General features: G+C 62.6%; 52 protein-coding genes and 1 tRNA gene (1 of these 53 cut by a window edge). 23 read left to right on the top strand and 30 right to left on the bottom strand.

Translation table 11 applies throughout. The features are described 5' to 3' along the window. Window positions 1-363 carry the 5' portion of a TetR/AcrR family transcriptional regulator gene (locus GTZ99_RS14620; RefSeq protein WP_227711386.1) on the bottom strand. The gene continues 276 nt to the left of window position 1, outside the view, so only the first 363 of its 639 coding nucleotides appear in the window; the start codon lies at window positions 361-363; the stop codon falls past the left edge of the window. Between the two features lie 192 nt (window positions 364-555). On the opposite strand from GTZ99_RS14620, the gene GTZ99_RS14615 reads away from it, so the two are divergent. From GTZ99_RS14615 to GTZ99_RS14595, 5 genes are all read left to right on the top strand, one after another. Next, window positions 556-2,907 carry a TonB-dependent receptor gene (locus GTZ99_RS14615; protein WP_161720182.1) on the top strand — a complete coding sequence of 784 codons (2,352 nt, stop codon included), beginning with the start codon at window positions 556-558 and terminating at the stop codon, window positions 2,905-2,907. A 55-nt stretch (window positions 2,908-2,962) separates the two neighbouring features. Then, the gene (locus GTZ99_RS14610; protein ID WP_161720180.1) at window positions 2,963-4,042 is read left to right on the top strand and encodes a nuclear transport factor 2 family protein; all 1,080 of its coding nucleotides are present in this window, start codon (window positions 2,963-2,965) and stop codon (window positions 4,040-4,042) included. Window positions 4,043-4,069: 27 nt separating this feature from the next. After that, on the top strand, window positions 4,070-4,816 hold the full coding sequence (locus tag GTZ99_RS14605; RefSeq protein ID WP_161720178.1) for an SDR family oxidoreductase: 747 nt from the start codon (window positions 4,070-4,072) through the stop codon (window positions 4,814-4,816). Window positions 4,817-4,919: 103 nt separating this feature from the next. Then, window positions 4,920-6,341 (top strand): aromatic ring-hydroxylating oxygenase subunit alpha, encoded by a 1,422-nt coding sequence (locus GTZ99_RS14600; RefSeq protein ID WP_161720176.1) that lies wholly within the window; start codon window positions 4,920-4,922, stop codon window positions 6,339-6,341. A gap of 5 nt (window positions 6,342-6,346) precedes the next feature. Beyond that, window positions 6,347-6,865 (top strand): nuclear transport factor 2 family protein, encoded by a 519-nt coding sequence (locus tag GTZ99_RS14595; RefSeq protein ID WP_161720174.1) that lies wholly within the window; start codon window positions 6,347-6,349, stop codon window positions 6,863-6,865. A gap of 34 nt (window positions 6,866-6,899) precedes the next feature. On the opposite strand, the gene recQ is transcribed toward GTZ99_RS14595, so the two are convergent. Beyond that, window positions 6,900-8,699 carry a DNA helicase RecQ gene (gene recQ / locus GTZ99_RS14590; RefSeq protein ID WP_227711385.1) on the bottom strand — a complete coding sequence of 600 codons (1,800 nt, stop codon included), beginning with the start codon at window positions 8,697-8,699 and terminating at the stop codon, window positions 6,900-6,902. 160 nt (window positions 8,700-8,859) lie between these two features. Between recQ and GTZ99_RS14585 the strand changes: the two genes are divergently transcribed. Together GTZ99_RS14585 and GTZ99_RS14580 are read left to right on the top strand one after the other, a co-directional pair. Then, a complete protein-coding gene (locus GTZ99_RS14585) occupies window positions 8,860-10,167 on the top strand; it encodes a flavin-dependent oxidoreductase (RefSeq protein ID WP_161720172.1) in 1,308 nt (435 codons plus the stop codon). After that, window positions 10,151-10,606, top strand: a complete 456-nt coding sequence (locus GTZ99_RS14580) for a DUF3237 domain-containing protein (protein WP_161720170.1) — start codon at window positions 10,151-10,153, stop codon at window positions 10,604-10,606. Before GTZ99_RS14585 ends, GTZ99_RS14580 begins: the two co-directional genes overlap by 17 nt. Here GTZ99_RS14580 and GTZ99_RS14575 read toward each other — a convergent pair. From GTZ99_RS14575 to GTZ99_RS14565, 3 genes are all read right to left on the bottom strand, one after another. Further along, window positions 10,603-11,934 carry a DUF3999 family protein gene (locus tag GTZ99_RS14575; protein ID WP_161720168.1) on the bottom strand — a complete coding sequence of 444 codons (1,332 nt, stop codon included), beginning with the start codon at window positions 11,932-11,934 and terminating at the stop codon, window positions 10,603-10,605. The two genes, GTZ99_RS14580 and GTZ99_RS14575, sit on opposite strands and share 4 nt — an antisense overlap. Then, complete coding sequence (locus GTZ99_RS14570; RefSeq protein WP_161720166.1) at window positions 11,931-14,786, bottom strand: DUF2339 domain-containing protein; 2,856 nt, start codon at window positions 14,784-14,786, stop codon at window positions 11,931-11,933. Before GTZ99_RS14570 ends, GTZ99_RS14575 begins: the two co-directional genes overlap by 4 nt. 65 nt (window positions 14,787-14,851) lie before the next feature. Next, on the bottom strand, window positions 14,852-15,799 hold the full coding sequence (locus tag GTZ99_RS14565; RefSeq protein WP_161720164.1) for a DMT family transporter: 948 nt from the start codon (window positions 15,797-15,799) through the stop codon (window positions 14,852-14,854). A 79-nt stretch (window positions 15,800-15,878) separates the two neighbouring features. On the opposite strand from GTZ99_RS14565, the gene GTZ99_RS14560 reads away from it, so the two are divergent. From GTZ99_RS14560 to GTZ99_RS14550, 3 genes are read left to right on the top strand one after another with little or no spacing between them, the layout of a single operon-like run. Next, on the top strand, window positions 15,879-16,367 hold the full coding sequence (locus tag GTZ99_RS14560; RefSeq protein ID WP_161720162.1) for an Lrp/AsnC family transcriptional regulator: 489 nt from the start codon (window positions 15,879-15,881) through the stop codon (window positions 16,365-16,367). Window positions 16,368-16,424: 57 nt separating this feature from the next. Continuing rightward, window positions 16,425-17,159, top strand: a complete 735-nt coding sequence (locus GTZ99_RS14555; RefSeq protein ID WP_161720161.1) for an SDR family NAD(P)-dependent oxidoreductase — start codon at window positions 16,425-16,427, stop codon at window positions 17,157-17,159. Between the two features lie 2 nt (window positions 17,160-17,161). Then, on the top strand, window positions 17,162-17,335 hold the full coding sequence (locus tag GTZ99_RS14550) for a DUF2256 domain-containing protein (RefSeq protein WP_201742557.1): 174 nt from the start codon (window positions 17,162-17,164) through the stop codon (window positions 17,333-17,335). Here GTZ99_RS14550 and GTZ99_RS14545 read toward each other — a convergent pair. Both GTZ99_RS14545 and GTZ99_RS14540 read right to left on the bottom strand, forming a co-directional pair. Further along, window positions 17,294-18,805, bottom strand: coding sequence for a cryptochrome/photolyase family protein (locus tag GTZ99_RS14545; protein WP_161720157.1), 1,512 nt, complete (start codon window positions 18,803-18,805; stop codon window positions 17,294-17,296). The two genes, GTZ99_RS14550 and GTZ99_RS14545, sit on opposite strands and share 42 nt — an antisense overlap. Before the next feature lie 60 nt (window positions 18,806-18,865). After that, on the bottom strand, window positions 18,866-20,056 hold the full coding sequence (locus tag GTZ99_RS14540) for a multidrug effflux MFS transporter (protein WP_264960549.1): 1,191 nt from the start codon (window positions 20,054-20,056) through the stop codon (window positions 18,866-18,868). Between the two features lie 486 nt (window positions 20,057-20,542). Here GTZ99_RS14540 and GTZ99_RS14535 point away from each other — a divergent pair, with 486 nt between their 5' ends. After that, window positions 20,543-20,914, top strand: a complete 372-nt coding sequence (locus tag GTZ99_RS14535) for a UrcA family protein (RefSeq protein WP_161720155.1) — start codon at window positions 20,543-20,545, stop codon at window positions 20,912-20,914. Between the two features lie 81 nt (window positions 20,915-20,995). Then, entirely contained in the window at window positions 20,996-22,138 is a 1,143-nt protein-coding gene (dinB, locus tag GTZ99_RS14530) for a DNA polymerase IV (RefSeq protein WP_161720153.1), read from the top strand. Here the strand turns inward: dinB and GTZ99_RS14525 are convergent. From GTZ99_RS14525 to GTZ99_RS14505, 5 genes are all read right to left on the bottom strand, one after another. Continuing rightward, a complete protein-coding gene (locus tag GTZ99_RS14525) occupies window positions 22,120-22,635 on the bottom strand; it encodes an NUDIX domain-containing protein (protein ID WP_320076692.1) in 516 nt (171 codons plus the stop codon). The genes dinB and GTZ99_RS14525 overlap by 19 nt on opposite strands. Then, the gene (locus GTZ99_RS14520; protein ID WP_161720151.1) at window positions 22,623-23,252 is read right to left on the bottom strand and encodes a 6-phosphogluconolactonase; all 630 of its coding nucleotides are present in this window, start codon (window positions 23,250-23,252) and stop codon (window positions 22,623-22,625) included. Before GTZ99_RS14520 ends, GTZ99_RS14525 begins: the two co-directional genes overlap by 13 nt. A 106-nt stretch (window positions 23,253-23,358) precedes the next feature. Continuing rightward, window positions 23,359-23,814 carry a Dps family protein gene (locus GTZ99_RS14515; protein WP_161720149.1) on the bottom strand — a complete coding sequence of 152 codons (456 nt, stop codon included), beginning with the start codon at window positions 23,812-23,814 and terminating at the stop codon, window positions 23,359-23,361. A gap of 104 nt (window positions 23,815-23,918) precedes the next feature. After that, window positions 23,919-24,488: a hypothetical protein gene (locus tag GTZ99_RS14510; RefSeq protein WP_161720147.1), complete on the bottom strand. Its 570-nt coding sequence runs from the start codon at window positions 24,486-24,488 to the stop codon at window positions 23,919-23,921. After that, window positions 24,485-24,901, bottom strand: a complete 417-nt coding sequence (locus tag GTZ99_RS14505) for a group III truncated hemoglobin (protein ID WP_320076691.1) — start codon at window positions 24,899-24,901, stop codon at window positions 24,485-24,487. The genes GTZ99_RS14510 and GTZ99_RS14505 overlap by 4 nt, the downstream gene beginning before the upstream one ends. A 322-nt stretch (window positions 24,902-25,223) precedes the next feature. Between GTZ99_RS14505 and GTZ99_RS14500 the strand changes: the two genes are divergently transcribed. After that, the gene (locus GTZ99_RS14500) at window positions 25,224-25,688 is read left to right on the top strand and encodes a low molecular weight protein-tyrosine-phosphatase (RefSeq protein WP_161720145.1); all 465 of its coding nucleotides are present in this window, start codon (window positions 25,224-25,226) and stop codon (window positions 25,686-25,688) included. Window positions 25,689-25,710: 22 nt separating this feature from the next. Here the strand turns inward: GTZ99_RS14500 and GTZ99_RS14495 are convergent, their stop codons facing one another. Beyond that, complete coding sequence (locus GTZ99_RS14495; protein ID WP_161720143.1) at window positions 25,711-25,905, bottom strand: hypothetical protein; 195 nt, start codon at window positions 25,903-25,905, stop codon at window positions 25,711-25,713. 237 nt (window positions 25,906-26,142) lie between these two features. Here GTZ99_RS14495 and GTZ99_RS14490 point away from each other — a divergent pair. Then, window positions 26,143-26,218: transfer RNA gene (locus tag GTZ99_RS14490), tRNA-Thr, on the top strand. 238 nt (window positions 26,219-26,456) lie between these two features. On the opposite strand, the gene GTZ99_RS14485 is transcribed toward GTZ99_RS14490, so the two are convergent. Continuing rightward, window positions 26,457-26,918 (bottom strand): hypothetical protein, encoded by a 462-nt coding sequence (locus GTZ99_RS14485; RefSeq protein ID WP_161720141.1) that lies wholly within the window; start codon window positions 26,916-26,918, stop codon window positions 26,457-26,459. 18 nt (window positions 26,919-26,936) lie between these two features. Next, window positions 26,937-27,827, bottom strand: coding sequence for a hypothetical protein (locus tag GTZ99_RS14480; protein WP_161720139.1), 891 nt, complete (start codon window positions 27,825-27,827; stop codon window positions 26,937-26,939). A gap of 123 nt (window positions 27,828-27,950) precedes the next feature. Here GTZ99_RS14480 and GTZ99_RS14475 point away from each other — a divergent pair, with 123 nt between their 5' ends. Beyond that, a complete protein-coding gene (locus GTZ99_RS14475; RefSeq protein ID WP_406818601.1) occupies window positions 27,951-29,033 on the top strand; it encodes a transposase in 1,083 nt (360 codons plus the stop codon). A gap of 213 nt (window positions 29,034-29,246) precedes the next feature. Next, window positions 29,247-29,474: a helix-turn-helix domain-containing protein gene (locus tag GTZ99_RS14470; RefSeq protein ID WP_227711398.1), complete on the top strand. Its 228-nt coding sequence runs from the start codon at window positions 29,247-29,249 to the stop codon at window positions 29,472-29,474. Between the two features lie 9 nt (window positions 29,475-29,483). Here the strand turns inward: GTZ99_RS14470 and GTZ99_RS14465 are convergent, their stop codons facing one another. The 12 genes from GTZ99_RS14465 to GTZ99_RS14410 all read right to left on the bottom strand — a co-directional run bounded on the left by GTZ99_RS14465 (window position 29,484) and on the right by GTZ99_RS14410 (window position 46,412). Continuing rightward, window positions 29,484-30,005 (bottom strand): HEPN domain-containing protein, encoded by a 522-nt coding sequence (locus tag GTZ99_RS14465; RefSeq protein ID WP_161720135.1) that lies wholly within the window; start codon window positions 30,003-30,005, stop codon window positions 29,484-29,486. Further along, window positions 29,992-31,068 (bottom strand): DUF262 domain-containing protein, encoded by a 1,077-nt coding sequence (locus GTZ99_RS14460; protein ID WP_161720133.1) that lies wholly within the window; start codon window positions 31,066-31,068, stop codon window positions 29,992-29,994. The genes GTZ99_RS14465 and GTZ99_RS14460 overlap by 14 nt, the downstream gene beginning before the upstream one ends. 136 nt (window positions 31,069-31,204) lie before the next feature. Next, complete coding sequence (locus GTZ99_RS14455) at window positions 31,205-32,233, bottom strand: restriction endonuclease (protein ID WP_201742554.1); 1,029 nt, start codon at window positions 32,231-32,233, stop codon at window positions 31,205-31,207. 19 nt (window positions 32,234-32,252) lie between these two features. Further along, window positions 32,253-35,588 (bottom strand): AAA domain-containing protein, encoded by a 3,336-nt coding sequence (locus tag GTZ99_RS14450; protein WP_161720131.1) that lies wholly within the window; start codon window positions 35,586-35,588, stop codon window positions 32,253-32,255. Between the two features lie 10 nt (window positions 35,589-35,598). Then, a complete protein-coding gene (locus GTZ99_RS14445) occupies window positions 35,599-40,506 on the bottom strand; it encodes a DEAD/DEAH box helicase (RefSeq protein WP_161720129.1) in 4,908 nt (1,635 codons plus the stop codon). Window positions 40,507-40,872: 366 nt separating this feature from the next. After that, a complete protein-coding gene (locus GTZ99_RS14440; protein WP_161720128.1) occupies window positions 40,873-43,149 on the bottom strand; it encodes a phage/plasmid primase, P4 family in 2,277 nt (758 codons plus the stop codon). Between the two features lie 17 nt (window positions 43,150-43,166). Next, window positions 43,167-43,415: a high-potential iron-sulfur protein gene (locus GTZ99_RS14435; protein ID WP_161720126.1), complete on the bottom strand. Its 249-nt coding sequence runs from the start codon at window positions 43,413-43,415 to the stop codon at window positions 43,167-43,169. A gap of 3 nt (window positions 43,416-43,418) precedes the next feature. Next, on the bottom strand, window positions 43,419-43,628 hold the full coding sequence (locus GTZ99_RS14430; RefSeq protein ID WP_161720124.1) for a helix-turn-helix transcriptional regulator: 210 nt from the start codon (window positions 43,626-43,628) through the stop codon (window positions 43,419-43,421). Window positions 43,629-43,724: 96 nt separating this feature from the next. Then, window positions 43,725-44,354 (bottom strand): hypothetical protein, encoded by a 630-nt coding sequence (locus GTZ99_RS14425; protein ID WP_161720122.1) that lies wholly within the window; start codon window positions 44,352-44,354, stop codon window positions 43,725-43,727. Between the two features lie 24 nt (window positions 44,355-44,378). Beyond that, window positions 44,379-44,672, bottom strand: a complete 294-nt coding sequence (locus tag GTZ99_RS14420; RefSeq protein WP_161720120.1) for a helix-turn-helix domain-containing protein — start codon at window positions 44,670-44,672, stop codon at window positions 44,379-44,381. Further along, entirely contained in the window at window positions 44,659-44,994 is a 336-nt protein-coding gene (locus GTZ99_RS14415; protein ID WP_161720118.1) for a type II toxin-antitoxin system RelE/ParE family toxin, read from the bottom strand. Before GTZ99_RS14415 ends, GTZ99_RS14420 begins: the two co-directional genes overlap by 14 nt. Before the next feature lie 62 nt (window positions 44,995-45,056). After that, entirely contained in the window at window positions 45,057-46,412 is a 1,356-nt protein-coding gene (locus GTZ99_RS14410; protein ID WP_161720116.1) for a tyrosine-type recombinase/integrase, read from the bottom strand. A 533-nt stretch (window positions 46,413-46,945) separates the two neighbouring features. Between GTZ99_RS14410 and GTZ99_RS14405 the strand changes: the two genes are divergently transcribed. The 5 genes from GTZ99_RS14405 (at window position 46,946) to GTZ99_RS14385 (ending at window position 50,693) form a co-directional block, all read left to right on the top strand. Then, window positions 46,946-47,437, top strand: a complete 492-nt coding sequence (locus GTZ99_RS14405; RefSeq protein WP_161720114.1) for a hypothetical protein — start codon at window positions 46,946-46,948, stop codon at window positions 47,435-47,437. Beyond that, on the top strand, window positions 47,422-48,147 hold the full coding sequence (locus GTZ99_RS17070) for an HTTM domain-containing protein (RefSeq protein WP_320076690.1): 726 nt from the start codon (window positions 47,422-47,424) through the stop codon (window positions 48,145-48,147). Before GTZ99_RS14405 ends, GTZ99_RS17070 begins: the two co-directional genes overlap by 16 nt. An 85-nt stretch (window positions 48,148-48,232) precedes the next feature. Beyond that, the gene (locus tag GTZ99_RS14395; RefSeq protein ID WP_161720112.1) at window positions 48,233-48,739 is read left to right on the top strand and encodes a hypothetical protein; all 507 of its coding nucleotides are present in this window, start codon (window positions 48,233-48,235) and stop codon (window positions 48,737-48,739) included. Beyond that, entirely contained in the window at window positions 48,736-50,352 is a 1,617-nt protein-coding gene (locus GTZ99_RS14390; RefSeq protein WP_161720110.1) for an FAD-binding oxidoreductase, read from the top strand. Before GTZ99_RS14395 ends, GTZ99_RS14390 begins: the two co-directional genes overlap by 4 nt. Then, a complete protein-coding gene (locus GTZ99_RS14385; RefSeq protein ID WP_161720108.1) occupies window positions 50,349-50,693 on the top strand; it encodes a c-type cytochrome in 345 nt (114 codons plus the stop codon). The genes GTZ99_RS14390 and GTZ99_RS14385 overlap by 4 nt, the downstream gene beginning before the upstream one ends. An 89-nt stretch (window positions 50,694-50,782) precedes the next feature. Here GTZ99_RS14385 and GTZ99_RS14380 read toward each other — a convergent pair whose 3' ends face one another. Beyond that, window positions 50,783-52,405, bottom strand: coding sequence for a GMC family oxidoreductase (locus tag GTZ99_RS14380; protein WP_161720106.1), 1,623 nt, complete (start codon window positions 52,403-52,405; stop codon window positions 50,783-50,785). Between the two features lie 127 nt (window positions 52,406-52,532). Between GTZ99_RS14380 and GTZ99_RS14375 the strand changes: the two genes are divergently transcribed. Together GTZ99_RS14375 and GTZ99_RS14370 are read left to right on the top strand one after the other, a co-directional pair. Next, the gene (locus GTZ99_RS14375; protein ID WP_161720104.1) at window positions 52,533-52,913 is read left to right on the top strand and encodes a C-glycoside deglycosidase beta subunit domain-containing protein; all 381 of its coding nucleotides are present in this window, start codon (window positions 52,533-52,535) and stop codon (window positions 52,911-52,913) included. Window positions 52,914-52,934: 21 nt separating this feature from the next. Further along, entirely contained in the window at window positions 52,935-53,933 is a 999-nt protein-coding gene (locus GTZ99_RS14370) for a sugar phosphate isomerase/epimerase family protein (protein ID WP_161720102.1), read from the top strand. 36 nt (window positions 53,934-53,969) lie between these two features. Here the strand turns inward: GTZ99_RS14370 and GTZ99_RS14365 are convergent, their stop codons facing one another. Then, on the bottom strand, window positions 53,970-54,653 hold the full coding sequence (locus GTZ99_RS14365) for a TetR/AcrR family transcriptional regulator (RefSeq protein WP_161720100.1): 684 nt from the start codon (window positions 54,651-54,653) through the stop codon (window positions 53,970-53,972). A 186-nt stretch (window positions 54,654-54,839) separates the two neighbouring features. Continuing rightward, complete coding sequence (locus tag GTZ99_RS14360) at window positions 54,840-55,988, bottom strand: MFS transporter (RefSeq protein ID WP_227711384.1); 1,149 nt, start codon at window positions 55,986-55,988, stop codon at window positions 54,840-54,842. Between the last annotated feature and the right edge of the window lie 272 nt (window positions 55,989-56,260).

The following is a 56,260-nucleotide window of genomic DNA, read 5'->3' as shown; positions in this document are numbered from 1 at the left end:
GGCATATTCGCGGGTCTGGACGCTGCGCCAGTGCGCCTGAGTGGCAATGGCGACCAGCTGCTCTTCGCCTGCCTCGCTGATCTGGCCCAGATAATCCTCCAGAAACAGGCGCATCCGGGCATAGAACACATGGTCCACCACCGCCGCCACCAGCGTCATGCGCGTGGTGAAATGGTGCTGCATCGCCCCGCGTGACACGCCGGCGCGGGCGGCGGCCTTGTGCGTGGTCAGCCCGGCATAACCGCCTTCCAGCAGACAATCGATCCCGGCTTCGATCAATTGCAGACGGGTGCGCGCGCTTTTTTGCTGCTGCCAGCTTTGCGGATCGGCGGCCAGATCGGCCGGTATCAGTGCGCGCAGCATGCGTTGTTGCATCGTCGGTGGAGACATGAGCGGCCTTATATCGTGATTCTGTCTGACGTGCATCGCCCTGACGCAGCTTCTGTCACCTGTGCAAAGGTTCAGTAGGCGGCGCAAGCGGGGTGTGAAAAAACATTCCGGTTGGACTGTTATTTAGAAACAACGCTCAGGCCAACACCCTTGGGAGGGGGAAACATGACAAAATATACCAAGATCCGCTGGATTTGCGGCCTGTCGGCCGTTGCTATGGCTGCGTCGGCTCAGACCGTATGGGCCGCCGAAGAGCAGCCTGCGGGCGGCGCTTCTACGGGTGGCATCGCCGAAATCGTCGTCACCGCGCAAAAACGCGCCGAAAAATTGCAGGACGTGCCGATCTCGGTTGCGGCCGTGGGCGCCGCGCAGGTCGAGGCAATGCATGCCGTCAACCTGCAGGGCCTGCAAGGATCGGTGCCCAACGTTGAGATCGGCACCTTTTCGAACACGCCCAATACCGCCGTGTTCACCATCCGTGGCATCGGCGTGATCGAGCCTGACCCCTATGCGGGCAACACGGTGGGCATCGTGGTCGATGGCGTGCCGCAATATTTCTCGATGGGCGCGTTGCTGGACCTGTTTGACGTCGAACGGATCGAGATCCTGCGCGGGCCGCAGGGCACGCTGTTTGGCGCGAACACCACCGGTGGCGTGGTCAACGTGTTGAATCAACAGCCCAAGATGGGCAAGTTGGGCGGCAAGGTTGATCTGAGCTATGGCAATTACAACCACCTGACCGCCAGCGCGGTGCTGAATACGCCGCTGGGCGAGGGTTGGGCGGCGCGCTTTGGCATCAGCCATGACCAGCGCGATGGCTATGTCACCAACGTGGTCGATGGCCGCGACATGGGCCGCCGCGATGTGACGCTGTTCCGCGGTTCGTTGCGCCATCAGTCGGGCAATTTCGACGGCACGCTGACGGCCGAATATGACATGGCGCGCAATGGCTCGCCCATCGTCGTGGCGGGCGATCTGCCCGGTGAGGCCGAATATGTGCCCGCCGGTTTTCGTGGCATGTACACCTCGCCCTGCGCCCCTGCGGGCAGCCGCTGTGTTGCCCCGTCGCAATATTATTCGGCCCGCGATGGCGGTGCGCTGGGCGATACGCCCGACCTGTCGAACATGGACACCTATCGCATCGGTCTGACGATGAAGCTGTCGGATACGGCGCTGGGCGATCTGACTTCGGTCACGGGGTACAAGAAGTTCAAGCTGTTCGAATATACCGATCAGGACGGTACGCCGGTGTTCCTGATCGACACCCGCCGTGGCACACGCGGGTGGCAGTTCAGCCAGGAATTGCGCAGTGATTTCAAACTGTCCGACCGGATCAACGTGACGCTGGGCGGGTTCTTCCTCAAGGATCACTATGATCACTATCAGGATCTGCGCATCGATTTTGCCGGCGGCGCGACCTATGACATGACCACCGGCACTGTCACCAAGGGGCTGACCGGCCTGTATCAGCGCAACCTGCAGGATCAGGACAACGAGTCGATCTCGGCTTTCATGCAAAGCTATTTCAAGGTGACCGACAATCTGCGCCTGCAGGCCGGTGTCCGCTTCAGCCATGAGCGCACCTCGATGCTGGCCTCGACGCTGACCAGCCTGGCGCTGGGTGGGGTGACCACCTTCGACGGCACCTCGCCCACGGGTGTGGCCAATACGGTTCTGGGCGTGGTCGCGCCCAAGCGCGGCACGAAAAGCTGGGACAATGTCGGCTGGAAGCTGGGCTTTGACTACAAGGTCGCGCCGGACGTGATGCTGTACGGCTATTGGGCGCGCGGCTTCAAATCGGGCGGCTACACCGGCCGCATCGGTATCGAGCAGGATCTGGGGCCCTATAACCCCGAGCATGTTGACACCTTTGAGGCGGGCATCAAGAGCGAGTTTCTGGACCGCACGGTGCGCGCCAACCTGTCGGTGTTCAACACCAGCTATCGCGGGATGCAGTTGGCACAGATCTACTTTGTCGGGTCGGGCGCCAGTCTGGTTCAGGGCAACACCATCCTGAACGCGGCCCGTTCGCGCATTCGCGGGTTCGAGGCCGAACTGACGCTGGCCCCGACGCGCGGGCTGCAGATCACCAGCTCGCTGGCCTATCTGGATGCCAAGTACAGCCAGTTCGACTATCTGCTGCCCAGCGGCGCCACGACCAGCCTGGCGGGCAAGCGGCTGCAGAACGCGCCGGAATGGGCCGCGACGCTGGGCGCTTCGTATGAAGCTCCGGTCAGCGACACCGTGATGGCGCGGTTGGCGTTCAACTATGCCTTTACCGGCGAAAAGCTGCTGACCTCGATCATCGATACGCCGCGTGCACGGGTGCAGCCGCAACACATCGTCAACGCCAACTTCGATCTGAAGATCCGCGACCACTACACCGTCAGCCTGTGGGCGACCAACCTGCTGGACAATCGCTACATCAATTCGGTGTTCGATGCGCCCGGCACGCTGGGCCTGACGAACTATGCGCAGCCGCGCATGTTCGGCGTGTCCTTCAAGGCGGAATACTGACGTTATCCTCCCTTGCCCCGGTCGAAAGACCGGGGTCTTTTTTCACGGGAACCCTATGCCGACATTGCAGACACTGGCTGCGCGCGATCAGATCCTGAACACGCTGGCCATTCACAGTCGTGGCGTCGACCGGGCCGATGCCACTTTGCTGGGCGCGGCCTATCATCCAGGCGCAACGGTGGATTACGGCTTTTACGCTGGCCCTGCCGAAACGCTGGTGGCCATTCTGGCGCAGGCGCAAAAGGACGCGCCGCCCACCACCCACCGCACCTGCAATTGCTGGATCAAGGTGGATGGCGACCGGGCGGTATCCGAATCCTATGTCATCGCCCATGTCGAGGACGCCCAGACCCAGCGCATGGTGCTGGGCCGCTATCTGGACCGGCACGCCTGTATCGATGGCCAATGGCGCATCACGCATCGCCAATATGTGATCGAGGGCAATACCAACCGCCCAAACACCGCCCAGCGCGGCGATGGCGCGGCCGATCTGGCGCATTACGTGGCGCAGGGGGCCAAGCGTGCCGCCGATCCGGGCCGTGCCGTCCTGGCGCTGTATGCCGCCGAGGCGGCGGCCCAAGCTTCACATTCTGGAGAGCCAATCATGACCGATCCCAGCGAAACGCAGATCCTGAACGCGCTGGCCCGTGCCGAATTGCATGACCTGTGCATGGCTTATGCCCGCGGGGTGGACCGTGCCGATGAAGCGCTGCTGGCCTCGATTTTCAGTGAGGATTCGGTGGTGGTGACCGGCGCGGTCAATGGCAGCGGCGCGGAATTTGCCCGCCAGATCTGCGCCTTTGTCAGCACGCAACTGGACCTGTGCTTTCATTCGGTGGCCAATGAATGGTTTGAAATCAACGGTGACGAGGCCGTGGGCGAGCATTACGCGCTGGCCCATATGGTGATGAACGGGCAGGATATCATGACCGGCGGGCGCTATCTGGACCGTTATGTCCGGCGTGACGGCAAGTGGTTGATCCGCAACCGTACCTTCGTCACCGACTGGAACACCACCCACCCCACGTCGCTGGAACGCGGCGGCTTTTACGAGGCGCTGACCAATTGGGGCCAGTTCGGCAAAGGCGATCCAGTCTATGCCCATTGGCACAGCCTGAACGCGGTTGCCGCCTGAATTTCACGCCAGACAAGGATAAAAGACATGGGCAAGATGCAAGGCAAGGTCGCGCTGATCACCGGCGGGGCTTCGGGATTGGGGGCGGAAGACGCCCGTGTGCTGGCGCGCGAGGGGGCCAAGGTGGTGATCACCGACATGCAGGCCGATCTGGGCCGCGCGGTGGCGGCCGAATTGCCCGACGCGCTGTTTCTGGAACAGGACGTGCGCGACGAGGCGCGCTGGCACGAGGTCGTGGCGCAGACCATCGCCCGTTATGGCCGGCTGGACACGCTGGTGAACAACGCCGGTCTGGTGCGCTTTGGCACGGTTGAAACGCTGCCCTATGACGAATTCCGCCTGCAGGTGGACGTGATGCTGGCAGGCACCTTTCTGGGCTGTCAGGCCGCGATCCCGCATATGAGCAAGGACGGGTCGGGCTCGATCATCAACATGGCTTCGGTCGGGGGGATGAAGGGCATCAGCACCATCCCCGCCTATGCAGGGGCCAAAGCTGGCGTGATCGGCATGACCAAGTCGATCGCCATTCATTGCCGCGAACAGAATTATCGCATCCGCTGCAACTCGATCGCGCCGGGCGGGATTGTCACGCCGATGACCGCGCAGGCATTGGCGCAATTGCCGCAGGACAGCGCCGGGCTGGACCAGATCCAGAACCACGGCATGGGCCAACCGATCGATATCGCCAACATGGTGCTGTATCTGGCCTGTGAGGATGGGCGGCACATTACGGGCACCAATATCGTCATCGACAACGGCGAAATCGCGGGCTGATCGGGCGCTGGCCAATCGAACAGCTTGCCAGCGGCGTCCATCTGCGGGCATAAAACAATCCAATCGGAATGTTTTGAGTCGCGACAATATAGGGAGAGGTCTGATGTTGAACCCCATTCTGGAACATGGGCTGCCCAGCGCGCCCGCTGATGAGGCCGATCTGGCCGCGATTCGCTGCCCCGCGCCCAGCGTGCAACAGATCGTTGGCGCCGATGTGATGCCGCCGCCCCCGGTGCTGACCTTTGAACAGCCCGCCTATCTGGGCAGCGCCCCGGTTTCGGTCGACCGCTATTTCTCGCAGGACATCTTCGACGCCGAGATCGAGAAGATCTGGAAGAAGACGTGGCAATGGGTCTGCCGCGAGGACCACATCCCCGAGCCGGGCGACTATTACACCTATGAGGTGGCGCATCTGTCCTATGTCGTGGTGCGCCAGCAGGACGGCAGCGTGAAGGGCTTTGTCAATTCCTGCCTGCACCGCTCGACCAAGTTCAAGAAGGGCGAGGGCATCGGCGCTGGCCCCAACCTGCGCTGCCCCTATCACGGCTGGACGTGGAACAATGACGGCAGTCTGGCCCAAGTGCCCTGCGCATGGGACTTTGCCCATGTCGACCCGGCCAAAACCCGCCTGCCAGAGGTAAGGATTGGCCAATGGGGCGGTTTCATCTTCCTCAACCCCTCGCAGGACGGGCCGGGGCTGGAGGAATACCTTGCCCCGTTGATCGACCACTTCAAGGATTGGGACATCGCGGGGCGCTATGTCTCGGTGCATGTGGCCAAGGAATTGCCCTGCAACTGGAAGACGGCGCAGGAAGCGTTCCTGGAATCCTATCACGTGCTGGAAACCCACCCACAGCTGCTCAAGGGCGTGGGCGATGCCAATGTGCAGTATGACTGCCATTCGGACCATGTGACGCGCTTTTACGCGGCCAGCGGGGTGAATTCGCCGCATCTGGCCAATCCGTTGTCGGAACAGGAACTGCTGGCGACCATGATCCTGGGCGACAAGGATTCGCGCGGGGACGGGTTGATTGTGGGTGAGGGCGAGACCGCCCGCACCGTCATGGCCCGCCACCTGCGCAAGGTGATGGGCGAGGTCTATCAGACCGACCTGTCAGCCGTGTCCGACAGCGAGATGATCGACACCATCGAATATCACATCTTCCCGAACATGGTGCTGTTCCCCGGCCTGTCGCTGCCGATGGCCTATCGCTTCCGCCCGATCGGCAGCGATCCCAACCGCACGCTGTTTGAAATCCTGTTCCTGCGTCCCAATCCGTCCGATGGCCGCGCACCCGAACCGCCCGAACCCTATCGCGTGGCCGAGCAGGACAGCTATGCCAGCGCGCCCGGTTTCGACCCGGCGATGGGATACGTCTATGATCAGGACACCGACAATCTGCGCGCCCAACAGGAAGGTTTCCGCGCGAGTGCGGTGGGCGTTCAGCATCTGGGCAATTATCAGGAATCGCGCATCCGCCATTTCCAGATGGTGATCGACAAATATCTGAACGCGGAAGGGTAAGCGGCATGGCTTTTGACATGGAAGCCGAGCTGCGCGACCTGTGCGCGCGGCGCGATATCAACGATGCGCTGTGCCGTTACATGCGGGGGCAGGACCGGTTGGACCCGGTTCTGCACCGCAGCGCCTTTCACGATGACGCGTGGGTGGATTGTGGGCTGATGAATGGCACGGCCGACGAATTCGTTGCCTTTGCGCAGGGGTTTCTGGCCGATATCGAGGGTAGCCAGCACATCATTGGGCAGGTGCAGTTGTCGATCAACGGCGATGCGGCCAGCGGTGAGGTCTATTTCTATGCCTGGCACCGCATCACCGAGGAGGGCGAACCCAAGGATCTGATCGTCGCGGGGCGCTATATTGACGAATACGCCTGCCGTGATGGCGATTGGCGGATTGTGCGGCGGCGCGAACTGATCGATTGGGCGCGCACCGATCCGGCGGCCGACGCCTTTCTACAGGCACATGACCTGCCGCGCGGGGCACGGCGCGGGGCGGATTTCGGCCAGACGCGCGACTGGCCGGTCTGACGCGGCCTATTGGGCTTGGCGGCTTTGCCGCTGGTCAGGCGTGGCGCTGCAACAGGTCCAGCAGCGCCGCGCCATAGGTCTCCAGCTTGCGCGTGCCCACGCCCTGCACCTGCCCCAGCGCCGAGAGCGTGTCGGGGCGGTGCTGGGCAATCGCGCGCAGGCTAGCATCGTGAAAGATGACATAGGGCGGCACTTTCAGCTCTGCTGCCGTGTCGCGCCGCCATTGGCGCAGCGCGTCAAACAGCGGATCACCCACCGGATTGGCACTGTCGCTGGCCCCGCGCCGGTTGCGGCGCTCGGCGCTGCGGGCGGGCGGCAGGGTGATCGCCACGTTTGCCTCCCCCTTCAGGATGGCGCGGGCGTCACCGGCCAGCCTGATCGCACCATGCTCGCTGGTTTCCAGACTGCCGCGGGCCTGCAACGCGCGGGCCAGCGGGCGCAGCAATGGGGCCTCGTCCGGCCCAACAATGCCAAACACGCTCAACTGGTCATGGCCGCGCGCGGTGATGCGCTCGTCCGCCACGCCGGTCAGCACCTTCTCGACATGGCCCAGGCCAAAGCTTTGCCCGGTGCGGTAGATGGCCGAGAGCAGCTTGCGCGCCAGTTCGGTGGTGTCGGTCACATTGGGCGGCGACAGGCAATTGTCGCAATTGCCGCAAGTGGCGGGCGCGTCCTCGCCAAAATGGCGTCGCAGCAGGGCGCGGCGGCATCCGGCAGTTTCCACCAAACCGGCCAGTGCGTTCAGTCGGGCGCGTTCACCGGGCAGGCGCGCTTCCTCCATCTCGTTCAGGCGCAGGCGGGCGCGGGCAAAATCCTCGGCCCCCCACAGCATCACCGCCACCGCCGGATCGCCATCACGGCCCGCGCGGCCCGTTTCCTGATAATAGGCCTCGATGGATTTGGGCAGGCCGGCATGGGCGACAAAGCGCACGTCGGGCTTATCAATGCCCATGCCAAAGGCGATGGTGGCCACCATCACCATGTCCTCGCTGGCGACAAAGGCGGCCTGATGGGCGGCGCGCACATCCGCGTCCAGCCCGGCGTGATAGGGCCGCACCGCGCGGCCCGTGGTGGCCAGCGTCTCGGTCAAGCGTTCCACCTGTGCACGGGTCTGGGCATAGACGATGCCGGGGCCGGGGTGATCGGCCAACAGGCGGCGCAATTGCTGGGCCGGATTGTCGCGCGGGGTAATGTGGTAACGGATGTTGGGCCGGTCAAACCCGGCAACGATCAGCCCATCGTCCGGGATACCCAATTGCATCAGGATATCGGCGCGGGTGTGCCCATCGGCGGTGGCGGTCAGCGCCAGACGCGGGACATGTGGCAGGCCGTCCAGCAATGGGCGCAACAGGCGATAGTCGGGGCGGAAATCATGGCCCCATTCGGACACGCAATGCGCCTCATCAATGGCAAAAAGGCTGATCGGGGCATTGGCCAACAGGTCGTGGAACTGCGGCTGGCTGGCGCGTTCGGGGGCGACATACAACAGGTCCAGATCCCCGTCGCGCAGCCGGGCGATGGTTTCGGCCCGGTTGGTATCGACGCTGGTCAGGGCGGCGGCGCGGATGCCATTGGCGGTGGCGCTGCGCAATTGGTCGTGCATCAGCGCGATCAGCGGGCTGACCACCACGCAGGTGCCGGGCCGCATCACGGCGGGCAATTGATAGGTCAGCGATTTGCCCGCGCCGGTCGGCATCACCGCCAGGCTCGATTGCCCGCGCAGCACGCGCCCGACCACCGTTTCCTGCACCCCGCGAAACGCGGCAAAGCCAAAGGTCGCCTGCAAGGCGCGGCGCGCATCGTCCAGCATCACGTCAGAATCGGTCCCGTCCATCGCCGGGCTGCTAACACACTTGGGCGCGCGCACCTATTGCGACACGGTGTAAGGGGTTGCATCTAGCGCAAGAGGCCAGCTTCCAGTATGGCGACGCCCGCTGCGGCGCGCCAAAGGCTCGGCGGGCGGGGACCTGAACAGGAAGTGGCGGACAGTTTCTATGACGAGTGAGCGTGTTCTGATTGCCGGTGGCGGCATTGGTGGTCTGGCGCTGGCGCTGACCCTGCACCAGATCGGCGTGCCTTGCGTGGTGTTTGAAAGCACGTCCGAGCTGCGCCCGCTGGGGGTGGGGATCAACCTGCAACCCAATGCGGTGCGCGAACTGGGCGATCTGGGCATTGGCGAGGATGCGCTGAACGCGGTGGGCGTACCGGCCAAGGAATGGGCGCTGGTCGGCCTGAACGGGCGCGACATCTATTCCGAACCGCGCGGCAAATCGGCCGGTTATCACTGGCACCAATATGCGGTGCACCGGGGCAAGTTCCACCTGTTGCTGGCCCGCATCGTGGCCGAGCGCATCGGCGCGGAAAACCTGCGCCTGGGGCAAAAGGTGACGGCCTATCACCAGACCGCCGATGGCCGCGTGGTGGCCGATATCACCACCGCCGATGGCCAGCAATTGCAGGAAACCGGCCGTCTGTTGATCGGCGCCGATGGCATCCATTCCAGCATCCGCGCGCAGATGCACCCCGATCAGCCGCCGATCCGTTGGGGCGGCACGCTGATGTGGCGCGGCACGGCCAAGGGCGTGCCGATCCGCACCGGCTCGTCCTTCGTCGGGCTGGGCACGGATCGCCACCGCGTCGTGCTGTACCCGATTTCGGCCCCGGACGAAAACGGGCTGGCCGATATCAACTGGATCGCCGAACAGACCTATGACGCGACCCACGACTGGACCAAGACCGGCTGGTTCCGCCCTTGCGAACTGGCTGATTTTGCGCATGAATTCGATGGTTTCGTCTATGATTGGCTGGATCTGCCAAAGCTGTTGGCAGGGTCGGATGTGGCCTATGAAAACCCGATGATCGACCGCGATCCGATCCCCACCTGGGTGGATGGTTCGGTGGCGTTGATGGGCGATGCGGCGCATCCGATGTATCCCACCGGATCGAACGGCGCGTCGCAGGCGATCATCGACGCGCGCGTCATGGGCAGCCTGTTTCTGGAGCATGGCGTGAATGCCGCGGCGCTGGCCGCCTATGATGCAAAGCTGTGTCAGCCGGTCGGCCAATTGGCGCTGCGCAATCGCGGAGCGGGGCCGTTTGGCCTGCTCAAGATGGTGGACGAACGCTGCGGCGGCACGTTTGACAATATCGACGATGTGATCCCGGCTGACGAACGCGCCCAGTTCATGCTGGCCTATCAGTCGGCGGCAGGCTTTGCCCGTGATGCGCTGAATGGCGCGCCGCGCACCATCCTCGCAGGCGCCCGTGTGGCCGAACAGGTGGCCGATGCAGCCGACGCTTGAGCATGTCTGCGACTTTGCCATCGATCTGACGCCCCCGCGTGAGTTGGGGGAATGCGGGGCGGGCACGCGCCGCATCATCCCCATCGTCGGCGGCAGCGTCAGTGGGCCTTTGCTGAACGGTCGCATCCTGAACATCGGCGCCGATTGGCAGACGGTGCATGGCGATGGCGTGGCGGTGCTGGACGCGCGCTATGCGGTGGAAACCGATGACGGCGCGGTGATCGAGGTGATCAGTCAGGGTATCCGCCACATGGCCCCCGACGTGGCCGCCCGCGCGGCAGCGGGTGAGGACGTGCCTTTCACCGACTATTACATGCGCACGGCGATCCGGCTGGAGACGGGGCATCCCGCCTATGCCTGGGTCAACCGTGCGCTGTTTCTGGCCAGCGGGGGGAAATCGGGGCGGACAGTGCGCCTGTCTATCTATCGCATCGATTAGGGGCGATCCACCGGGCGCGCGTTGGCCCGCAGCAACCGCACCACCGCCATGCCCAGCACGCCCGTTCCGGCCAGCAATGCCCCCCACAGCGCCAGCTTGCGTGGGGCAAAGGGCCAACTGGTGCCCTCTCCGCCCAGATCGACGAAGGTCTCACCCGCGCCGGTGGCCGCGACCTGTGCCCGCGGATATGTCCCCGGATTGGGGGCAAGGTCGCTGGCGGCAAACAGGGCGGGGGCGGCATCGGCATGCCCCACCGCCAGCCGATAGGGCGCGGCCCCGTTGAACGCCACCAACAACGAGACCGGCTCCAGCGCCAGTGCCAGCGCGGGCGGGCGCGACCATCCGGCGCTGCGGGGGTCGGCCTCCAGCAGCAATTGGCGCGGGGCGATGCCCTCCAGCGGCAGTTCGGTGGCCTTGGCCCCCTGACGCAACACCCCCACGGCCAGCGGTGTCCACGGCGCCTCGGCACTGTCGCGGCCCATCAGGCGCAGCGGCACCACGCCATCGGCCCCGGTCATCGCCACACGCACCGCGCCCGGTTGCAGCGCCACCGGCAGGGTGAAAGCCATCTGTTGCGCCGAGCCTGCGGGAATGCCGCGCGCCGTCACCCACAGGCGGGGCGGGGCGGGCGTGTGGCTGGTGATCAGCGTTGCGCCCTGCACCGCGCCGGGCGGTGCGCCCTGCCAACGCAACCGCACATAGCGCCCTTGCAACGCCACATCGGGCAGGGCGATCCGCCCGCCGCCCAACAGTTCAGGCCCGGCGCCGGGGCGCAACAGCACCGCATCGGTCAGCGGTGTCCAGCTTTTCAGATCGGGGCTGCTGGCGATCTCCACTGTCACCGGACGCGAGGGCGGCAGATCGGCGTCCAGCCGTACCGCCACCGCCCGATCGGCCAGCGACCGGGTGTCCAGCAAGACCTGCGCCGTCGCCGCCGCGCCGGCCGCAGGGCCTTGTGTCGCGACCGTCAGCCTGCGCCCGGCTTGATCCACCTGTACCGAGACCGCCGCGCCATCGGCCGCCCGATCCTCGTTGATGGCGATGGCGGGCAGGTGGATGGCATTCTGGCTGGCTGCCGCGGGCTCCATCCGGGCGATCGAGAGTGGGCGGCCCTGTGCGTCATAGACGCGCACGTCACCCATGTCGGCCCGGCGAAACGCCAGCAATGCCGCCACCGGCAGATCCAGCCGCGCGACCCCGGTGCCCGGCGCGGTGACCGGCAGGTTCAAGGCAAAGTCTTGCGGCCCGGTGGGGGCCGCCCTCGGCGCGCCACAACCCGGCAGAGCCAGCGTCAGGGCCAGCGTCAGGGCGATGGCCGCGCGCTTCATGCCGCCGCCTCGGCCGAGGTTGATGGGCGGGGCGGCAGCGGCACGAAATAACCGATCAGCAACATCAATACGCCCACGCCGATAAAGGCGATGATCCGCGCCAGCCCCTCGACGCGGGACATGTCGACCAGCACCAGTTTGACCACCACCGCGCCCAACAGCACGGCCCCCGCCATCCACGGCAGGCGTTCGGACCGCCGTTTGGCCCACAGCATCAGCCCCAGCGCCATCGCCGCCCACAACAGCGCGTATCCGGCCTGTACCACCGCACTGCTGGCCAGCGTGCCCGCGTCCCAGCCGATGCCAAACAGGTGGTGCGCCGTGCGCAGCCAGACCGTGTTGACCAACACAAAGCCTAGCGCCGCCAGTCCGCCCAGCCCGGTTGCCCCCGCGATCTCCTGCGCCAGAGGATCAAGATCGCGCGCGGTCTGCAACATCTGCCGCCACAGCGCCAGCGCCGCCAGCGCCAGCAGCACCGACAGATCGACCGGATTGACGATCGGGATATAGGGCAGGGGGGCGGTCACACCTTGGGCCAGCAGGGCCGTCACCAGCGCGCCGCCATAGGTCCCCATCGCCAGCAACAGCGCCGCGTGCCACCAATAGGCCCGCGCATAGGGGCGCAGCGGCCACCTTTGCCCGTCCGTATCACTGTGCCCTGCGGCCGCCCCGGCCCAGCGCGTCAGCGCGATCAGCATCGCCACACAGGCCACCAGATAGCTGACCCCTGCCCATGAACTGTTCCACAACTCCGCGCGATCAATCCCCAGCCACAGGGCATCGGCCACCATCGCCGTCAGCCACAAAACCCCGCCGACATGCAGGGCGTGGGTCCAGCCATCGTCAGGCTGACGATACAGCATCCACAGATGCAGCCCGGCCATCACCAGCCAACACGCCGCATCGGGCAGCATCAGCCCATGGCGGCCCAGCCCCAGCATCCCGGCCAGCCCCACCACCATCAGCGGCAGGGCAATCCGGGCGGGCCATTGCGCCACCGCCCAGTCGCGCGCCCGGCCAAAGGCCTGTGACAGCGCCATCAGTCCCATGATCGCCAGGACCGCGCCATACAATTGCATATGCCCAGACAGCGCGGGCATCGGCGGCAGGTCGGCGCTCGTTGTGGGCAGTCGGCGGTTGACCTCGGTCAGGATGGCGATGCAGGCATAGCCGAAACCGGCCAGAAACCACAGCGGCTCCATCGCCTGTTCCGCCCGCGCATAGGCTGTGGCCGCCGCCGACCCGCTGTGCGGCAGGGGCGCGCGCATCTGCCACGCGGTGAACAACAGCGGCAGCGACACCACCAGCGGCCGCAGGAACCCGTCATGCAGCAGCGGCCACGCCCCGACCGGATCGGGCAGCGTGACCAGCACCAACAGCCCGGCCACCGCTTGCAACATCAGCCCGAAACAGCGCGGCATCCAGCGACCTTGGCGCGCGCCTACCCAGAACGCGCCCGCGCCTTCCAGCGCCCAGACCGCCGATGTCCATTCCATCTCCAGCGCCAGCGGCACGGCCAGCGTCACAAAACCCACGCCGATCGCCAGCATGCATTCGTTGAGCAGCCGCATCGCCGGATCGCCGCGCCGCATCGTGACCGCGCTTACGCCGACATACAGCGCGCCAAACCCCAGCGCGGCATAGGCAGATCCAAACGGCCAGTCGTGCACCAGCCCGATTTGCAGGCCAAAGCCCACCAGCGCCGTGCCGAACAACAGCGTGTTATCGGCGTAATTGCCCAGCGGGCCCGGCGTGTTGTGGGCATACAGCACCGCCATTGCCAGATAGATCGCCACCGAAAGGATCAGGAACGCCTGACACAGGGCGTAATGCTGGGCGCTATAGCTGCCAAAGCCCCATGCCAGCGCCAGCGCAAAGGTGGCGACAAAACCCAGCAGATTGATCGCCCGCCAGCTTTTGACCCGCGCGATCACCAGCACTGCCAGATTGAGGATGGTGATATAGGCAAACAGCCCCAGCGGGGTTTCGGCGTGCCCGCCCAGCAGCACCGGCACCGCATAGCCGCCCAGAAACGCGGCAAAGGCCATCACCAGCGAATCCTGCAACAGCGCCAGCCCACAGCCCAGCGCCGCAAACAGGATCATGAATACAAAGGCGGCGGCGGGCGGCAGAATGTCATATCCCCGCGCGGCGGCGAACACGACCAGATACAGCACGCCCACCCCCGCGCCTTGCAGCGACAGGCTAAATCCGGGGCGCTCCAGCCGCTGTTTCAGCCCGACCGCCAACAGCGCCACGCCAATGGCGGCGATCGAGGCAAGCCGCGCCTCGATCGGGAACAGCCCGGCCATCGCGGCGAAACGCGCCAGAAACACCAGCCCCAGAAACAGCACGATCAAGCCCACCCGCACGATCGTGTTGCCCCCCAGCAGCCACGCCTTCAGCAGGTCCAGCGGAGAGCCGGGTTGGGCCACGGGGGCGGGTTGGGCCACGGGGGCGGGTTGGGCCAAGGGCGTGGGCATATAGGCCGCCTGCGCCATCGGCACACTGGCGGGCTCTGCCGGGGGGATGCGTGTCGCAGGTCGGCTTGACGGGTGTTGGGCGGATGGTTCAGGCGCCACATCGCGTTCGGGCACGGCCTGCGGCGTGGCAACGGGCGGGCGGGCGGGCGTTTCACGGAGTGTTTCGACCGGGGGAGGCGCTGCCGCGACCGGCAGATCCGCCAGCGCCGCCTGCACCGCCTGCGCGATTTCGGCCCGCAGTTCCGATCGCAGCCACAGGCCCAGCCCGCCGCCGACAATCCCGCCGCCAAGGATGCTGGCCAATCCCAGCCCATTGCCCCAGCATGCCACCAAGGCGCCAGCCACCGCGGCCCAGTACACCAAACCCATTTCCGCGTCCCCCAATCCAGCGGGCAGAGTGGCACAAATGGGTGAAAAGACAAATGGCTGGTGGTTCAGGCCGCCACCGCGCGCGGCCTATGCGCCGCCAGACAGCCGAACACACTGGCCACCAACAGGGCAAAGGCCAGTGTTTCCAGCCCCGTGGGCCAGCGTTGTTCCCAGATAAAGCCATAGAGCAGGGCAAACAGTGTCTCGAACAGGATCATCTGGCCCACCATCGTCAGCGGCAACAGGCGGCACATGCGGTTCCACAACCCGTTCCCCGCGATCGAGGCCAATGTCGCCACCGCCAGCGACACCCCCGCCAGCATTGCCCAATCCCCCGCCGCATGGCTGTTGTGCCCCGGCAGGATCAGCGCCAGCGGGATCAGAGCGATGGCCTGCACGCCCGTGGCCAGCCCGTTCATCAGGCTCCATTCATGGGCGGAAAACTGGCGCAGGCGGACCAGATGGCGGCTGTTGTTGACGGCATACAGCGTCCAGCACCCCAAGGCCCCTACCGCGCAGACCAGCCCGATCAGCCCACTGCCGCCCGCATGGCTGGGCCGGGCCAGTGCCTGCCACCCGATACACACCACCCCCGCGCTGCACAGCGCCAGCGAGGGCAGCAGCCGGGCAAAGGGCACCGCATGGGCATCGCGGCTGCCGATGATCGTCACGGCGACAGGGACAAAGCCGATGACCAGCGATGTCATCGCGATCCCGCCCAATTGCACCGCGTTCGACAGCAGCACATAATACAGCGTGTTCCCCGTCAGCGCGAGCCACAGCAGCGCCTTGACCTCGGTCACGGTCACGCGGCGGGCCAGATCGCGCGCGTTGGGCGCCAGCAATGCCGCCGACAACAGGCCGAACGCCAGATAGCGCCCGATGGTCATGTCCAGCGGGGTAAAGGCGCGGGCCAGTTCGGGCGCCAGAAACACCAGCCCCCACAACGCGCCCGCGCCCATGCCGCAGGCGATGCCGGTCCATGTCTGGGCGGGAGAGGCATTGGGCGGCATGGGCGGTCTTTCATCAGCGGCGGATGTGTGGGATATATCATCACTGGGTTGGGGCGTGTGCTCGATTTTCGGGGGCTAAATGCAACATTCACTCGATCGGCCGGGCAAAACGCTGGATGCCTTTGACCGGGCGATCCTGCGCATCATTCAGCGCGACGCCAAAACGCCCCAACGCGCCATCGCCCAGGCGGTGAACCTGTCGGCCGCTGCCGTGCAGCGCCGCATTGCCGCGATGGAGGCGGCGGGCGTGATCCTGCGCAATGTGGCGATTGTCGATCCCGATGCGGTCTCGCTGCCCATCACCGCCATCGTCGAGGTGCATTTGCGCGACGAGCGCGCCGCCACGGTGGACGCGGCCAAGGCGCTGTTCCGCCAGTCGCCCGAGGTGCAGCAATGCTATTACGTCACCGGCGGCGTCAGCTTTGTCGTGGTGATCGTCAGCCCCGACATGCGCGCCTATGAGCAATTGACCCGGCGGCTGTTTGCCGAAAACGATCTGGTCGAACGGTTCCGCACGCTGGTGGCGCTGGACCGGGTCAAGGCGGATACGGCGCTGGTCATCCCTTGATGGTTTGCCCCGAATCCCGTCTGGCCCATGCCGCCGCGCCGCGCGATACCATCGTGCATGGCACAGGACGGCGGCAAGGTGGCGGTGGTATGGGGCGCGGGTGGCGGGATCGGCGCGGGGCTGGTGCGGGCGCTGTTGGCGCGCGGCGATGTCGCCCAGATTTATGCCGGATCGCGTGACGGGCGCGCAGGGGCGGGGATGGCCGGTGTCACGCCCTTTGCCTATGACCTGATGGACGAGGCCAGCATTGCCGGGGCGGTCGCCCGGATGGGCGGGCGGCTGGATCTGGTGATCGTGGCCAGCGGCGTGCTGCATGACGCGGCCCATGGCGTGGCCCCGGAAAAGAGCCTGCGGGCCATCGACGGGGCGGCGATGGCGCGGGTGCTGGCGGTCAACACCATCGGCCCGGCCTTGATCGCCAAACACACGCTGGCGCGATTGCCGCGTGACCGGCGCGCGGTGTGGGCGGCGCTGTCGGCGCGGGTGGGGTCGATTGGCGACAACCGGCTGGGTGGTTGGCACGCCTATCGCGCCAGCAAGGCCGCGCTGAACATGCTGATCGCCAATTTCGCCATCGAGACCGCCCGCACCCATCCCCACGCGGTGATCGCCGCGCTGCACCCCGGCACGGTGGCGAGTGATCTGTCCGCACCATTTCGCGCAGGCGTTGCGCCCGACAGGTTGTTCACGCCCGATATCAGCGCGGGGCATCTGTTGCGCGTGCTGGATGGCCTGACGCCGGGCGAAAGTGGCGGGCTGTATGCGTGGGATGGCGCGCGCGTCCCGTGGTAAAGATGCGCAAGAAATCGGATCTGCCGACCAAGATCTGCGCGGCCTGTGGCCTGCCGTTCACCTGGCGCAAGAAATGGGCGCGCGACTGGGAGGCGGTGCTTTATTGTTCGGACCGTTGCCGTTCGGGCAAACACTCAGGCAAGGGCGGCCAGAAAGGCCTGCGCGTCGGTCTGTAATTGCGCCTGCCGTTCGGGTGAAAAGCGTTCCCAGTTGCGCACCATCGCCGCCATGCGCGGGTTGCGGCGCAGCCGGTCGGCGTGGCGGGCGATGAAATGCCAATACAGCAGCGTGAAAGGGCAGGCGCGCGGGCCGCTCTGGACCTTGGGGCTGTGGGCGCAGCCGGCGCAATAATCGCTCATCCGCGCGATATAGGCCCCGCTGGCGGCATAGGGTTTGGACGCCAGCAATCCACCATCGGCAAACTGGCTCATGCCGATGGTGTTGGGCAGTTCGACCCATTCAAACGCATCGGCATAGACCGCCAGATACCATTCGTGCAGCGCATGGGGATCAATGCCGGCCAACAGGGCGAAATTGCCTGTCACCATCAGCCGCTGAATATGATGGGCATAGGCGTGGTGCCGGGTTTGCGCCACACACGCCGACAGGCAGGCCATGCTGGTGGGCGCCCCCCAATAGGCGGCGGGCAGCGGGCGGTGCGCCTCCAGCACGTTTCCCCGCGCATAGTCGGGCCCCTGCCACCAATAGATCCCGCGTACGAATTCGCGCCAACCGATGATCTGGCGGATGAACCCTTCGGCACTGTTCAGCGGCACCCGGCCCGCGCGCCATTCGGCCTCGACCGCGCGGCACATGTCCAGCGGGTCCAGCAGGCCCAGATTGAGATAGGGCGAAACCACCGCGTGATGCAGAAACGCATGGCCGATCAGCATCGCATCCTGATAGCGGCCGAAACCGGGCAAGGCATGGGCGATGAAATGGGCAAAGGCGGCCTGCGCATCGGCCTGTGTCACGGCAAACCAGAACGGGCGCAGATCGCCAAAGTGATGGCCAAAGCGGCGCTCGACCATGTCCAGCACCTGTGCGGTGATGGCGTCGGGGGCAAAGGCCATGGGTTCGGGCAGACCCAGCGCGCCCGGCGGCGGGGCGCGGTTGTCGTGGTCATAGTTCCACTGGCCCCCGGCGGGCTGGTCGCCGTCCATCAACAGGCCGGTCTTGCGCCGCATCAGGCGATAGAAATGCTCCATCCGCAGGCCTTTGCGCCCATCGGCCCATTGGGCAAAGCCATGGCGGTCGGCCAGAAAACGGTCATCAGGCAGCAGCGTGGTGGCGGGCCAGCCCCGCATCTGTCGCATCAGGCGCCATTCGCCCGGTTCGGTGGCGATCAGGTGATCGGTGCCGTGGCGCCCCATCGCGCGGGCCACCTCGTCGGCCAAAGAGCCGGTGTTGCCCGCATCCTCCAGCGCAACATAATCCACCCGCCAACCCTCTGCGCGCAACCGCGCGGCAAAGTGGCGCATGGCCGAAAGCACCAGCGCGATCTTCTTGGGATGGTGCGGGACATAGGTGGCCTCGTCCCAGACTTCGGCCATCAGGATGGTGTCACAGGCGCGATTTGCCGCGCGCAGGGACGATAGCCCCATGCTCAACTGGTCGCCCAGGATCAGGATCAGCCGGCCTGCCATCCCCCGGCCATAGCGGTCAGGCCGGGGCGGATCTGCCTGTTCGCACGGGCAATGGCCCGATCAGGCGCGCGGACGTGGCGCGCCGGGCGGGATCAGGCGGCGGAACAGCTTGCCATGCTCGCTATACAGCACCAGCAGCAGCGCCAGCGCCCCTGTCGCCACCATCGCAAAGGCCAGCGGCCGCGCGCTGTTGTCATAGGCCTGTCCGACCAGCGCCCCCAGCGAGGAGGCCAGCACCATGCGGATAAAGCTTTGCGCGCTGGCCGCGGCCCCCGCCGTCCGGGCAAAGGGTTGCAGCGAGATCGAGGCAAAGTTCGAGCCGATGAAGCCCATCAGGCAGACATTCACTGTCATCACCGCGATAAAGCGGTAGAGCGTTTCGGCCTCGTACAGGGCCAGCGTCAGTTGCACCGCGCTGGTGCAGATATAGACCAGCAGCGCCGTGTGGCTGACGCGTCGCGCGCCAAAGCGTTCGACAATGCGGGCGTTGACGAAATTGGTCATCGCCATCATCGAGGCCATGCAGGCAAACACCAGCGGAAAGCGCGAGCCCGCGCCGAAATGTTCGGCCACCAATTGCTGTGACGAGTTGATATAGCCGAACAGCGCCCCCTGAATCAGCGCCATGCCAAAGACATAGCCAAAGGCCGCGCGGTTGGCGGTGACATCGCCCATGGTGCGCATCAACGGGCCAAACTGGATCGGCTGGCGATATTCGGGGTGCAGCGTTTCGGGCAGGCGCACCCATGTCCAGGCCGCCACCAGCCCGGCCAGCACCGCCATCACGCCAAAGATCCAGCGCCAACTGGCCACCAGCAACACCGCCTGACCAATGCTGGGGGCGATCATCGGCACGACCATGAACACCATCGCCACCATGGATTGCAGTCGGGCCATCTGGTCGCCTTCGTACCAGTCGCGGATGATGGCTGCGGGCAGCACGGCCAGACCCGCGCAGGTAAAGCCCAAAATCGCGCGCATCGCCAGCAATTGCCAGAAATTGGTGACCAACGCACAACCGATGGTGCAGACGATGTAAAAGCCCAGACTGGCCATCAGCACGCGGCGGCGGCCATAGCGGTCGGCCAATGTGCCAGGCACCAGACAGCCCAAACCGCCAAAGATCAGGAAAATACCGACGACCAACTGACGCTGGTTGGCGTCCTGCAGGTGCAGGTCGGCGGCCATATGGCCCAGCGCGGGCAACATCGAATCAACGGCCAGCGCCTGAAGCGCCTGAAGAAAAGCCATCAAAACAACGAATTCGCGTGGGCCCAGCCGCTTTGCGGCGGTTTCGGGGGCGGGGGCGCATGTCATGGCGGCTGTAATGACGAGGCCGTGCCCACTTGGCTAGTCCTGATTGTGCGGCGCGACATGGGTGCAGGCCTGGTTGGGTGGCGTGGCGCATATTCCCAACCTGTGGCGAATTTTTCGCCGCCACCTCCCTACTTTGCCGCGCGTGTTTTTGGCCTGTGTCCGCCAATGCCCCGGAATTCCACCATTTTCGAAAACTGGCACGGTTGTTGATACATCTGCTTCGTCGCCACGGCGGAATGATAAAATAAAAACCTTCATCACTGTAAATATAGTGCAATGGATTGCCTGTTAATGCACTTGAGGTGGTGTCGATTTTCTGTCTATCGGGCCGATCGTGATTCATTTCTAATGGTTATTTGTAAATATACATAAATTCAAACTGACATACATGTTTGCTATCAATTCAGAGGGAGAATTCACATGACCACCGCCCCCCGTTTCGCTTTTTCGTCCACGCTGTTGGCCGTGTCCGCCGCGCTGTCGACGGCCGTATTGGCCGCCGCCGCGCCGGCTGTGGCCGGGGCTGTGCCCAATGCGCTGGTGCTGTCTGATGAGACCGCCTCGATCGCGGTGCCCTATGGCGATCTGGATCTGATGACCGCCGATGGCCGCGCCCAGCTGGAAAAGCGCATCGACCGCGCCGCCGCCCGCATTTGCAATGAACAGGTCAGCGTCGCCGACCGTCTGGCCATGAGTGCCGAAGCGGGCCGTTGCGTCACCCAGACCCGCGCCCGTGGGCAACAATTGGCCGTGCTGGCGGTGGCCAAGCAAAAGCAGGCCCGCCGCGACTGATCCGGCGCCTGATCCCCGCCTTTTGCCCCTGCCGTGCCGAGGCCCTCTCGCGCGGCGGGGGCAAATGCGCATAAAGGGGGGATGGATTCGGCCGCCCCCCATGATGACGATGATGACCGCGAAGAAGCGCAGGGGCTGCGCAAGATCATCCACATCGACATGGATGCCTTTTTCGCCAGCGTTGAACAACGTGACAATCCCGACCTGCGGGGCAAGCCGGTGGCGGTGGGCGGATCGCGCCAGCGCGGCGTGGTGGCCGCGGCCAGCTATGAGGCGCGCACATTCGGCGTCCGCTCGGCCATGCCCAGCGTCACGGCGGCGCGCCTGTGCCCGCAACTGATCTTTTGCCCGCCGCGTTTTGAGGTCTATCGCACCGTCTCGCGCCAGATCCGTGCCATCTTTGCCCAGTTCACGCCCTTGATCGAACCGCTCTCGCTGGACGAGGCCTATCTGGATGTGACGCAGGACCTGCAGGGCATCGGCAGCGCCACCCGCATGGCCGAGATGATCCGCGCCCGCATCCGCGCCGACACCGGGCTGACGGCCAGTGCGGGGGTCAGCTACAACAAATTCCTGGCCAAACTGGCCAGCGACCAGAACAAGCCCGATGGCCTGTGCGTCATCCGTCCGGGTGACGGCGCGCCTTTTGTCGCGGGCCTGCCGGTGCGGCGGTTCCATGGCGTTGGCCCGCGCAGCGCGGAAAAGATGGCCGCGCTGGGAATCCAGACCGGCGCGGATCTGCGCGCGCGTGATCTGGCGTTTTTGCGTGACCATTTCGGCAGTCAGGCCGATTACCTTTACCGTGCGGTGCGGGGGATTGATCTGCGCCCGGTGCGCGCCAACCGCCGCCGCAAATCGCTGGGCGGCGAACGCACCTTTGACCGCGACATTTCCAGCGGGCCGGGTTTGCGCGCGGCGTTGGCGGGCATCATCGAACTGGTCTGGGGCGACATTGCCAAGGCGGGCGTGCAGGGGCGCACCGTCACGCTGAAACTGCGGCTGGCCGATTTCACCTTGCGCACCCATGCCCGCTCGCTGGACCGGGTGGTGGCTGGACCGGACGAGTTCGCCCAGATCGCCCGTGGTCTGCTGGACGCGCTGTTGCCTTTGCCGCAACCGGCGCGGCTGATGGGGCTGACGCTGTCGGGGCTGGAAATGCCGGGCGCGGGATCGGCCAGCGCTGCGTCCGCGCCACCCCCCGCGGGTCAAATGGAGCTGTTCTGATCCGCGCGATACAGCGCCAGCCAATGCGGGATGGCCTCGGCCAGCCCACTGGCCAACGCTTCGGGCAGGGCGTCAGGGGCATGGAATGCGGCGACCACGATTTCGCGCCGGTCAGGGGCCACGGGGCCGCTGGCCAGCCCGACAATGACATGCACCGTGCTGGGCGCGCCGTGAAAGATGTCGCGCGTCACGTCCACCTGCGCACAGCCTTGCAGGGCTCCGCCGACTTCCTCGGCATATTCACGCCGGGCTGATGCAATCGGGTCTTCGCCGGATTTGATCCCGCCACCCGGCAGCATCCATTTGCCCGATCCATAGGAGTGCCGCACCAGCAGCACGTGCCCCGCCGCATCCAGCGCCAGCACCCGACAAGCGGTCAGTTGGGGGCGGTACAGGCGCCACCAGCCCTTGCGCACGGCATGCGCCATGCGCAGGGCGGTGCGGTGCAGCGGCGCGGGACACGCCGCCAGCACCCGTTCCGCGATCAGCAGAAGCACTGCACCGTGCCCGAAGCCACCGCCAACAGTCGCGCTACCGGCAGGTCATGCTCGGCACGGGCGGCGGCCTCGAACAGTGCGCGCTTGTCATCGCCGCGGATGACGAACATCAGCCCGTCACTGGCGATCAACAGCGGGATGGTCATGCTCAGACGGTCAAACGGGGCCTCTGGCGGCAGGGGATCGGGCGTCAGGCGAATGATGCGGGCGGGGGCGTTGGCGGTGGGATCGGTATTGGGAAACAACGAGGCGATATGCCCGTCATTGCCCATCCCCAGCCATGCCAGCGCGAAATGCGGCGGCACGGCGTCTTCGCTCAGGGCGATCACCTGCGCGCCCAAAGGCTCCAGCGCGGCGCGGATGCGGCCCACGTTGCTGGCGGGGTGATCTTCGGCCACGATGCGGTCATCGCCCGGCCACACCGCGATGCGGCCCCACGGCAGATCCATCTGCGCCAACAGCGCCAGAATGGGAAAAGGCGTGGATCCGCCCGGAATGGTGATGGCGATCGGCCCTTCGCCGGCGGCCAATGCGGCGCGCAGGCGCTGTGCGATGGCGGCGGCGATGTCGGCGTCACTGGCGCCGGGGATGATCTGGATGTCGGCTGTTTGCGTCATGGGCAGGGGCATAGCACCCCCGCCCACCCGCCGGAAAGGCCATCGCAAAGCTATGCGGCGCAAGCCGTCCATTGGGAAGGGCGGCGCGCGGCAGGGGGATGCGCGGTCAGCCCAGCGTCGACTCCAGGAACCAGCGGCGCTGCTGTGCCTGATCGGTCCAGTCATCGGCAAAGCCGTCGGTGGCATTGTCGCCAGCGGCGGTCGCGGCAGCCTTGACCTCGCGGATGACGTCCACCAGCGTCGCGTTGTCATCGCGCAGTTCGGCGATCATCTCGGCAGCGGTCAGGTCGGCGCGAGGCTGGTCGGCGATGCGGGCCTTTTGCGCGATGGCGGCGATGCCGGTCAGGGCCGGCGCGCCATTCTTGCGCACCCGTTCGGCCACGATATCGGTCAGTGCAAAGATTTCCGCCGCCTGTTCGTCAAACAACAGGTGCAGGTCGCGGAACTGCGGCCCGCGCACATGCCAGTGGAAATTCTTGGTTTTCAGGTACAGCGTGAACAGATCGGCCAACAGGCCATTCAGGCTGTCGGTCAGGGCGGCGGTGGCGTTGTGATTGGGCATGTTTGATCTCCCGCTGTGTTGCATCGGGATATACCGCCAAGGGCATTATCGGTCACGCAAATGAAAGTGCGGACTGTGATCGGTAATGGCGATTATCGACAGGGCTATTTGCCGAACACCACCCAGATATAGACGCCCATGCCCACCCCCGTGCCCAACAGGAGCGCGCCCGCCCAGCGGCGGATCTGGGTCAGGCCGGATTCGCGTTGCAGCATGACATCGGACGCCAGATAGCCCAGCCACAGCGCCGCCCACGCTCCCAGCGTGCCCCCCACGGCGGTGGGCACCGGCGCAAAGGTCGCCAGCGTGATCGCCAGCACCAGAAAGCGCGCCGCATCCGCCGCCTGATAGGCCAGCATCACCACCCCTGCGGCAAACAGCGAGCGGGTGGGTTCCTTCATCGCGATCTTTGGGCGGAACATCAGCGATTCCACCCCCGCCGCCGCCAGCGCGAAACAGGCCAGCACCATCCGCGCCGGATAGGTCATCACCGCGCCGATCTCTTCGGATGCCCACGCGGCAAGCCCGCTGGCCAGCGCCGATGTCGCGCAGGCTAGCAGCAGCGCGCCCGTGTGCCGCCCCAGCCGATGCGTCAACGCCGCCAACAGCATCTGGTCGCGCGCGCCAATGCCGCACAGAAAACAGGCCAGCAGGGCGTAAAGCGTGCCGTTCATGTGCCACCACCCATGGGGCAGGCGCTCCACGCCGGGGTGTCGGCCATCGCACCGCGCAGCACAGCGGCAATGCGCCGCGCGCGGGCCTGTAGCGCCTCGGCGTCGGGGGGGCTCATCACCTGCGCCGTGGTGTGATCCCACAGCATCAGCCAGCGGTCGAACATGGCCGGGGTGATGCGGTGGGCCTGCGCGCGATGCACGGCGATCGGCTGTCCGTGATAGCTGCCGCGCCCGCGCAATTGTGCCGCCCAAAACCCGGTCAGCGCGGCGAAATGATGCGGCCAGTCGGCCACTACCGCATCGAACACCGGGCCCAACAGGGCATCGGCCCGCGCCCGGCCGTAAAAGGTTTCGACCAGACGGGCGATGTCGGGATGGCGCAGTTGGGTCGGGTGGCGAGGGGCGTCAGTCACGGGCGAATCCCTATCCGCTTGGCGCTGCGCGGGAAAGGGTCTTTTCCGGCGCAAGGGCGTGCGACCGTGCCGCCTTGGGGCATTTCCGTGCTGCGCCTTTCGCTTCGTCCGAACCCAGCGTCAGATGGTCGAAAGGGATTTGTCTACTGCGGGAATTGAGATAGCGTCAGCCTCGCGATCCGACTGTTAGCAGGCCAGTCGGCGCGCAGCAGGAGAAAGCGGCGAAGCCCCGGGCCAGCGCATGGGTCTGGGGTTTCGCTCTGGGGCATGGACGGCCGATGGCGGACTTGCCAAACGGGCAGATCACTCTATCGCGCTGGCCATGCCGCTTGCCTCTGTCCTGTTCGTCTGCCTTGGCAATATCTGCCGCTCCCCCCTGGCCGAGGCCGCATTCCGTGCCGCCGCCGACGCCGCGCGTTTGCCGGTAGAGGTGGACTCGGCGGGCACCGGCGGCTGGCACGCGGGCGATCCCCCAGACCGCCGCGCCATCGCCGAGGCGCGCCGTCATGGCGTGGCCATCGGTGATTACCGCGCGCGGCAGATCCGGGCCGAGGACTTCACCCGATTCGATTACATCTTTGCGCTGGACCACAGCAATCTGAAGGATCTGCAGGCCATCACCCCGGCCAACGCGACGGCATCGGTGGGGCTGTTGATGGATCTGGTGCCTGGCCGCGCGGGACAACCGGTGGCCGATCCCTATTACGGTGGGCCGGACGACTTTGCCGAAACATGGGCCGATGTGTCACTGGCCGCCGCGATGCTGGTGCAACGCCTGCGGGGGTGACACGCCGGGACCGCGTGGTGGATCAGGCGGCGGTTTTGGCGGTGATGCCGCGCGCCACCGCCCAGCTGATCGGAATGGCCAGCACAAAGCCGACAGCGGCCGCGATCAGAATCTCGCGCGAGCCGGCACGGCCATAGGCCAGCACGCCGGTAACCAGCATGCCCATCACCGTGGTGGCAATCATCGAGAACAGCACAAGCATCAAGCGAACGGACATGGTCGTTGCCTTTTTCTGCGATTCGGCTCTGGTTTATCGGTCTGAACGCACAGTGCCAAACTGTTGCCGCGCCGCATTGATCCGCCGCAAATCGGCTGTGCGTCCCGGTTCGCGGCGCGGGGTTGGGAAGCATTTTTGGCTGTTTTCCCCGCCCTTTGGCAAAGTTGGCCAGAAAGTGACAAAAGCCCCTTGCACCGGGGCGGCCTCAGGGCTAAAGGCCGCCTCCTACCACGGAACGCCGCTTTAGCTCAGTCGGTAGAGCACATCATTCGTAATGATGGGGTCACGTGTTCGAGTCACGTAAGCGGCACCATTTTTCAAGGGTTTAGATGAGGCGATGGCCTTCCAACCCTAAAAACACCCCCTCTAGTAAGCACCAGATGGGATTTGGGCTTTCCGTCGCCGGTAGGCGGCCCGGCAAGGCATCTGCGCCCCAAAATAAAAGACCCGCCCAATGTGCTTATCCGTGTGGATAGAGGCCGGGCAGGTGCGATGGCTGTTTGTCGCTCAGGTGAGGCGGGATGGCAAGGGCTTTGGGCGTAGCGCCAAATTTACCCCCACCCGTCGCCCATGACCTCGGCTGGCCACGCGGGCATGGGTATGGCGGCAAGGTTCAGCGTGCGCTCGGCAATAACCCGCCCCTCCAGCACGTCCACCAGCGCCTCACGCTCATGAGCGCTCATAAAGCCGCCGCCCAGCGATGACAGGCAGCGGCCAGCCGAAATGCGCAGGCGGCCCGTGAACCATGAAGCCAATACCTTGCGGCCCTGTCCGGGGAAGAGCGTCCCAATCGTCAGCCGTGGCGCGTCCGCCATCCCCGGCCTCAGATGCACCAGGAAAAGCTGTCCACCCTCCAGCCGCCACGTGGCAATATATCCGCGCCAAAGGGCCGAGTATGAGCAATCGAGTTCGGGACGGGGGGCACCTTGCTCAAAATAGGCCTCCAGCGGCGTGGCCATGAGCTTACAGCGGCGGCCCTCGTAATAGATGGCGTCGGGGATTTGGCTGGTCATTGGATTTGCCCCCGGAACTCAGCAACTGTGCCAACGGCTGTCGCTGCCAACATCGGTTGGCCTACCATAACACCAGCCCACGCTGTGCAATTGTCCTGCCGTCTGATCCCGCAACGCACAGGCATTTGGCTCTCCTTCACCGGTCTGGCAGTCAGCAGAATAGCTTAGGTGCTTGTGGATCAATGCACGGATGGCGGGCGACGGCTGCCCTTCAAACCCCAGATCAGGGGTGGTGCTTGCAACAGAACCGTTAGGCCCGGTGCCGTTGCCCAGAGCGGTGAACAAATCAGCTTCGGTAATTCCCAGTGGCGCGGGCGCAGACTGTACCGCTGCCTCGCACGCCTTGTTGCTGCTCTTCCAATCGCGCATATCGCGCCGCAAGTCGGCTAAGGCGGAAACCTTGCCGCCACTATCCAGAGCGGCCTCCAGCGAGTGGGCCATGCTCCAGCGGTCCAGGTACGCGGACTTACATTGCTTGAGGGCAGCCGCATAAGCTTGAGCAACTTCGCGGCCTAGCGTTTGAGGAATTACCAACCCGTCCAGCTTGCGCGACATGCCGATGCAGTCCGCGTCCACTGCCTTGGCGCCTTGGTAGATGGCCACGGGGTCATTGCTCATCATCACCACGTTGAGCGAGCCGCTCGCAAATTCGCACTGCATGGTGACTTGGGCAATTTGCCGATGGAATGCCAAGGCATCATCGCGGGCGCTGGCGGCTGGTGCCACAGGATAGGTTGCTGCGTCGGCCTCTTGAGTGTGCAGGCGGTCATGGATCATGGAGAACAGGCCCAGCACCATATAGCCGCCCAAGACCGCCAACAGGATTTTCTTGATAGTCCAGCGCTTGCGCGGCTGGCGCTCTGCCTCGCTCGCTTCGTCATAATCGGTGGACTTGCTGAATATCGACATGGGCTTGCCTCGGTCATAGCGGCGCGGCGCCGGGCCGCAGTCCGCTCAGCTGGAGACCCGCAAAAACCGATGGCGTTTAGACGGTTATGGTGATTCATTGGTCTGAAACGATCATGGAGAGCCGTGGTGGAACCGAAGTCGCTTTTCAGTTTGGGCGAGCATCTCGAAGCCTTGAGCAAGGACGGCGATCCGCTGGAGGTTTTGCAGCAGGCGGTGGACTTCGAGTACTTCCGCGCCTGGCTTGTTGAGGGGCTGGGCTACGGTGATGGTATCAAGGGGGGCCGCCCGCCCTTCGATCCGGTGATGATGTTCAAGGCCCTGATCTTGCAGGCGCAGCACAACCTCTCGGATGCGCGCATGGAGTTCATGATCCGGGATCGGCTGAGTTGGTTGCGGTTTCTGGGGCTGTCGCTCGGGGACCGCACGCCTGATGAGAACACAATCCGGCATTTCCGCAACCGCCTGACCGAGACTGGAACGCTCAAGCGGGTGATGAAGGCCTTTGACTGGCAACTCCAGAAGAAGGGCTACATCCCGATGTCAGGGCAGATTGTGGATGCCTCGCTGGTCCCTGCGCCCAAGCAGCGAAACACAGAAGGTGAACGCGAGGCGATCAAGTCGGGGAAGAGCGCGAAGGAAATCTGGCCGAACGAGCCGAACAAGGCTGCGCAGAAAGACATCGATGCGCGCTGGACGCTCAAGATCGGGGGGAAAGTCCGGTATCGCGAGGATGGAACGCCTCTGCCTATGATTGCCCTGCCGGTCTTCGGCTACAAATCCCACATCAGCATCGACCGGCGTTTCGGCTTTATCCGGGAGATGGCGGTGACCTCGGCGTCGGCGGCTGATGGGCGTCTCCTCCGGCAGGTCGTCAGCACAGGGAACACCTGTTCCGAGGTCTGGGCCGATAGCGCCTATCGCTCAAAGCAGAACGAGAAGTGGTTGTCAGACCGAATGCTTACCTCCCGCATCCACCGGCGCAAACCCATGGGCAAGGCAATGTCGAGGGCAACCGCGCGGGCCAATGCTGCCAAATCCTCGATCCGCGCCCATATCGAACACGTCTTTGCTCATCAAAAGAACCGGTTCGGGTTGTTCATCCGCACCATCGGCCTAGCCCGCGCCGAAGCGAAACTCACCCTTTGCAACCTGGCCTACAATTTCAACAGACTGATCTTCCACGAGCGTCGAGAATGCATGGGGTGAATCTGCCTAAAATCCAAGGAAATCGGCGAAATTACCCTTCAGGATCGCCGACAAGGGCCAAAACGCTGCCGTTTCAGTGCCTGCCTGCTTCTCCATCATCTCATCGGCTCGATCACCCAGAAAAATAACCGGTTTTTGCGGGTCTCCAGCTAGCCCGAAATTCGTTAATAGGGGCTATAATCCCTAGAGAATATATGCCCGATCTTGAACCTGATGGCCATGCAGGACTGGCGGGCCATTGTTGGGGGAAACATTCGCCGTCGCAGGCAGGAGCTCGGCTTGACCCAAGAGCAGGTGGCCTTGGATGCTGAAATTGACCTCACCTACATGGGCGGCATCGAACGGGGGAAGCGCAACCCCAGCCTCTTGGTGCTGGTGCGCGTGGCCACGGTGCTCAGGTTGGCGCCAGCGGAAATACTAAAAAAGCCGGAAGCCGACTGACCGCGATACCTATTGCGAACCTGATATTACTTCATCAAAGACATACAGAACGCGCTTGGCACACCTATGAGTATTGACCGCTTCCTCAATGGTGTGATTTCTCACCATGGCGTGAGCGAAAGCATGGCGCCACTCCAGAACTTGTTCGTAGCAATTTTCGATATTTTTTCCTGACCTTTGCAGCAATTTTTCTTTCCGCTCTTTCAGGCGATCCCTGAATTCATTTTGTAAAGCACCAGACCCAAAGAGCTGGCAGTATTTTTTCAAATCCTTAATTTGTATTCTACTATTTAGTTTTTCAAAATTTCTCTCCGCGAACGCGCCAAAAGCAACGTGATGCCGGAGTGCGCGCTCGTACAAAACGTCTTTCACGCAAGACTCATATGTCGCGGCAATGGCCACGACCAATAGCCCGGCAAGGTCAGACCTGAACTGGACATTCTGATACCCATCCGTGGGAACGATGCGCTCAATTTCTTCGGTTAATTCATCAATTTTAGCAAAGTGAGCGTCAAGATCAGCTCGCGCCATGGCCAAGAACCTCTTTCGCTCTCTTAATGCGTTCGCGTACCGTGATTGTATCAGTCGTGGCACCTCGCAGATATTTGGTGAAGGTATCGTCCGCCTCCAATACGGCATAACGCGCCTTCAACTGATCGGCGGTGATTGAGGAATCCTCAAGCAGGGCGATCATCACCCCCTCAAGCATAGCGGCATTGATTACGCGGGTGGGGCGAAACGGCTTCTCCAAATTGTCCGCAACCAGAGATACAACCTCCGCGAACCTCCTTTTGAACTTCTCTGCCCTCTGATCGGAAAATTCACGATATTTTGCCATTTGCTCGTTAAGATATTTAAGCATTGGCTTTTCATATTGAGGCCAAATTTCAAAAAGAGCAAATAATCTAAGAATTATCTCAATATCTTTTTGATTTTTGTCGGGCGATTTTGTGCCAAGTATTTTAAACCACTTAGGGTTATTATTCAAATCCCTAAGCGCATCTACGATACGCCCACGATAGACTGCGTTCCTGATTTCTTGGGGCTTGAGTTGCGTACCCCCAGTATTGAGCCGTTCAAAAATATGGAACACGCTGTCGTTTCTGGTGCTCGGCTTGAGTTGCTTGATATGGATTGCCCGAAGCGATGTGTTTCTGAGGCGCCTCTGGTCCCTCAGGGAGAGTTCTTCAAAGGTCTTGCCGTTGTAGTCTGAGCGTTCTGCGAGCCCCTTTAGCCGAAATATCTGGCGTCTTCCGTCCGGTCCAGCTTCGCCAAAGTAGCCCTCAAAGAAATATTTGACGGACATAATGCGCTGTTGTCCGTCAATTATTTCCAATTGATCTTCCTCATTCACATAAAGGAAAACTTGGGGAACGGGTAGTCCCATCAAAAAAGATTCGATAAGCTTTGATGCTTGCTCGATTTTCCAAACATATTTTCTTTGATAGAAGGGAACAATTATATCCTTCTTGCCAACTTTGTCTGCTAGTAGTTCGAGGGTAGGGTCCGCCGGAGAGACAGAAATATCAAACTCAACGAGCGGGGCTTCGTCGTTTTCTTCCTCAATCTGGAGCTCTACTTCGTCGATTTCCATAACGTCTCCTGACCGTATTCCAAGTTGGGTATTGGTCCCAATTTCGCATTGCTAAATTGCTATCAAGCCGAGTGAATGGTGCCCGACTTACTCTTGAGCAACGGCTTTTATTCAGCCGCTCGATTCCGTAAACCTATCACTCCCCCGTCAGGTCCGGCACATAAATCTGCTTGAGTGGCAGGATGCGCCGGTAGCGGGGGGACATTTTCGGATAGGCGGCTTGGATCATTTCCACCAGTTGCTCCCCGTCCACCAGCCGTAGGCGGGGCGTGTTCCGCTCCCTCGCGCGGGCGGGGGCAGAGTATGATCCCAGCGTCACGAACAGGGCAAACTCACCCTCGCCCAGGGTGCCCAGCAACTGGCTCACCAACTGTTCTCCAATCTGGCCCGTCTGGCGCTTGCATTGGATTTTGACGATAGGCGGCTGGAAACCCAGCTTGTCCGTATGGGCGATCACGTCCACGCCGCCATCACCAGACTTCTGGGTCTTGCGCGCATAATACCCCATGCACTCCATCAGGTGCGCCACAAAATCCTCGAAGTCATATCCAGACAGCTCCGTATGGAGCCGCCGGATGATGAAGTCCGCCGTGCTCTCCTCGGCCACCTGGGTGGCCTTTTGCGAAACCTCATCGTCCGGGAGCGGCGTTTCCTCAATCACGGCGGCGGGCTCAGTCTTGCCAGCCGCCACGCCCACCTTGGCCAGGAATTCCGCGCCATTGGTTCGCACGGAAAACAGGGTGATGAATGAGCCGATTTCGTTGAGGGCGGCTTGGCTAAATTCGTCACGCGGGAATGGATGGCCCAGCCACTCGACACCGCGCCAATTTGGCAGATCGTCATCGCCTAGCTCGGGGTCGGGTTCGTGCCCCATTTTCGCCGTCACCCGGCCAATGTTGACCATCCGGTTGTGCTTGGATGGATAGACAATGTAGTCCCCCGCCTGCACCTCATGGGTGAAGCGATACAGCGTGCCCGCATCCACCGGGACAGAGCCAGGCTTTTTGTCAGGGTAGGCTTTTACCAGCGCTTCCTTGAAGGCCTCGCGGTTAGCGGGAATTTTGAAAATGTCGCCTAGGTCGGGCCAGCCGATATAGACCCAGCCCTTTTCCACCGGATCATCGCCCACCCAGGCTGGCATATGAATGCCCCAAATGCGCGTCATTATCAGTCCCCTCGCTCTGTTACACCGCGCCAGATTGCCATTGCCTCAGCTTGTTAAGGCAGCCAGCCATATCGTCCCTGACTTCATAGACCCAGAAACGCATCACGTCATAGCCAAGCTCAATGAGGCGTTGATTGCGGATTTGGTCACGGCGGCATAACTCACCGGTCCAGTTGCGGTGATACCGTTCACCGTCAATTTCAATGGCAAGCAATCTATCCCCGTCGCACAAAAGGAAATCGAGGATATATTTTTCAACATTATACTGCGGAATAAGCGCTAAACCTGCGGTATATGCTGCCACATAAAATTCGCGCTCCCAGTCGGAAACCAACTCTGGCCTAGCGACGGGCGGATAGACAGGGCCGAGCTGAATTTCCCGGCGCTCAATGTCCTGGAAGGCCTGTTGCTCTAGCCCAGTAGAATAATTGGCAAATCTGGCTAGGTAGCCAATATTAGAGGACGCACACCCTGCCCGGTCGCCCACCACGATCAGTTGGGCGCGGGCACGTGTTATGGCCACGTTGAACAAATTGCCATTGGACCGGAGGAAGCCTTCCGCCCCGGCTGGCAGGCCGCTTGCAACCACCGGAGAGAACACCATCACATCGCGTTCATCTCCTTGGAATTTGTGAACGGTGTCAGCCAGGAAACCTCTAGCGATCAGCACCGGCAGCAACTCTTTATCCTGGTTGACAAGCTGCGTGATCGCATTGGCCTGCGCGCGGAAGGGTGTGACCACACCAATGCTGCCCCGATAGCCGTTACGAAGCACAAGATCGCGCAACACCTGCACAACTGCTTTTGCTTCAATAAGGTTGACCGCGCCGCCGCCGCCGGGGCGGGACGCCTGCCCCTTAACGTCCACCCACCGGATACCAGGCTCCGACCTGTTGGGTGATTTCAGGTCGTCATAGCGTGTGGCTACCCTGAGCCGCTCTTCGTAAAATTCCTTGTTTGAGAAGGAAATAATGTCGGAGTGAGAGCGGTGATGGTCAACCAGGCTAACCACGCCGGGACCGGCCACCTGCGTGGTGCCCAGGCCGAACAGCGATTGATGCGAATATGCCCAGTGAGGGAACGTGTCCAACAGGTCGTACTTTTCCAGCATGGCCTGGTCTTGGCCACGCTGGAGCCCGCTGATATGGGATAGCTGTTTGGGGTCCCCGATAATGACGACTGATTTTGCGCGATAAAGCAAAGGGAGTGCCGATGCTATGTCGCACTGGCTGGCCTCATCGAACACCACTATATCGAAGTTGCCCGCTTCAAGAGGAATGCGTCCGCGCGCTGATAGTGACGTGACCGCCCAGCACGGCAAAAGGTGGGAGACCTCCCTGAGCATGGCATTGTATTTAGCATAGACCTGCTTGGTGAGCTGACCGTCGCCTCCGGCTTCCATCACCATTTTCAGAATGGACGTGTATTTCCCCAGCTTCTGTCGATCCGCCGCCGACAATTGCGAAGGTTGTAACCGAAGCCAGAGTTTCCATAACATCTGGGATTGTCGCGCTATGCGGTCCTGCACCGCTTTCTCATCGCGGGCAATCGCTTCTAGGGGGCGGCTGGCTTGAAGCGCTCTCAGGGCCGTTAGGTAGCTAGCTGCCTTTTCCAGATCTTCCAGCCTCTGGCTCGTGGCCTCCAACGCCGTGGCCCATGCCCCACACTCTGCATCACACGTGGGCCCGGCTGGCCAATCTATCCCTATGGCTGCAAACATGGATGATGATGCCGCCGCCGCACTGCGAAGCGCATGGAAACGTCCAGAGCGAAACAGCGGCCAAAGTGCGCGCACGATGGCGGGAGCGCCGGAACGATCCGCGCGAGCCGCAGCCACCGCAATGGCGGACAACTGGGCTTTCAAACTTGCAAGGTCAAATGCCGGGCTCTCTGCAAAGAGCTTGGCCCCCAGGCGCTGCCTGGCGAATTCAGCCACTTGCTCAGCTTGGTCAATTTGGTTGCGCAATTCGATCAGGCGGCCAGTCTCATTGGCCAGGCGATCATGTTCGGCAATCAACCGCAGATGGATTGCTTGGGCCTCTTTGAACTCCGCTTGTTCAGATGGGCTGGTCGTAGAGGATAGAAGAGCTAAAACATATTCTGCCAGCCGCGCCTGGTAGGCCTGCGATCCCACGCGCAACAACACTGGGCGCGATCCCAGGGCGTTCACGCGGGTTTCGACAACATCAACGGCCTTGTTGTTTTTGCTGGCAAACAGGACCCGCTTGCCAGACCATGCTGCATTGATCAGCAAGTTGGTGACAACCTGCGATTTGCCTGTCCCAGGCGGGCCGGTGATGATGGTCACAGGGGCGCTCAGTGCGGTTGCTACCGCCTGACGCTGCTCCGAATTCATGGGCAGCACTTGCAGGACCGGGACCGATTGCGCGGTCTCTGGATTTTCGGGAGCCGTGTTTTTGATCCATCGGCCAAGAGCGGTGTTTGCGTAGCTCTGCTCAGGCAGGCTTGCCAGGTCGCGGAGTTCCTTTTCCAGCCCCTGGGTGAAGGGCGACTTCTCCGCCATGATAATGACGGCCCGATTATGAATGCCGGGCTCGTCTATTTCGCTCATTGGCGGGCGGCTTGCGCCTATCGCGTCCGGTTCAATGTCCTCACGCCACGGCCACTCTGGGCGCACAGCCTGCAAGCGCATCGCCATTTCATCAACGTCTATCCGGGCATCGGCTTCACCGATGCCCAGCTCCTGTTCCAGTTGGACCAGCTCATTCATCATCATGTCGCGCTCCGCATTCGTGAATGCCTGGAACGGCTTTTGATTGATGATGGGATAGGCCAAGTCTACAGACATGCGCCCAGACTTGTCGTGTTCTATCGGGAAAAGCAGGATGGGTTCCACCATGAAACCTTCCCACCCCGATTTTTTCGAGCGAAGGTGGGAGACATGGGTGGGGTAGCCAAAATAGAGCCCATAGCGCCCCTGCTCAGCACGTTTGCGCCCAAGCATCCGCCGCGCCGCCTCGCTCTCGGCAAAGTCGTCAGCAGAATGCGGCAGTGCTCGCAACTCGATATAATCGGGGTCGCCAAACTTCGAGGTCAGGAAGGTGGAAACGCCAGTGTCATCATAGCCCAGGCACGCAAGGTAGTAACGGCATAGTCGAGCTAAGTCTGTGTTTGCAAAGGCAGGTCCCTCTGGCGCGCCACCAGCAGGCCCCTTGGGGGCACTGTCCACCAAAGCCCAACGGTATGCGCGATCCTGGGCAACCAGGCCCTTCAAGGCACCATACAGCGCCTTGTTGACCAAGGCTCTATCCACGCCAAGGGCGCGCGCCAGCGCGTCAGCCTTCTGATTGGGCTTGGCCTTGAGCTCTGCAACAATCTGATCTTTCAAGCTCATGTCCGGCGCCTTACCCAATCTCCAACCGGGGCAGTGCCCGCACGATTTTCATGGTTTCCAGGCTAACCGTGACCACGCGCTGGAACAGTTTGAGCGGGTAGGCCGGGTCGCCCATGGTTTCGTTGGCGTAGGCGTTCGCGTCCCAAGTGATGCCGCTGGCCTTGTCCACCTTCACGCCCTGGCGCTCCATCACCCATTCCAAGGCTGGCTTGCCGTTGACCACGTAGTCGTAGGCCTCCAGCGGAATGCCGGTGATGGTGATGTTGGCGTTGTAGATCACCGTGCCCTTGTCCTGGGCGGGGCGCTTGCCGCCAAACTTCATTTTCTCCACGCGGTAGAACGCCACGGGGTCCGGGATTGTGGCCAGCCGCAGGTCGCCCTGGGCGATGTTCACGGGGAACGGCTCCACCGCGTCATAGTCACAGTGCAGGTCGGCCAGGCGCCGCCCAGCATCCACAAAGGCGCGGAAGTCCTCATAGCGCTTCACCGCCGGGATGCGGGGGAGCTGCTTGGAGAGGTTGTCCGCGAAGCGCTCCCGGTATTCCTCGGAATGGAGCAAACCGTAGGTGTAGTAGAACAGGTCGTCCTTGGTGATGGCCTCACCCGGATAGGCGGCCTGGAAATGCGCCAGCCCGGCATCGGTGATAGCATCCCGGCGGCCACCTTGAGCGGCTGGCGCAGCGGCAAACAGCCCGCCCTGAGCCTCATCACCAGCCGGTTCCGGGGCGGTGTCGTAGAGGTAGCGGGGGAAGCATTGACCACCGTGGACTAAGTGCAAATCAGGCAGAGCATTCGCCATAATAACAGAAAACGCCCGATCTTCTCCCTTGTTGGGGAGGCTGATAACCTTATTATCATGCTCCAATCCCATCGGGAAAATTTTGGGCATTTGATAGAGAATGTTATTCATGTCTCGGTTGTAATAGACATATTGCTTGCTGAAAGGCCTGTATATTCCGTGAGTGATCCCGCTTTCATCGAATGAAAACTCGCACCCTTTCGCCAAGTCGCCTTTCAGCCAATAACTCCAGCTAATCTTCGTGGGGTCTGTATTAATGAAGCCGTTCACCTCTTGCTCCCGGAGCTTGCGGTTGCTCCTGGGGATGGCTTCATCAAATCGAGCTAATTCAGCGTTGTAAAAATTTATCATTGAGCGCATATTTTTATTCACTACGGCACGGCTGCTATTATAGCACCAAGCATCGCGCCCCGTTTCAATGCCTCTTGAATAGTTATCAAATATCGCTGTGCTATTCTTGCTATCTTTATCACCCATAGGGATAAAGGCATCGAAGGATTTATCGCGCTGCCCGAGCCAATCCCCATGCTCATCAGGGGTAATTTCCTGCCACTGGCCAGCCTTCGATATGCCGCCGATACTGCCAAAGCGGCGAACGATGGCTAGCTTTTGCTCCCGGGTCAGATAATCGCCAATATCATGGAAGTGGATTTGCCCGCGCGCTTTCGCGTCAGGGTTCTTTACCAGCAAGGTAATCGCTACCGGGGTGCGGCTCCCGCTGCCAAAAATCTTACCGCCTTCGCGCCGGGATGTTTCGCCTGAAGTGCGTTGATTACCACGAAGGTGCAAAACATGGATGTTTGCAAACTCATCTACCAGGCACTGACGGAGCCCGTCAGCCGCAGTGCCCTCTAGCCAGCCTGCATTTGAAACGTAGGCCACTACACCGGCGTCTCCGATGCGATCACTGGCCCAGCGGATGGCACGGATGTAACTGTCGTAGAGGCTACGGGGGTTGCCTGTTGAACGCGCTGCATAAGTCTCTCGAATGCGGCCGTCCAACGCCGGGTATGCCACATTGGCAGCATTATCGTTGGCGCTGCCCTGGCCCACCGAATACGGCGGGTTGCCGATGATCACGCGCACGGGCAGCGCCTTTTGACGGGTGCGCCGGTTGCTGTTCTCGGGCATCAGGTGGGCGATAAGGTCCTTTTCCTGCTCATAGAGCTGGAACGTGTCGGTCAGGCAGATGCCGTCAAAGGCCTGGTATTCGCCGCCCACGGCGCCGTGGTATGCGGCCTCAATGTTGATGGCCGCGATGTAGTAGGCCAGCAAGACAATCTCGTTGGCGTGGATTTCGCTGGCGAACTTGCGGGGCAGCTCCTCGGGCTTGATCAAGCCCGATTGGATGAGCCGGGTGATGAAAGTGCCGGTGCCCGTGAAGGGGTCCAGGATATGCACGCCCTCGCTGCCCAGCGTCTGGCCGAATTCGGACTGCAACAGCTCGTTCACGGAATGGAGGATGAAGTCCACCACCTCCACGGGGGTGTAAACGATGCCCAGCCGCTCGGTCATCTTGGGGAAGGCGTTGCGGAAAAACTTGTCATAGAGCTCAACGATGATGCGCTGCTTGGCGTCATCCTCCTTGATGCCAGCCGCGCGGCGGCGCACGCTCTTGTAGAAGTCCTCCAGGCTGGCGGCTTCCTTGTCGATATTGTGGGCGTTCAAGGCCTCCAGCACCGCCTGCATGGCGCGCGACACGGGATTGGCCTCGGCAAAGCTGTAGCCCTGGAACAGCGCGTCAAACACCGGCTTGGTGATGAGGTGCTGGGCCAACATTTCGATGGCCTCCACCTCGGTCACACTCTCGTTGAGGTCGTCCCGAATTTCCGCCAGGAAGCCGTCAAACGCCGCGCGCTCGGGCGTGTCGGGCTTGGCCACAAGGCCAGTGATGCGGTTGATATGGGTCTGGGCGATCTTGGCAATGTCGCCCGCCCAGTTCTCCCAATAGTCCCGGCGGCCGCATTTGCGCACGATTTTGGCCATGATGGCCTTGGAAAATTCATCGAAGGCAAAGGCGGTCTGGAATTCGGGCGCCGCCTGGGGCTTGCTGTCGCCATCGGAACGCTCGCCCTCATCGCGGCTGGCACCACCCTGGCCGATGCCTATGCTGGCCTTTTCCGCCTTCTTGCGGGTGGGGAGCTTGTCGCTGACGGCGATGACCTCAATGTGGTCGCTCACGTCCACGCCCAGGTCCGCACGGTTGATCACCGCATCAAAGCGCTCGTCATGGGACCGCAGCGCGTTGAGGATTTGCCACACCACCTTGTAGCGCTCGTTGTCGTTTAGCGCCTCCTCCGGCGTCATGCCAGCCGGGACGCCGATGGGCAGGATGACATAGCCCATATGCTTGCCCTCGGCCCGGCGCATCACGCGGCCCACCGACTGCACAACGTCAATCTGGCTCTTGCGGGGGTGCATGAACAGGATGGCGTCCAGCGCGGGCACGTCCACGCCCTCGGAAAGGCAGCGGGCGTTGCTGAGGATGCGGCACGCTTCCTGGTCATCCTCCTTGAGCCAGTCCAGGTGGAAATTGCGTTCCTTGGCGCCCATGGTGCCGTCAACGTGGTGGAGGTCGCAGGTCAGCGGGTCGGTATCGCCCAGCGCGGCCTGGCCTTCATCGGAAGCCAGATATTCGCTGACCACGGCCTGAAATTCGGTGCGGATGAGCTTGGAGGCGGCAATGTCCTTGCAGAAGGCCAGAGCCCGGCGCATCGGCTGGCCATCGCCCGCCAGCTCCTCCTTGAGGCCGGATTTGATCAGGGCCTTGTAGCAGCCGATAATCTTGGTGGCGTCGTCTAGCTTGAGTTCGCTACCACCGTCCGCCAGGCGGTTTTGCACGCCGCTGCTCACCATGGCCTCATCCACGGCCAGCACCAGCACCTTGTAATCGGTGAGGAGGCCATTCTCCACCGCCCAGCCAAAGCCGCGCGTAAACAGCGTTTTGCCGTAAAGCGCCTCATCATCCATGGATGCCAATTCGGCAGAGGCCTCGTTGGCCTTGGCCTTCACCGCATCCCCGAACACGCGGGGCGTGGCGGTCATGTAGATGCGCTTACGGCCCGCGATGAAGTCCTGGTTGTGGATTTTGACGAAGTTGCTTTCGTCCTCACCTGCCAATGTGGCACCCGTTGTCCGGTGGGCCTCATCGCAAATGATCAGGTCAAATTCCGGGAAGCCGTGGAGCTTCTGGGCGTCGCTGATGACCTGGATGGACTGGTAGGTGGAAAACACCACGGTCATGCGGTCCGGCGCCGGGTGCCCCGCGCGGCTGGCCAGCTTCACCGCGTTGGTGGTGGCCGGGTAATCCAGGTCATGGAGCTCCACCTCCATCACGTCATCGGCATTGCGGCGGCGCTTGCCCACCTGAGCGTCCGAACAGACGGCAAAGGATCGCAGCGGGGTGGCGCTGTCTATGGTCCATTCGCGGATGGTCTGGCTCATCAGCGCCAGCGAGGGCACCAGCACCAGCGCCACGCCACCCGCGCCCACCATGGCCTCAGCGATCTTGAGGCCGGTGAAGGTCTTGCCGGTGCCGCAAGCCATGATGAGCTTGCCCCGGTCCGCCTCGGCCAGCCCGTCACGCACGGCGGCTAGCGCTTGCTCCTGGTGGGGGCGCAACTGCTTGGGGGCAGCAACCTTCACTTCATCGCGCTGGAACCACGCGGCCCAATCCAGCGGGCTATCCTCCAGCCGGTCCAGGCCCAGGGTGGTCACGTTGAGGTCATCGAACAGCGCGGTGGCGTTGGCGGTGAAATCCATGCCGGTGGTTTCGATGATGAGGCCGCGCGAAAACCACTTCATGCCGCAGGCGCTGAGGAACTTGTCTAGCTCGCCCTTGGGGATGCTTCGCCCCTCCGCGTAGAATTTGCACTGAATGGCGCAGAAGTTGTCCTCGCCCCTGATCTTGGCCACAGCGTCCACGCCAATGTCATTGGCCGCCACGCCATGCGCCTTGGCCCAATCGGTATAGAGCCAAGCGTCCTCATACTCCTGCCCCATACCGGGATCGTGTTTGATGAAGGCCACAGCCAGCCGCTCAAAATAATTGCCCTTCTCGCGTTCGGTGCGGGAAGCTTCCCGGAATTGCGCAAGAAGCTGGCGAAGCGGCGTGGTCATCAAGGCCCCCAAAACAAACATTCATTCCCGCCAGCAACGAAACACGTTCGAGATGGCGAATTGCAGTCCTGAGGCTGGGCACGGGAAAAATCAACCGCTTGGGGAAAACTGCTTTTCCTCGCGCGCGTGCGCGAAGTGTTCTGCCTAACAGGAGATTTGGGAGAGTTGTTACGCCAAAAACCCCGAAAATCGGCCATTTTATAAATTCTCGTAGCGGATAACGAACTGGTTATCGGCACATTTTCAGGTTGGGGAAAACGGCCCTTCCAAAGGTGAAGGGGCGGATAGGGTGAGGTATTCCTTTTTATCACCCTTGATGTGGGGGAGGAAATCAAAAATGACAACACTATCCCCCCCTGTGATCATTCAATTGACAAGGCCTTCCACTTTCAAGGCGAGGCCCGTGTAATATTTTTGCCCATTTGATCTTTGCTTGCCAAACCCACGAGCCTTGAGACTGTCAGCAAATGCCCGCGTGTCGCCTGGTGCAAATCCAACCTTTTGGGCATAAGCAGCCCAACTCTGGAAAAGCGGGTCGGGCTTCCCCCGTGCAGTGACAGCCAATTCACATTTTTCAGTGAGCCACTGGCCAAAAATGTCTTGGGTCTCGAAATACTCTTCGGATGCCAGTCGTACGGATTGTGGCGGGTTAAGCCCCTCACGCTGCCACTCAAGCGCCCCTTCGATGCACCATGCCAAAATTTGAGGAAGCTCCGCCTGGAGTTTCTCCTCCAATTTCGGGTCAGGCGCGTTTGGCTTCACCAAAAATGGGACGATAAACAGGCGGCGGCGCATAGCGTCATCGGCATTGCGCAAACGCGGAGGGTGGTTGCCCGCAATGATCAATTTGAACTGAGGCGGGAAAGTGAAGTTGTCTTGGCGCATGAAACGCGCGGTGATGGGATCGCCGCCGGTCAACGCCTTGAGGCGCGCCTCGGCCCAGAACTTTCCGCTTTCCGTTTCGCTGGCCGTTACAAGGCGGGGTCCTTGCAGCATCGCAAGATCGGTTGTGTGGCGGTCTTGGCTGGTGGCCATGAAGGTTTCCATGGTCGCGGTGGCGGCATAACTTGCCAACATTTTGGTCAGCACATTCAAGACAGTGGATTTGCCGTTACCGCCTGGCCCAAGGAAAAACAGAAGTGCGTGTTCCCGTGTGGAGCCGGTAAGCACGTAGCCGAAAAAGCGTTTGAGAAAGCAAACGAGTTCGGTGTCGCCAGGGAACAGTTCCGCCAGGACCCGCAGCCAAAGCAGCGGAAGCCCCGGAGCGGGCACCACCGATGTGGTTTTGGTAATCATGTGCTCAGGGCTGGCCGGAAGAAGCTCCCCAGTGCGCAAATCCACAGCCCCACCAGGAACACCAAGGAGCATGGGGCTCCTATCCCAAACGTCCGAGGTCACGGCAAACACAGGGTCGGCCCGCAGGAGTTTTTCGACGCCCTCCGCAGTAGAAGCCTTGCCAAGCAAGCGCTTCCCCCGCCCCATGGCTCGGCAGGCCAAACGGGCGCGATGGAATGCCCCCCTGCGATCATCCCGCACCCAATGGCTCAAAGGATCATAAACGAACCACTTGCCACGCTGATGGTCGAATTTCATGCCACCCGCATATTCAGCTTTGAATGCCTCAGCGATGGCATCCTCGCTGACCTCCGCATCCACTGAACTGCTAAGGACGGGAAGGGCTTCGCCGATGAGCCCATGGTTAGCCGGGGCCGCCAAATGCCCATGAAGAGGCCGCGCCCGCGCCCCAACCACACTGATCGCGTGCGAAATGGTCCGGTGCAGGTAGTCAGGACGTTCATCCCACTTCTCCCGCAACAACGCGCTTTCGCGCATAAAGCGTTCAATGCGCGGCAGATCGCTACCGCACCAATAAGCCAAATGACAAGCAAGCGCCGCATCGGCACTGGAGCGGTCATACGGGTCATAGCCGTTCTGGCTAGGAAAGGCCTTCGCTAAAGCGTCAGCATCGGCCACCCACAACGCCGCAAACGGCGCCTTGTTGCCGAAGGTGCTGGCGGCAGATCGTGAGCAGAGCATAGTTTCCAGCAACAATGCGTCGTCCGGGGCGACGCCTTTATCTTCTAGGCCCCAATCCGCCTGAACGTGTTGAGTGGACGCCGGAATAAAAAGAGCTGCGATGATCTTGGCCAAAGTGTTACTCACGTCCACGCCCCCAAGGGTGCCCATGCTCCGGTCATCCGTGAACGCTACGAAGCGGTCCTTGTGATACAATTCCAAGCCAAGGTCCGTATTCTTGCAGGCGTGCTCTGGGATGACAGATGCCCACCCAAAAATGTGCAGTCCGCGACCGCTCTGGCTCACCTCAATGGCGGCTTGCCCATCCCAGACGTTGACCAATTTTTGCGCGATGATGGAAAGCTCGCCAGTCACCGGGTCCCGGCAGTTATCTAGGTCGAGGAAAAAGAGCCCGTCACCCTGAACAAAACAAAACCCCATCCGATCCCCGCTACGCCGAGCGGCAGCTTCCGCCTCATCGTATGAGCACCAGGCGGAAGGGTCGTTAGCCCCACAAGGCTGACCCGTGCGAGGGTTGATAGGGATTTTGCGCGGCTTGCCGGGGCGGTGCGCGTCTTGCACAAGGCGCCAGTTAATCCAGCGCGGAAAGCGGGCGAGCGGTGCCATGGATGGGGAGAGAGGCATCAGCAGCCTCCCTTCTGGTCGAAGGCAATGAATTCGCCGCACCAACTAGCAGCATTGGTCAGGGGCAAGCCATCGGTCGGCGGATAGCGCCTGCAATAACCGAAGCCTTTCGTTTGCTCGCTATAGAAAATGCAAGCTGCACACACTGCTTGCCTGCCGAACTGCGGTGCAGTAATCTGAGCCTTGAGATTGCCGGGAAGCTTCTCAAGGCCCTCGCTGCCAAAGGTGGCGGGGGTCTGATTATTCATGGCTCAGGCCGCCTCCTCGCTGGTGGAATGGATCAGGCGGGAGGCAACCCAAGCGTCCAGGTCATCGCGGCGATAACGGACGGGGCCGCGTTTGCCGGGGGAGAGCTTGGCATATTGCGGGCCATTGCCGGTCAGGCGCAGGCGCTCCAGGGTGGGACAGGACAGGCCGAGATACTCCGCCGCGCCAGCCGTATCGAGAATGTGAGGGGTCATAACGCTACCTCCAAATGGTTGGTAGCCGTCATATGTACTCACATTTTTGGCGGTGGCGACAAGTCTGTGGGACCCCCAAATGGGCCAAAATCGGGTCTAGTGCCCATCAAGCCCCAAAAACCGTTCAATGGCCCACATTTGGATAACCTTGTGCTTTGGTTTGTCTGCCCACGTAGCTCGCAGGGCCATGATCGCAGTGTCGGAGCAAGCCTGACCGGTTAGCTCCTTCATGACATAGGGCAGGTCATACCCGCTAAAAGTCCCGTCTTTGATAAGGCTTTCTGCAAAATTTATCATCTTGGTATAGCGTATTTGCAGAAGGCTCTTTCCAATTCCATATTCCTTTGCAACATCCGTCACAGCGAGAGAGGAGGAATTTCTGAGCTTCGCAATTGCTTTATTTGCCTCAATCCACCGCTCTATCCAAGCATTATGGGATTTTTCAGAATACCGACGAACCGTTGTCCGAAATATGGGTTTGCGCGAATATGCTGCATGGAGACGCGAAAGGGCGACAATAGGAGTTTCGCCGTCGCCAAAGTAGCCTGGGAGGTCCTCAGCATAAGCGATCCAATATCGGTTGTCAGTCCCAGCTTGCGTGATGACCTCAATGGTTATGGGGGCCAAAGGGTTGCCGAAGCTGTCCAATTCCGAGGGGCTTAGGCGCCTGCAATTTTCGGTGTCAGCAGATTCCGGGCGCGTCTCAACTCGGAATTGGAACTTCATTGGTCGGATACCTTCAGCGCTTGATCAACCCGCGTCAAAAGCCACACGCAGCTTAGTGCCGGTGGCGGCGGCGAATTTCTGCAAGGTGCGTACAGATGGTAGCATTCGCCCGCTTTCCAGGCGCGCGACATAGCTTTGCTTGGCGCCCATGCGTTCGGCCAACTGGGCCTGGGTAAGGCCAGCCGCCGTGCGCGCCTGGATGAAGGTCTGCGCCATGACAAATTCATCCTCCAGCGCGGCAAATTCCCGCTGGAACTCGGGGTCTTTCGCCCAGCCCTGGCGCAAATCGGCCAGCGATTGCGGGTTAGCCTTGGTCATCGGTCCATGCCTCCATGCGCCGCAGCGCGGTTTCAATCTCGGAGCGCGGGGTCTTTTGCGTCTTTTTGGCAAACACGCGGGCGATGATGACCCGCTTGCCGCTGGCGGTGAAATAGATGGCGCGGGCAATGCCATCGCGCCCGGTCATCCGCATTTCCCACAGCTTGCCTTCCAGATGCTTCACATATGGTTCGCGCATGGCGGGCAGGCCATTGGCTTCGATCAGCCGCACAATGCGCTCAAACCGCGCGGCAATGTCGATAGGCATGGCGGCAAGTTCGGCTAACGCCTCGCTTACTGCCTCAATGGTCCAGCCTGTCATCTTTTGCACCTTATCACTTTTTAGTTATATTTGCAACGGCCAGCCGCCGCCATCCATACCGCTCAGGCTGATTGCTTCGCGCTGGTGATTGCCACCACCTTGCCCGCCTCTGCCTCGGCTGGCGTCAGGATGGCCGCCACGTGACGAGCCCAGGCCTCCAGGGCGCTCCGCTTCTCATCCGCCCAGTCGTGCCGCTGGTAGATGCCCGCCACGCCGGACCGGGCGCCGGACACGTGGTTCAACACCGCCTCCGTGACCTCGAAGCGCACCCCCAACCGCTGCAACCCAGTGGCCAACGTGCGGCGCAAATCATGCACCCGCCATGCCTCCAGCTCGCCAGCCGCGCCACGGACTTTGAGCACCTCAGCGTCCAGCGCCTTGCGCGCCTGGGAAAAGCAACTCAGCGGCGCGGTGCCTTTGATGGAAATGACCGGACCTGCCTTGGGCCACCGTTTGGCGTCAGGGTCCGGCGTCTTGGCTGCAACGTGGCGGTCCAGCGCCAGCCGGTCCAGCTCCTCCATGACCGCTGGGCTGAGCGGCACGATATGGGCCACGGCGTTTTTGGCCTTGTCGGCTGGGATGACCCATGTTGCCGTGGCGCGGTCCACCTGCGCCCAGGTCATGCCCGCAACCTCCTCGCGGCGCTGCCCAGTCAGGATCAACAGCCGGTAAAAGGCACCCAGTGGCTCCCGCAACACCTTCGCGGCCTTCCACACCGTGGCCAGTTCATCATCCGTCAACACCCGGTCACGGGCCTTGGGCACTTTGGGCTTGGCCATGCTGGGCACGGGGTTGTCGGCAATGTCGCCACGCTCCAGCGCCCAGCGCCACAGAATGGAGGCATAGGCGAACACCTGTTGGCGGGTGGCCTTCTGCTTGGTGGGGATGGCGTCCAGTGCGGCTTGCAGGTCCGCCTTGGTGATGTGCGGCATGGGCTTACCGGCGAGCTTGGGGGTGAGGTACTTCCTCACCGAAACCTTGGCCTGCCCAACGCTGGTAGCGCGGTGGTCAATTTCATATTCCTTAAGCCACCGTTCGGCCAGTTTCTCAAAGACCAAATCGCTTTCCAGCTTGGCCTTCTCCTCAGCCTGGCGCTTGGCCTCGGCCTTTGCTGCAATCTTGTCGCGGGCCTCTTGCTGAGGGTCGGTCCCGAGCTTGACGATGGCCGCCAGTTCAATGGCGCGGGTGCGCGCCTGGTCCGGCGTCATGGCCCCATGCTTGCCGATATTCATCCGCCGGGCAGGCATCGCCCGCGCCGCGCCTGGGTTGGCCATGCGGTACTGGAACACATAAACCTTGCCACCCGATGGCGTCACTTTGAGACCGAAGCCGGGCACCTTGGTGTCCCAAATGAATATGTCCCCGCTGCCTGGCTTGGCAGCGTCAACGGTGCGCTTGGTGATGGGGGCGGTGGGCATGATGGGGTGGGCCTTGGCGTGCTTACTAGTAAGCACATAGTAAGCACCAGTAAGCAAAACAGCAAGGGTTTGTGATGGCTCGTGATTGCAAATATGCCATATTGGCATACACTTAGCAAATCTGGCGCAAGGCGCTTTGGGCTATTTTCTATAATTCGTAATGATGGGGTCACGTGTTCGAGTCACGTAAGCGGCACCACCTTCTCCCAAGTGGTTGAGAGGGTAGGGAAATCCCAGAAAGTAAGGGTTTGCTGCCGTTGGTTGCTACAATCGTAGCACTATGGAGCCCCCTATGCGTATCCGGGTGAACCCCATGGCGTGTACGACTTGCGCCGTGCCATCACCAAGTCGGATCAGGCGTTCTGGCGCGGCCTTACTGGCAAGGTAAAGCGGGAGTGGAGCAAGTCGCTGCGCACCACGCACAGTAAGGCTGCTGACCTCCGTTGGTCTTGTCCCCCGTCAAGACCTACTGCCCCGCCATGGCCACAGGGTCGGTCGGGAATGGGGGCGTTCCCTGATGCGGGGCGAGGCGCGTGGCTGCTATCAGGGCGGGGATGCGTCATGTCTTTCCCTTGGCCGGGCTGCGGCTGTTGCTGCCCGCGATTGTGCCGTCATGGCGCTTTTTCGATGGCGTCAGCGCCAGCCCACGGGTGGAATACGCGTTAAGCCATGGGGCCGATGATCCAGCGCCCGTCTGGCATCCCTTTCGTCCGCGCGCGGCGGTGGTACCATGGTGGCGGATGCTGCTGCGCCTGTTCTGGAACGCCTCGTGGAACGAGGGGTTGTATCTGGTCAGCCTGGCCGAGCGGCTGCTGCAAGGGGCCGACGCCCGCACCATCGATCACAGCCAGCGCGAATTGTTCCTGCGCGTGGCGCGCGATCTGCACCGCCATGGACGGATCGAGGGCGCGGACCATCTGCGCATCCGCATCCGGTTGAAACAGCGCGGGCAGGGGGAGCAGGTTGACAGCACGCTGGCCTATCTCTCGGCGGCGCAACCCTTGGCAGAGTGGATCGTGCCATGATCGGGCTGGAGGCGGCCTCGCGGTTGACCACGGCGATGATGGCCGCCGCGTTCTTCCAGCAAAGTCTGGAGCATCTGCGCCCCGCCGCCCGCCGGGCCGAGCGCGCGCTGTTTGCGCCGCGCCTGTGCCTGTCGGCGCTGTTGCTGATGGTTTGCGTGGGGGGGGCGTTCTGGGGCCTGACGCCACAGGTGTTGACGGCGTTGCTGGTGGTCAACCATCTGGCGATCCTGCCGTTTTTCAATGGGCCATATAATGGCGGGGCTGACCGGATGGGTCTGTTGATCCTGGTGTGCGTGACGGCGGCCTATTACCTGCCGCGCGTGGCCGATCAGGAGCTGGCGTTCGGCTATCTGGGGATGCAGCTGGTGCTGTGTTATTTCATGTCCGGCTGGGTCAAGGTGGTGAACCCGGCGTGGCGCAGCGGGCGGGCGCTGCGTGATGTGTTCCTGTTCTCGGCCTATCCGGTGGGAGGCAATCTGCGCGGCTGGGCCAATCGCCCCCGGTTGCTATGGGTGATGGGCTGGGCGGTGATGGGGTTCGAACTGGCCTTTCCGCTGGCGTTTGTGTGGCGGCCAACACTGATCGCGGGGCTGGTGGTGGCGGGGCTGTTCCATGCGGCCAATGCCTGCCTGTTCGGGTTGAACCGGTTTTTCTGGATCTGGATCTGCGCCTATCCGGCGATCCTGTGGTTGCAGGACCGGTTGTTTTAGGCCGGGGTTGCTGGGCGATTGACAGGCCTATAAACCAAAACTATCATTCTAAATAGATTTCGTAACTGCATGGGAGAGGCCATCCATGGCCCAGAGGAATGTGCCCCAAGACCGAGCGTGCCGGGTTGACCGGCGCGGCTTTGGCGTGGCGGGGGTGGCGGCGTTGATCGGGCTGAGCGGGACGGCGCGGGCCGCCGCCCTGCGCGCACAGGCCGCCGATGCCGCGCAGATGATGGCGCTGGTGGATGGGCGTGTGGGCGATGCCGCTGGCTTTGCCGCGCTGATGCGGCGCGACTGGATCGAAACCTTGCGGTTTGATGGCGATGTCACCGATGTCTGGCAGGCCCGCCTGCGCCCCTATTGGGACGGACAGAACCGCTGGCTGATGGGCGTGTCGCGGCCCGATGCGCTGTTTTGTCTGGACATTCTGGCGCGCGATGCGGGTTATCGGCTGGTGCATGACGTGCCCTATCGCGCCGATATGGCGATCCCCGCGCCGCTGCCCACGGGTTTGGTGCACCCCGCGCATTTGCCCGGCGCCGATCACGCGCCCCGTTTCTGGATCATCACCCACAGGAGCCTTTTGGCATGAGCCTGATCCCGCAGGGCGTGTCGCCCGCCGATTTCGCCGCCGCTTTGGCCAGTTTCACCACAGTGGTGGGGGCAGATTGGGTGTTCACCAGCGATGACGATGTGGGCCTGTACCGCGACGCCTATTCCCCCGCCTGGGACGAGCCGCAGGAGCGCCGCCCCAGCGCCGCGCTAGCCCCCGCCAGTGTCGAGGAAGTGCAGGCGATCATGCGCATCGCCAATCAGTACCGCATCCCGGTCTATCCGATCTCCACGGGCAAGAATCTGGGCTATGGCGGGTCGGCGCCCACGCTGACCGGCGCGGTGGTGATCGACCTGAAACGCATGAACCGCGTCATCGCGGTGGATGACAAACGGCACTTTGCCATTGTCGAACCGGGCGTGTCCTATTTCGACCTGTACGCCCATATCCAGGAACGCGGGCTGAAGGTGTGGATTGATGTTCCCGGCCCCGGCTGGGGCAGTCCGGTCGGCAATGCGCTGGACCATGGGCTGGGCGATACATGGGGCATTTATCGCAACCATTTTTCCGCCCATTGCGGGATGGAGGTGGTGCTGGCCGATGGCACGCTGATGCGCACCGGCATGGGGGCACTGCCCGGATCGGACACATGGGCCGAATATCCCTATGGCGTGGGTGCCAGCGTGGATGGCCTGTTCGCGCAAAGCAATTTTGGCATCGTCACGAAAATGGGCTTTTGGCTGATGCCTCAGCCCGAGGCGTGGTGCACCGGCGCGATCACCGTGCCCAAACGCGCCGACATTGGCCCGCTGATCGACTTTGTGAACGAGATCGAGCATCAGGGCCATTGCGGCGAACCGTTCTATTCCAGCCCTTTGGCGGCCGAGCAGGGATCGCCCGAATGGCAGGCGCTGAACGCTGGCGGCGTGTTCCCGTCAGAGGAGGCGCTGGACGCCTTTGGCGCGGCCAAGGGCAAGCCGTGGTGGCATGTGCGGCTGCATTTCTATGGCCCGGCAGAGGTGGTGCGCGCCCAATGGGCCGCCGTCAAACGCATGGCCGCCGCCCGCATCCCCGGCGCGGCGTTCGAGGATGGCGAGTTTTCGCCCACCCCATTGCCGCCCGCGCTGGCGCAAAAATATGACCCGGTGCATTTCGGCATCCCGACGCTGGGGACGTTCGCGTTGACGGCGCGGTCTGATCGCAATCCCAACGGATCGGACGGGCATCTGTTCTTCAGCCCGGTGATCCCCAAATCGGGCGCGGCGCTGTTGCGGTTTCAGCGGGTGATGCATCAGGCCTTTCGCGACATGGGCGAGCCGCCCCGCATCGGCCCCTTTACCACGCCCAACACATGGATGTTCCACAGCTTTGTCGTGGTGGTGGTGTTTCTGGTCAACCGCGCGGACAAGGCGGTGAACCAGCGGTTGCGCAAGGTGTTCGCGCAATTGATCACCGTGGCGGCCCAGCATGGCTGGGGCGAATATCGCACCGGGCCGCTGTTTCAGGATGCGGTGGCGGCCACCTACAGCTTTGGCGACCATGCGTTGATGCGCTTTCAGGAAAAGCTGAAGGATGCGGCCGACCCCAATGGCATCATCGCGGCGGGACGCTATGGCCTATGGCCCAAGCATCTGCGGGAGCAGCGGGCATGAAGCGGTTGATCCTGATCGCGGGCCTGGTGGCCACCGCGCCCGCCCAAGCCGCGCCCGCCAAACCCGCGCCGCAACTGGTGGCTGATGGTCTGCGGCTCTATACCTATCACTGCGCGCCCTGCCATGGCGAAGGGCCGGGCCACCCCGGCACCGCCGCCCTGCAGCGCAAATATGATGGGCAAATGCCCGCGCTGTTGGCGGATCGGCGGGATCTGGATGGCGACATGCTGCGTTATTTCATCCGCAACGGGGTGAACGCCATGCCCTATTTCCGCAAGACCGAGATCAGCGACGCCCAGATCGCCGCCATCGCCGCCTATTTGGCGCGGCCCCGGAAATAGGCGCGGCCCAACGCCGATGCCTTGACGCCCAAACGGCCGCGCGGGGTTTGCCCCCACGCGGCCGTTCGCGTTTACGCCGATGTCGCGGATCAGCGCGCGTCGGCGATGATCAGTTCGGCCGCGCGCGCGGCCATGGCCATGGCCGGGCCATTGGTATTGCCCGACACCGGGGCCGGCATGATCGAGCAATCGACCACGCGCAGCCCATCGACCCCATGCACACGGCAGCGCGCATCGGTGACCGAGTTGGTTGCATCGGTGCCCATCGCGCAGGTGCCCATGCCATGCAGGCCCGGTTCGACCATCTGGCGCACGGCTTCCAGCACGTCGGAATCGTCCTGCGTGGCGTTGCCCGGCACGCGTTCATTGCCCACATACATCGAGAGCGCCTGCGCCCCGGCAAAGCGGCGCAGCAGGTGGAACAGCTCGACCGACTTTTCCTGATCATAGGGATCGGTCCAGATCGCCGGATCCACCAGCGGCGCGTCGCGGAAATTGGGCGAGGTGAGCGTGACGGTGCCACGGCTGCGCGGGCGCAGGTGATAGGCCGAGAAGGTGATGCCCGGACGGTCGCTGATCGGGCTGCCGGGCTTGGTGGTCATTTCCTGCACGGTGCGCATGGCAAAGGCGGCCGCCGCGATCTGGAAATCGGGCCAGTTGGGCTCAACGCCCTTGCTGGACACCAGGCCGGTGATCGGCAGGCCAACGCGCGCCAGCGGGCCGGAATGCGTCAGAAAATAGCGCAAGGCGTTGACATACAGCCGCGCACCGATGAATTCGCGGTTGGTGCCGGGGTTGTTGTGCAGGTCGAACGAGATGCCCATCTTGTTGTGATCGGACAGGTTCTGACCCACGCGCGCCAGATCGCGCTGCACCGTGATGCCCAATGCTTGCAAAGCCGCGCCCGGCCCCACGCCCGACAGTTGCAGCAATTGCGGCGAACCGAACACGCCCGCTGACAGGATCACCTCGCCGCGCGTGGCGATGGTCAGTTCCTGTCCGCCGCGTTCCACCACAACGCCGGTGGCGCGGCCATTGTCGATGGCGATGCGCTTCACCGCGGTGTGGGTCATGATCGACAGGTTGGCGCGGTTGCGGATGGGGGCGACAAACGCTTCATAGGCCGAATGGCGCTGGCCACCCCGGCTGACGGTATATTGCGTGCGCGATGCCATCGGCAATTGCGTGGTGGTGACGTCATCGGCCCAAGGCGCGCCCACCTCTGCGGCGGCGGCGGCAATGGCGTCGAACACCGGCCCCTTGTAGGTCGAGGCGGTGATCTGCAATTCGCCATCGCGGCCACGGCCCTCATGGGCGCCAGCGCCGTGATAGCTTTCGATCTGCTGGAAACAGCGGCCGATCTCGTCCCAGCCCCAGCCCGTCAGGCCCAGCGAGGCCAGATGGTCATAATCGGCCGGGACGCCGCGCATGTACCACATGCCATTGACCGCCGACGACCCGCCCAGACCACGGCCATAGGCCTGCATTTCCTTGCGGCGGCCGGGCTGCTGCTTGACCGGGAACACGCGGAAATAGTCCGGCTTGCCCATGATCTTCACAAAGCCGCCAGCCATCTTGATAAAGGGGCTCTGGTTGTCGCCACCATCCTCGATCAGGCAGACCCGCGTGGCCGGATCAGCGCTCAGGCGATTGGCCAGCACGCAGCCGGCAGAGCCCGCGCCGATGATGATATAGTCGAAAGTGTCGGTCATTGGCCTTGCATCCTGCCCACGCACAAGAGTAGAACTGTTGTTCTGGTTTCTTAAGCACGGGGCTTGACCGTCTGTCAAGTTATAATTAGAAGCATGGTTCTATTCGAACATGCTGGAAAGGGATGCCATGTTGCCTGTTGAACGCGTGATTGCCGAGGAGGGGTTGGTTGCCACCCCGCGCGGCGCTCGGTTGGGGATGCGCCTGACCTGGTATCGCTCGCTGCCGTTTTCGACCGTGGAAGTGGCCTCGGTGGCGATCGATGGCGCGCCTGTGGATCTGAGCGACGCGGTGGTGGAATATGACGACCAAAGCTGGCCGCTGGCCGAGATGGGCGAGCAGACCAACAGCTTTTGGTTCATCCGCGATTCGGCCTTTCTGGTGCTGCCGCAGGTGCAATTGACGCCGGGCGACGCCCACGAGGTGACCTTGGTGCTGAACGTGAACCCGCCCTACATCCCCGGCATGAAGCGGGTGAACCCGCAAACCGCCACGTTGACCGTCGGTTGAGCCGATCAGGGAGAGATGACAATGACCGCCGTTACCGGCCCCCAAGTGGGCGTTACCCTGTATTCCTTTACCAACGAATGGTTGACGCGCCAGTTTGATCTGGACAGCCTGATGCGCGAAGTGGCCAAGCGCAACCTTGGCCCCAATATCGAGATCATCGGCTTTCAGAGCTTCAAGGAATTCCCCGATGTGTCGGACGAATTTGCCGATCACTTCAAGGCGCTGATTGCCGAAACCGGGCTGAACCCGGTGTCCTGCGCGATCAACTCGGACCGCTTCCTCAAGCCCGGCCAGCAGCCGATCGATGATGCCACGCTGGTCGAATACCACAAGCGTCAGCTGCGCAGCGCCAAGAAGCTGGGCTTTTCGCTGGCCCGTTCGCAGTTTGCCTGCCCGCCCAACCTGCTGCCCGAACTGGCCGATTATCTGGAAGAGATCGACATGCGCATGGGTGTCGAGGTCCACGCCCCGATGTGGGCGGGCCACCCGGCCGTGGTCGAATATGGCGAGATGTATGACAAGATCAACTCGCCGCGTCTGGGCTGGATCCCCGATTTTGGCGGCACCGCCCGCGCCATCCCGCCCAGCCTGCTGGACGCGGCCCGTGCGGCTGGCACGCCCGAAGCGCTGATCGAGATCACCAAGGAGATCTGGGCTGGCGACGAGGCCTCCTATGTCAAGGCGGGCAAGCTGCGCGCCGTGGCCGAGAAGGAAGGGTTCGCGCCGCTGCATGTGCAGGCCTGCACGCTGGCCTTCTTCATCCTGTCGAACAATGATCCGCAAAGCTGGGCCGCGCTGGTCGACCGCACCATCCACATCCATGGCAAGTTCTATGGCGTGAACGATGCGGGCGTCGAGGAAGCCATCCCCTATGAGGAGATCCTGCCGCTGTTCCGCGATGGCGGGTTCACCGGCACGCTGGTGTCAGAATGGGAAGGCCACGCCTATTGCCAGGTCGACGCCTTTGAACAGGTGCGCCGCCATCAGGCGATGTGCCGCCGCATTTTCGCGGGCGCATAAGCCGGTTTTTGGGGAGGGCCGTTCGCGGCCTTCCCCTTACTCCGCGCGCAAATAGGCCAGAATCATCCGGCTCAATTCGCGCTTCAACACATCCCAGTTGACCCCCAGCCCGGTTTCGCCATGCGACCCCAGGCTGAGCTGGCGCGCCAGCGTGGCAAAGATGATCTGGAACGCCGAATGGGCGCGGATCTGTGTGTCGCGCTGATCGCCAAATTCGCGGACATAGCGCAAGATGGTGGCGGTGGCCTGGTTTTGCGCATGGATCGCCACCTGCTTGCCCAGACTGGCCACCAATTCGTCATTTTCCGCGCGCAGCATCGTCAGGCGCAGCAATGGGGCATGCACCCGCAGCACCTCGGCATATTCATCGACATAGGCGGGGATGAAACTGCCCAGCGACGTGCAGGCCACCGCCAGCCGCGACATCAGCCCGATTTCGGCGTCCGACAGGTCCTGCAAGGCCTGCGCCAGCACGGCGCGCACCAGATTGTCCTTGCTTTCAAACCGCAGATAGATCGACCCGATCGACACCTCGCCCTGCTTGCCCACCTCTTGCAGGGTAAAGTCCTCATTGCCACGCTCCAGCATCAATTCGCGCGCGGCGGTCACCATCCGCTCCAGCGAGGCGCGGCTGCGGCCCTGTTGCGGCACGCGGCTGACAGCGCTGACGATATCGATGAACGAGGGCGGCTCGGCCGGGGCAAAGGTCGCGTCAGTCATGCCGATGGGTCACCTGTGGAATCAGAATAAGAATAATAGGGGGCGATGATTCTTGTCCCATAGCGGCAATGGCGCGCGCCGCGCAATGCGCATTTGCAGCAGGCTGCGCATCATGCGCGCAAACGCAACAAGGCCCCGCCGGCACAGCGCCAACGGGGCCTGTCATGACGGCGATGGTGTGGCCGTTCAGGCGGCGGCGCGCCGCCCGCCAATGATCAGCACGACCAGCGCCAATCCCACGCCCACCGCGCCTGTGGTGACAAAGGCGTGCTGCATCGTGCCCACGCCTTGGGCCACATGGCCAACGATGATCGGCGAAATCGCCTGACCCAGAAAGAACGCGCTGGTCCACACCCCCATGCCGCGCCCGCGATGGGCAAAGGCAAAGCGGGTTTGCGACCAGGCGATCAGCGCGGGCACGGCCATGCCCGCCCCCATCTGTTGCAGCGTCAGCGCGATTTGCGCCTGCAACACGGTGTGGGCCGCGCCCATGCCCGCCAGACCCGCGCCCAACAGCGTCAGGAACATCGCGATCTGCACCGCGCTGCTATAACGGGATGCGAATTTGAACAGCATTGATCCGGGCAGGATGAACAGGCTGGGGATAAGCGTGGCGGTGCTGATCGCCATTGGATCGCTCAGCCCCAGTTCCTGCCACACCATGCTGCCGTTCACGATGAACACATAATACAGCACCGATGCGCTCAGCGTCATGCCCCCGACGATGGCCGCCGTACCCCATGGAAAGGCGGGGCCAGTGGCGTTCATATTGCTATCATTGACAACAAAATCCCGTGCGTCGGGCTTGGCCGGTTCGAACAGCCAGACATACATCGCGGCAAAGATCGGCAGCGCCGCCAGATAGACCAGAAAGCCCCCGTTCCAGCGCACCGCCGCCACCGCCGCCACCATGACAAACACCGCCGGTTGAAAGGCTGGGCCAATCAAACCTTGCAACATCAGCCAGTTACGACGTTTCCCGTCATCCCAATAGTCGGCGATCAGCGTGTTGACCGTGGTCAGAATACCCGCTTCGCACACCCCCAGCAAAATGCGCGAGGCGATGATAGAGTCCAGATTTTCCATGAAAAACGGGGCGGTCCCGACGATGCCATAGAAAAAGGTGCAGGCCAGCAACATCCGGCGCCGACCAAACCGATCCACCACCGCGCCAACAAAAGGCGCAAGTAAAGCAATGGCATAGCCTGGGGCAGTGACCATCGCCGGGACCTTGATCGCGGCATCGGGATCGTCCTTGAAATGGGTGATGATCGCGCCCACCACCGGAAACATGGCAATGATCGCAAATACCGGCAGGAACGCCGCGATGATCATCGTAAAACCCTGTGGTTTCAACGTCAAAGACTGATAAAACTGTTTCGCAAAGCGCATACCTGCTCCCATCGATGGACCTTGCCGACCCATTCCCGCTTGACGGACTTGTGTCTATCAAACTAAAATTCTGATTACAAACTAAACCGGTGGGAGGTAGCCTTGCGACGTTTACGGATGGGGATGATTGGCGGCGGTCCGGGTGCATTTATTGGCCCGGTGCACCGGATTGCGGCGGAACTGGACCGCGAGATCGAGCTGGTGGCGGGGGCTTT

Source organism: Novosphingobium ovatum (genome assembly GCF_009909235.1).
GTDB lineage: Bacteria > Pseudomonadota > Alphaproteobacteria > Sphingomonadales > Sphingomonadaceae > Novosphingobium > Novosphingobium ovatum.
Note: the sequence above shows the minus strand (reverse complement) of the source record. Positions and strands in the feature narration are given on the sequence as shown.

Excerpts from the sequence above, each read along its gene's own strand:
- GTZ99_RS14540 (WP_264960549.1), bottom strand. The coding sequence starts at position 20,056 with ATGGCTTTTCTTCAGGCGCTTCAGGCGCTGGCCGTTGATTCGATGTTG.
- GTZ99_RS14470 (WP_227711398.1), top strand. The coding sequence starts at position 29,247 with ATGGCCATGCAGGACTGGCGGGCCATTGTTGGGGGAAACATTCGCCGT.
- GTZ99_RS14555 (WP_161720161.1), top strand. The coding sequence starts at position 16,425 with ATGGCACAGGACGGCGGCAAGGTGGCGGTGGTATGGGGCGCGGGTGGC.
- GTZ99_RS14615 (WP_161720182.1), top strand. The coding sequence starts at position 556 with ATGACAAAATATACCAAGATCCGCTGGATTTGCGGCCTGTCGGCCGTT.
- GTZ99_RS14560 (WP_161720162.1), top strand. The coding sequence starts at position 15,879 with ATGCAACATTCACTCGATCGGCCGGGCAAAACGCTGGATGCCTTTGAC.
- GTZ99_RS14440 (WP_161720128.1), bottom strand. The coding sequence starts at position 43,149 with ATGGCACCGCTCGCCCGCTTTCCGCGCTGGATTAACTGGCGCCTTGTG.
- dinB (WP_161720153.1), top strand. The coding sequence starts at position 20,996 with ATGGATTCGGCCGCCCCCCATGATGACGATGATGACCGCGAAGAAGCG.
- GTZ99_RS14605 (WP_161720178.1), top strand. The coding sequence starts at position 4,070 with ATGGGCAAGATGCAAGGCAAGGTCGCGCTGATCACCGGCGGGGCTTCG.
- GTZ99_RS14570 (WP_161720166.1), bottom strand. The coding sequence starts at position 14,786 with ATGGGTTTGGTGTACTGGGCCGCGGTGGCTGGCGCCTTGGTGGCATGC.
- GTZ99_RS14480 (WP_161720139.1), bottom strand. The coding sequence starts at position 27,827 with ATGTCGATATTCAGCAAGTCCACCGATTATGACGAAGCGAGCGAGGCA.
- GTZ99_RS14450 (WP_161720131.1), bottom strand. The coding sequence starts at position 35,588 with ATGAGCTTGAAAGATCAGATTGTTGCAGAGCTCAAGGCCAAGCCCAAT.
- GTZ99_RS14495 (WP_161720143.1), bottom strand. The coding sequence starts at position 25,905 with ATGTCCGTTCGCTTGATGCTTGTGCTGTTCTCGATGATTGCCACCACG.
- GTZ99_RS14445 (WP_161720129.1), bottom strand. The coding sequence starts at position 40,506 with ATGACCACGCCGCTTCGCCAGCTTCTTGCGCAATTCCGGGAAGCTTCC.
- GTZ99_RS14435 (WP_161720126.1), bottom strand. The coding sequence starts at position 43,415 with ATGAATAATCAGACCCCCGCCACCTTTGGCAGCGAGGGCCTTGAGAAG.
- GTZ99_RS14360 (WP_227711384.1), bottom strand. The coding sequence starts at position 55,988 with ATGATCATCGCGGCGTTCCTGCCGGTATTTGCGATCATTGCCATGTTT.
- GTZ99_RS14365 (WP_161720100.1), bottom strand. The coding sequence starts at position 54,653 with ATGACTGACGCGACCTTTGCCCCGGCCGAGCCGCCCTCGTTCATCGAT.
- GTZ99_RS14455 (WP_201742554.1), bottom strand. The coding sequence starts at position 32,233 with ATGACGCGCATTTGGGGCATTCATATGCCAGCCTGGGTGGGCGATGAT.
- GTZ99_RS14565 (WP_161720164.1), bottom strand. The coding sequence starts at position 15,799 with ATGCCGCCCAATGCCTCTCCCGCCCAGACATGGACCGGCATCGCCTGC.
- GTZ99_RS14595 (WP_161720174.1), top strand. The coding sequence starts at position 6,347 with ATGGCTTTTGACATGGAAGCCGAGCTGCGCGACCTGTGCGCGCGGCGC.
- GTZ99_RS14420 (WP_161720120.1), bottom strand. The coding sequence starts at position 44,672 with ATGACCAAGGCTAACCCGCAATCGCTGGCCGATTTGCGCCAGGGCTGG.
- GTZ99_RS14410 (WP_161720116.1), bottom strand. The coding sequence starts at position 46,412 with ATGCCCACCGCCCCCATCACCAAGCGCACCGTTGACGCTGCCAAGCCA.
- GTZ99_RS14510 (WP_161720147.1), bottom strand. The coding sequence starts at position 24,488 with ATGAACGGCACGCTTTACGCCCTGCTGGCCTGTTTTCTGTGCGGCATT.
- GTZ99_RS14550 (WP_201742557.1), top strand. The coding sequence starts at position 17,162 with ATGCGCAAGAAATCGGATCTGCCGACCAAGATCTGCGCGGCCTGTGGC.
- GTZ99_RS14380 (WP_161720106.1), bottom strand. The coding sequence starts at position 52,405 with ATGACCGACACTTTCGACTATATCATCATCGGCGCGGGCTCTGCCGGC.
- GTZ99_RS14585 (WP_161720172.1), top strand. The coding sequence starts at position 8,860 with ATGACGAGTGAGCGTGTTCTGATTGCCGGTGGCGGCATTGGTGGTCTG.
- GTZ99_RS14370 (WP_161720102.1), top strand. The coding sequence starts at position 52,935 with ATGACCGCCGTTACCGGCCCCCAAGTGGGCGTTACCCTGTATTCCTTT.
- GTZ99_RS14385 (WP_161720108.1), top strand. The coding sequence starts at position 50,349 with ATGAAGCGGTTGATCCTGATCGCGGGCCTGGTGGCCACCGCGCCCGCC.
- GTZ99_RS14515 (WP_161720149.1), bottom strand. The coding sequence starts at position 23,814 with ATGCCCAATCACAACGCCACCGCCGCCCTGACCGACAGCCTGAATGGC.
- GTZ99_RS14535 (WP_161720155.1), top strand. The coding sequence starts at position 20,543 with ATGACCACCGCCCCCCGTTTCGCTTTTTCGTCCACGCTGTTGGCCGTG.
- GTZ99_RS14430 (WP_161720124.1), bottom strand. The coding sequence starts at position 43,628 with ATGACCCCTCACATTCTCGATACGGCTGGCGCGGCGGAGTATCTCGGC.
- recQ (WP_227711385.1), bottom strand. The coding sequence starts at position 8,699 with ATGGACGGGACCGATTCTGACGTGATGCTGGACGATGCGCGCCGCGCC.
- GTZ99_RS14575 (WP_161720168.1), bottom strand. The coding sequence starts at position 11,934 with ATGAAGCGCGCGGCCATCGCCCTGACGCTGGCCCTGACGCTGGCTCTG.
- GTZ99_RS14600 (WP_161720176.1), top strand. The coding sequence starts at position 4,920 with ATGTTGAACCCCATTCTGGAACATGGGCTGCCCAGCGCGCCCGCTGAT.
- GTZ99_RS14610 (WP_161720180.1), top strand. The coding sequence starts at position 2,963 with ATGCCGACATTGCAGACACTGGCTGCGCGCGATCAGATCCTGAACACG.
- GTZ99_RS14425 (WP_161720122.1), bottom strand. The coding sequence starts at position 44,354 with ATGAAGTTCCAATTCCGAGTTGAGACGCGCCCGGAATCTGCTGACACC.
- GTZ99_RS14390 (WP_161720110.1), top strand. The coding sequence starts at position 48,736 with ATGAGCCTGATCCCGCAGGGCGTGTCGCCCGCCGATTTCGCCGCCGCT.
- GTZ99_RS14500 (WP_161720145.1), top strand. The coding sequence starts at position 25,224 with ATGCCGCTTGCCTCTGTCCTGTTCGTCTGCCTTGGCAATATCTGCCGC.
- GTZ99_RS14460 (WP_161720133.1), bottom strand. The coding sequence starts at position 31,068 with ATGGAAATCGACGAAGTAGAGCTCCAGATTGAGGAAGAAAACGACGAA.
- GTZ99_RS14485 (WP_161720141.1), bottom strand. The coding sequence starts at position 26,918 with ATGACCAGCCAAATCCCCGACGCCATCTATTACGAGGGCCGCCGCTGT.
- GTZ99_RS14375 (WP_161720104.1), top strand. The coding sequence starts at position 52,533 with ATGTTGCCTGTTGAACGCGTGATTGCCGAGGAGGGGTTGGTTGCCACC.
- GTZ99_RS14580 (WP_161720170.1), top strand. The coding sequence starts at position 10,151 with ATGCAGCCGACGCTTGAGCATGTCTGCGACTTTGCCATCGATCTGACG.
- GTZ99_RS14520 (WP_161720151.1), bottom strand. The coding sequence starts at position 23,252 with ATGACGCAAACAGCCGACATCCAGATCATCCCCGGCGCCAGTGACGCC.
- GTZ99_RS14465 (WP_161720135.1), bottom strand. The coding sequence starts at position 30,005 with ATGGCGCGAGCTGATCTTGACGCTCACTTTGCTAAAATTGATGAATTA.
- GTZ99_RS14395 (WP_161720112.1), top strand. The coding sequence starts at position 48,233 with ATGGCCCAGAGGAATGTGCCCCAAGACCGAGCGTGCCGGGTTGACCGG.
- GTZ99_RS14545 (WP_161720157.1), bottom strand. The coding sequence starts at position 18,805 with ATGGCAGGCCGGCTGATCCTGATCCTGGGCGACCAGTTGAGCATGGGG.
- GTZ99_RS14415 (WP_161720118.1), bottom strand. The coding sequence starts at position 44,994 with ATGACAGGCTGGACCATTGAGGCAGTAAGCGAGGCGTTAGCCGAACTT.